Below are 57,671 nucleotides of genomic sequence, written 5' to 3'. Positions count from 1 at the left end.
CAGGATATCCGTCTGTCAGACATCACGATGCCGTCGATGACGCTTCAGCCAATCGTAGAGAATGCTGTCCAGCACGGCATCCACGATGACCATGAGCATGGACGGATCTGGCTTTATGTGGAGATGGCGGATGGAGAGGACGCGCCGGACGGCCGGCCGGCTGTGATGGTGACTGTTTCTGACAACGGCGCCGGGATGACAGCCGATCAGATTATGTGTCTGATGGAAGGCGGCAGAGGAAAGACAGACGGCAGCGGAGTGCCTGAGACGGACGGCGGCGGGACTGTTCCAGACAGCCTTGCCGGTGCAGGAAATGACGGGACGGCTGGTGTTGCGATGGGCAACGTCATGGCAAGACTGGCGCTGTACTATGGAAGAGAAGGCCTGCTGAGAGTCAGCAGCGACGGGCCTGGGCTGGGGACGCAGGTGACGGTGTTTCTGCCGCTGCGTTGAGAACATACCTGCGGACGGCTTCTGGCATGGCCAGATACTCTGCAGGTGAGTGCGGTGTTGCCGGAAGCAGCCTGGAAGGAACGAAAGGAGACAGAATGTACAGACTTCTGATCGCGGACGATGAGGGGATCATGCTGGAATCGTTCACGGAGATCATCCGGAAACAGTTCGGGGAAAGGATCACGGTCTCGACGGCCAAGAGCGGACGGTCAGCGATCGAGCAGGCAGAAAGCTTTCACCCGGATATCGTATTCATGGATATCCGGATGCCCGGGATCAATGGGATTCAGGCGATCAGGGAAATCCGCAGCTTTAACAGTACAGCGCTTTTCTATATCCTGTCGGCATATGATGAATTTGACTATGCAAAGGAGGCCATTTCGCTGGGTGTCAGCAAATATCTGATGAAGCCGGTTTCACGCCAGACCATCATCGACACGGTGACGGAAGCCATCGCGGAGGTGGACAGGCTTCGCAGTCAGCGCTCGGATCAGCTCCGGATTCAGGAAAAGCTTCAGACTGTTCTTCCTGTTGTGGAGAGTGGTTTTGTCTCGGAGATGGTAATGTCCGACCGTGTGACAGACGGCAGCAGCTACCTGCAGCTTCTGGATATCACAGAAAAGTACGCCTACGCATGCCTGATTCGGTTCGGACAGAGCGGAGAGGACGGACGGCTGATTTCGACGGTCAGAAGCGGCGTGGAGGGTCAGGATCACTACGCTGTCATGCGGGATATCATCAAGTCTTACATCCGCTGCATCGTCGGTCCGGTAATGTCCAACCAGATCCTCGTTGTCGTTCCATCGCAGAAGAACCAGATCGAATATGAGCGACGGATCGAGATCATCGAACAGACCCGGAAAATTCTGACCAAGCTGGAGGAGAAGACAAAGCTGAAATTCAAGGCGGGCATCAGCCGGGTGAACCGCTTCCAGGACCTGAAGATCAGCTACCAGGAGGCGCAGGCGGCGCTGGAGAACTCGAAGGCGCGGGTCACGCACATCGAGGATGCCGTGACATCTGGTGTCTATGAGGATGACTATCCGATTGAAGCGGAGAGGGATATGTTTGCAAAGCTTTCTGCGGGAGATGTGGAGGGCATGCAGGCTGCGGCAGACCTTTATTTCAACTGGATTCTCCAGCACGACCCAAGTGATTTGAACAGCATGCGGCTGAAGGCACTGGAGCTCGTCATGCGGGCAGAGTTTGATGCCTTCAATGCCGGTTCCATCAATTATGCCTACAACGACCGGAAGGATTACCTGACGCAGATCAACGCGCTGGTCAGCCCGAAGGAGGTTCGAACCTGGTTTTTTCTCCACATGACCCAGATTGCCTCCGGGATCAGGGACAGGGCGGATGAACAGTCGGAAAGCATTGTACAGAAGGCACAGAAGTACATCCGGGAGAATTACATGAAGGAAATTTCTCTCGATGATGTATCGAAGGAAGTGAATGTCAGCCCGTACTACTTCTCAAAGCTTTTCAAGGAGGAGGTTGGAGAAAACTTCATCGAGTACCTGACGAAGATACGGATCGGGAAGGCAAAGGAAATGCTGGCAAAGGGCAGTGAATCGGTCAAGGAGGTCGGACTGGCAAGCGGTTACGCGGATTCAAACTATTTCAGCAGGATCTTCAAGAAGCAGACAGGGATGACGCCAAGTGAGTACAGAGAACATCTGAGGGCGGACGGATCATGAGCGGAAGAAAAAGAAAACAGGAGAGACTGCACGCGGCCTGCGCACTGGCCTTTGCGCTGATGCTGGGGCTGGCGGTCTCGGGGTGCGGCAGATACGCGGAGACAGATCATGAGGGAAGGAAAGCGGAAGAGGCAGGAGAGGGCGCTGTCAGGATCGGAATCAGCTTCGATTCTTTTGTGATCGAGCGATGGCTGCGGGATCGGGATGTCTTTGTATCGACGGCACAGAGCCTCGGCGCGGAGGTGAATGTTCAGAACGCAAACGGTGAGGTGACGGAGCAGATTGCGCAGATTCGTTATCTGATCAGCAAAAAGATGAATGCCATCGTGATCGTTGCCATCGATGCGTCAAAGCTTTCAGAGGTCATCAGTGAGGCGAAGGACGCAGGCATTCGCGTGGTCTGTTATGACAGGCTGATTCTGAACGCCGGGACTGATCTGTATGTGTCGTTTGACAATGAGAAGGTCGGGACCCTGATGGCGCAGGCACTGGAAGATTCCCTGCCGGAAGGCGGCGATGTCTTTGAAATCCTGGGGTCTGCCTCCGATAACAATACCACGCAGGTCCGTCACGGCTTCGAGCAGGAGCTCAAGGACTCCAGGCTGAACATTGTCTATTCTACTTACTGCGACAACTGGCTCGCCGAGCTGGCCTTCGATGCTGTCAACGACGGACTCGAGAAAAACGGAGGAAGTGTGGACGGCGTTATGTGCGGCAATGATGATCTGGCGGGACAGGCGATCAAGGCGCTCACGGAGCACAAGCTCGCGGGGATCGTTCCGGTTGTCGGGCAGGATGCCGATCTGTCAGGCTGTCAGCGGATCGTCGAGGGAACACAGACGATGAGCGTCTACAAGTCCGTCGAGGAGGAGGCTCAGGTGGCCGCCCGGCTGACCGTTGCGCTGGCGAAAGGGGAGGACATCACCGGAGAGGATGCAGAGATCAAGGTCAGCGGGACCATCAGCGACGGGACCTGGGATGTCCCGTACTACAGGATCGACCCGGTTGCGGTCACAAAGAACAATATGGACAAAGTGATTATCGACGGAGGGTTCCATCTGAGGGAAGATGTCTACATGAATGTTGGGGAGACAGAGAAGAAATAAAAAGAGCTGAACCCGGGCAGATATCAGAAAATTTTTCCTTCCGGCGCAAAATCAAAAAAATGCTTGCATATCCCGGCGTATAGGTGTACAGTACAGGCAACGGATGGCAAAGGGGCATTCCGAATTGATTCGGAATGTCCCTTTTCGCGTATTCAGCCCGCAGGCGCCATCCAGGCGGCTGGCAAGAAGAAGGTTGAAGGGGCGCCTACGCCAGAAAGAGGCGTGCCCGGGCGGGCAGAATTCCTAACAGGAAAGGAAAAGAGCGTATGAGTGAGACGGGAGAACGGTTCAATGTCGCCGATATCTTCGGCGAGGATGTGTTCAGTGACAAGGTGATGCAGCAGCGCCTTCCGAAGAGCGTCTACAGAGAGCTCCATAAAACCATCGAGGAAGGAAAGGATCTCGACATCCATGTGGCGGATGCCATTGCCGGCGCGATGAAGCAGTGGGCAATTGAAAAGGGAGCGACCCATTTCACCCATTGGTTCCAGCCGCTGACCGGTGTGACAGCGGAGAAGCATGACTCCTTCATCACGGCTCCGAGACCGGACGGGACGGTTCTGATGGAGTTTTCCGGAAAGGAACTGATCAAGGGTGAACCGGATGCTTCCTCCTTCCCATCAGGCGGACTTCGGGCAACCTTCGAGGCCAGAGGATATACGGCATGGGATCCAACCAGCCCGGCGTTCGTGCGCAATGACGCTGCCGGTCCGATTCTCTGCATCCCGACTGCGTTCTGCTCCTATACAGGAGAGGCGCTGGATTTCAAGACACCGCTTCTTCGTTCGATGGACGCGATCAATACACAGTCTCTCAGGCTGCTGAGACTCTTCGGAAACAACAAGTCTAAAAAAGTGACGCCATCTGTCGGACCGGAACAGGAGTATTTCCTGGTTGACGAGGATGCATTCAAGCAGAGAAAGGATCTCGTCTACACAGGCAGAACCCTGTTCGGAGCGATGCCGCCGAAGGGGCAGGAGCTGGATGATCACTACTTCGGAACCCTCCGCCAGAGAGTTGCTGCGTTCATGAGAGATGTCAACAAGGAGCTCTGGAAGCTTGGCGTCCCGGCAAAGACCCAGCACAACGAGGTGGCTCCGGCACAGCATGAGCTGGCAGTCATCTATGAGAATGCATCCCTGGCTGTAGACAACAACCACATCGTCATGCAGACACTCAAGAGAATCGCGGCAAAGCATCATATGAGATGCCTGCTTCATGAGAAACCGTTTGCAGGGGTCAACGGCTCAGGCAAGCACAACAACTGGTCCCTGATGACCGATGATGGCATCAACCTGCTCGATCCGGGCAAGACGCCTCATCAGAACGTCCAGTTCCTGCTGGTGCTCGCCTGCATTCTGAAGGCGGTCGATGAGCATGCAGATCTGCTCAGAGAGTCCGCTGCTGACACAGGAAACGACCAGCGTCTTGGTGCGAATGAGGCACCGCCAGCAATCATTTCCGTGTTCCTGGGTGATCAGCTCCAGGATGTGGTTTCTCAGCTGGTGAAGACTGGCAATGCAACCTCCTCCCTGAAGGGCGGAAAACTCCAGACGGGTGTCAGCACACTGCCGGACTTCACGAAGGATGCAACCGACAGAAACCGCACAAGCCCGTTTGCCTTCACCGGCAACAAGTTTGAGTTCCGTATGCTCGGATCCCGCGATTCGGTTGCGGCCCCGAATATTGTGCTGGATACCATTGTGGCAGAGGCATTTTCCGATGCGTGCGATGTCCTGGAGCAGGCGGAAGACTTTGATGTGGCGGTACATGACCTGATCAAGCAGTATCTGAACGACCATCAGCGAATCATCTTCAATGGAAACGGTTATTCGGATGAGTGGGTGGCGGAAGCCGAAAGAAGAGGACTTCCGAATCTCCGCTCCATGGTTGACGCGATCCCGGCTCTTGAGAGCGAAAAGTCAGTCAGCATGTTCGAGAAGTTCAAGGTTTTCACAAAGCCCGAACTTGCTTCCCGTGTTGAGATCAAGTATGAGACGTATGCGAAGAACACGCATATCGAGGCAGCGACGATGATTGACATGGCTTCCAAGTCGATCATCCCGGCTGTGATCCGCTGGAACAGAAGCCTGGCGGACACCGTGATAGCGCTTACACAGGCAGGAGCGGATGCATCTGTCGAGAAGGATCTGCTTGCTGAATCGACAGGCCTTCTTGCGGAAACAAAGGCTGGTCTTCAGAAACTGATCCAGATCACAGACGAGGCAGAGAAGAAGCCGGAGGGAAGAGAACGCGCTGTCTTCTATCACTATGATGTCACACCGGTCATGGCTGAACTCCGCGCTCCGGTTGACAGGCTGGAGATGATTGTCGACAAGGATATGTGGCCGATGCCGTCCTACGGTGACCTGATGTTCAGCGGAACCTGAGAGGGTTCTTTCTGACCCGGGTTATCGGATCTATATTTCTCACTGGAACCGTAACAGCTCCGGAAGTGTCACTTCCGGGGCTGTTTTATTTTGCAAACCTGTCTGATATAATGATGGGCAGATTGAATATCGGCAGGTGGCATCTGATACGCAGTCTGTATGGATGTGAAGACGGTACCCTGGAAAGGGACGCAGACCAGCCTGAACGTATATGGTACGGGAGAAATTCCAGGGACAGGCAGAAGAGGTTTGCCGGACTGCCTGAGTATGGCAGCAGGAGAGGAAGGGCCGGGCTGCCGGGAAGGATTGATGAAAGATGACAGATGAAACGAAAGCATTCAGAAACCGCCTTGAGGAGCTGACGCGCGAGGCGAAGGAAAACGGAAACCGGATTTCCGTCCAGCAGGTGCGGGAGAAACTGAAGGACACAGGCCTCGATGAGACAAAGCTTCAGATGGTCTGCAGTTATCTCGATATGATGTCGGTTGAAGTCTACGACGAAGACATGCCGGAGGCAGCATCCGGGGCCGGTGATGAGCATGTCCGGAGTCTGGAGCACTATCTGGATGAGCTGGCAGACCTGCCTCAGATGGACGAGGTGGAGGAGCTGACGCTGTTTCACATGGCAGCTGAAGGACACGAGGAAGCCAGAGCGAGACTGACCGAGCGGTATCTCCAGACAGTGTGTGACCTGGCTGGGGAGATTGAAGCGCGGGAGACAGGAAAGGATCCTGAGAACGGGCTGCCTGCGGGGGCGGAAAGGCTGAACCTGGAAGGAGAATTCACGGCGGAGGACCTGGTTCAGGAGGGAAATGTCGGCCTGTTGCTGGCACTGGGAAAACTGCAGCATCAGGAGAGCCTCGCGGCCTATCGGGCGGTGCTCCTGAATGAGGTGACAAGCTACCTGGAGAGCGTTGTCGAAGCGCAGAAGGCGGAAGGAAAGTCGGATCAGCGGATTCTGAATCGGATGAATCAGCTGGCAGACGCTTCTCATGACCTGGAGCAGGAGCTGGACAGAAAGCCGTCTCTCGAAGAGCTTTCAGCTTACCTGGATCTTCCGGCTGAGGAAATCCGCGATCTTCTCAGAGTCGGCGGTGAAAAGTTGAAGGCAGACGACCTCTGATCCGAAGACCGGTGGACCTCCGGAAAATGTGAGACAGTCAGGTAGTGCAATATACACAAAAGACATTGATTTTCAATCGGAAAAAGTTTACACTATAGCTATCATGTGGTGAATGTGAATAGAGAATCAGTATAATCTGCTGAACATTTCTATACTTTTTCATGATAGGAGAAATCAATGATCTCTAATCAGATTCTGCAGTCTACACTGGACGGACTCAAACAGATCACACGGGTGGATATGTGCGTGGTGGACACGGAGGGTGTTATGCTTGCCTCCACCTTTGACGGGCAGGCGGACTTTCGGGATGCTGTTGTCAGCTTCGAAAATTCACCGGCTGAGAGTCAGGTCATCTCAAACTATCAATTCTTTAAGGTGCTTGATGAGGGTCATCTGGAGTATGTTCTGATTGCAAGCGGTAATTCTGACGATGTCTATACAACCGGGAAGCTGACAGCATTTCAGCTTCAGTGCCTTCTTGTTGCCTACAAGGAACGATTTGACAAGGATAACTTTATCAAGAATCTGCTCCTGGACAACCTGCTGCTTGTAGATATTTATAACAGGGCCAAGAAGCTTCATATCGATACAGAATCGAGACGGGTTGTCTATATCCTGGAACCGGATGGAGACGGAGAGACAGCAGGGCTGGAGGAAATCCGGGGATTGCTGGGTGCAAGGTCCGGGGATTTCATCACGGAAATTGACGAAAAGAGCATCATCATCGTGAAGGAGATTCTGCTCTCGGATGGCCCGAAGGAACTGAACGAATATGCCCTGGAGATGCTGGATGCTCTGCCGCAGGAGAGACGCACATCGGCGGTTGTCGCCTATGGGACGGTTGTCGGGGAGCTGAAGGATGTGTCCAGATCCTATAAGGAAGCGCGCATGGCATTGAATGTCGGCAGAATTTTCTTTGAGGAGAAGCATGTCATAGCCTACAGCCGCCTGGGCATCGGCCGTCTGATCTATCAGCTTCCGATTCCTCTGTGCAAGATGTTCATCCGCGAAGTTTTTGACGGGAAGTCTCCGGATGAGTTTGATGAGGAGACCCTGACGACAATCAACAAGTTCTTTGAGAACAGCCTGAATGTGTCAGAGACCTCAAGACAGCTGTATATTCACAGAAACACGCTTGTATACCGCCTTGACAAGCTTCAGAAGCAGACAGGGCTTGACCTGCGGATATTTGATGATGCCATTACGCTGAAGATTGCCCTGATGGTTGTGAAGTATATGAAGCACATGGAAAAGAGCCCCGATTATTGACATCAGGGCTCCGGAGAAGTATGGCGGGCACGCTCTTCTTCAGCGCCCGAATGATCCGATAAGGCAGGAGGCAGCGTAAGGCGCACCGTTTCGATGCGTCTTTTTTTCATGCACTCCACGCGGAGGGTGATGCCCTCCGGTGTCGTTACTTCATCCTTGGCACGGGGCAGACGGTCTCCAAGCTGCTGGATCAGATACCCGCCGATGGAATCGTAATCTTCTGACTCAAGATCTGTTCCCAGGCGCTCGTTGAGATCATCCAGCTTGACACTGCCCTGGATCAGATAGGTATTCTGTCCGATCTTGCGGATCCAGTCCTGCTCATCCGCATCATATTCGTCCCGTATTTCTCCGACAAGCTCTTCGATGAGATCCTCGAATGTGATCATGCCCGAGGCGGCGCCGTACTCATCCAGGACAATGGCCAGGGAGTAGTTGCCTGCCTGCATCTCTTCCATAAGAGAGACGACCGACTTGGACTCAAAGGTAAAATATGGCTGATACATGATCATCGCCGGAGAGAAATCCTTCTTTTTCGAGTCCTCGAGAAAACAGAAGTCTTTGATGTTGATGATGCCGACAATGTGGTCACGACCGTCCCTGTAGACCGGAAGGCGGGTAAAGCGCTCCCGCTGGAAGACCTGGGAAATGTGCTCGTAGCTGTCGTCCGCGCTCACGGCGATCATGTCTGCCCGCGGGACCATGATGTCACCGGCGGTCTGATCCGTGAGGTCATAGACATTGTTGATCAGTGTCCGTTCCTCTCCTGTTGTCTCACCCTCCTCGTGACTGACATCAACCATTGTGCGGATTTCGTCCTCCGTGATGGTTGAGTCTCCGCCGGTCCTGCTGACATGCAGGAGCTTCATGGCTCCGGAGGAGAGGAGATTTACAGCCCAGATCAGAGGCGTCAGGACAATCATCAGAAAATGAATGACCGGTGCGTATCTCAGCGACAGTTTTTCGGAGTTGACATTCGCCGCATTCTTCGGTGTGATTTCTCCGAATATCAGAATCAGAAGCGTCAGAATGCCTGTAGCCAGTCCGACGCTCCGGCTTCCGAAAAGACTGATCGCCAGCGTTGTGGAGAGTGAAGAGGCAGACAGGTTTACGACGTTGTTGCCGATCAGGATGCAGGACAGCATCTTTTCCTGGGCGTCAAGTACGCTGAGCACTGTGGCTGCGCGCTTGTTCCCGGAGTCGGATAGCGTCCGGATCCGGACACGGTTTACTGTTGTCAGAGCTGTCTCCGCAGAGGAGAAGAACCCGGACAAAAGAATCAGAATCAATAGCAGGACAATCTGAATGCCAGTATGTGCTGACAACAGACACCACTTCCTTTCAGGATAAAATGACAGGGCAGCCTGTCCGTCTGCTTCAGAGGGGTTGCCCTTGCCACAATTTTATGGTAATTTCATTGGAAATGCAACGAAAGGTGTTTTATTTTTCAAAAAAGTATGCTATGTTGGGCATATGGCAGAGGTGCCATCGACTCTAATCATTCAGAAATCGTCTTCTCTTAATTTCTGTTTTCAACAATCCAGACAATATGAAGGAAGTTTTATGACAAAAGATCAGTTGCAGCTGTTGTCTGTCGCCGTTCTCCGGGATATGGCGAAGAAAAGTGGTGTGAAGAGCGTCTCGGCGCTGAGGAAGAGTGCGCTTATAGATGCTCTTTTAGAGAACCAGAAGAATAACAGTGAAAACAATTCCGGCCATGGATCAGAACCATCCGGGACTCCCTCGAAGGATCATGAGAGACGGGAGAATCACGGAAGACAGAATCCGGACCGTGAGGAAAACCGGGCGCATGCCTCGGAAGCGAGCCGCGAGACAGCGAAGCTGGTTGATAGAGGATCCGGCCGCGGAGAAGAGATGCAGGGCAGTACCGGGGACGCAGCGCGGCAGACCTCAGGCGTGAGTCGTGAGACAGGCCGGACGGACGAGACAGCTTCGGGACACAGAAACAAGGTCAGCACCAGACGCGAGGGCGGTCAGAGCAGCAGCACCGGCCGCGAGGGCGGTCAGACGCAGGGGGTCAGAAGACAGCTGCGGAGAAGGACGACCCGGGAGCAGGCAAGAGGCAGGCAGCCAATGACACGGACGGCGCAGCCGGCTGTCCGGGAAAGCCATGACACACGGACGTACCAGGCACGCGGGAATTCCGGAAATCCTTATCCGGCGGGTGGAAACGCCGGACTTTCCGGCTCCACAGCCGGATATTCGGGAACTGGAGCATCGGTGGCCGGATCGAGGATGCTGGATCATCGGACTGTTTCCGATTCTGCAGCCCAGGGAATCGGTGCTGCGGGTGTCGGGAGCCGGGTGCAGGACCACAGACAGGATCAGACTGGCGCTTCTGCGGGCAGCCAGGGAGCAGGAATGAGAACTCCGGAGAACCCGAAACCGGCTCCGGAACGGGAACGGTTTCTCGGGGAGGATAACAAGCTTCCGATGGAACTGAAGGATCTCGATTCCGGACATGAGGTGGGAGGTGTTCTGGAAGTTATGTCTGACGGGTATGGATTTATCCGTTCGGACAATTACCTTCCCGGAGATTCTGACATCTATGTGTCTCCCTCCCAGATCAGGCGTTTCGGACTGCGCACCGGGGATATCATCACCGGCAATACCAGGATCCGGGCACAGCAGGAAAAGTTTCAGGCGCTCCTGTTTGTCAGAACCGTGAACGGCCTGACGCCGGCAGAGATCGCGAACAGATGTACATTTGAAAGCATGACGCCGATCTTTCCGAATGAGCGGCTCCGCATGGAACGGACACCGCGGGAAATTTCGATGCGGATTGTAGATTTAATTGCGCCGATCGGAAAAGGACAGAGAGGCATGATTGTCTCGCCGCCGAAGGCCGGAAAAACAACCCTCCTGAAGGACATCTCCAGATCCATTCTGCTGAACAACCCGGAGGAGCATATCATCATCATGCTGATCGATGAGCGCCCGGAGGAAGTAACGGACATTCGGGAGGCGATTACCGGGGACAATGTCGAAGTGCTCTACTCGACATTCGACGAGACGCCGGAACATCACAGACGTGTTGCCGAGATGGGAATCGAGCGCGCGAAACGTCTGGTGGAGCTGAAGAGGGATGTGGTCATTCTGCTTGATTCCATCACCAGGCTGGCGAGGGCGTACAACCTGATCGTGCCTGCATCCGGGCGTACGCTGTCCGGAGGAATCGATCCGGCGGCGCTTCATCCGCCGAAGAAGTTTTTTGGCGCAGCCAGAAATATGAGAGAGGGTGGAAGCCTGACAATCCTGGCGACGGCGCTGATCGACACTGGCTCAAAGATGGATGACGTCGTCTACGAGGAATTCAAGGGGACAGGAAACATGGAACTGATTCTGGACCGCAAGCTCTCGGAGAGAAGAATCTTCCCGGCGATCGACATTCAGCGGTCGGGAACCAGGAGAGAGGATCTCTTGTTGAGCCGGGAGGAGGCGGACGCTGTCACGATCATGCGCAGGGCCCTCAACGGTATGAAGAGCGACGAGGCGACGGAGCGGATTCTGGATCTGTTCATGCATACCAGGTCGAACGAAGAACTAATCCGCACGATTCTGCGGCAGCGTATGGTCTGAAGCAGACGGAGCGGTCCGGCCTGGACAAAGGTGTTTACAAACATTTCCGGGCTGTGCTATACTGGCTCTGCTGTGCCTGATTGCAGACAGAGGCAGGCCATTGATGAGAATGGCTTTCAGGTACGCAAACTGCATGGACTTGCAGGGATTGTCCGCTGAGAGCGGGAATCTACGGCGGTGCGGGAAGGAAGCACCGGCGCAGCAGTTCACATTCCGTCAGAGAGGTGAGAATTATGAAGGAAGGAATCCATCCGAAGTACTATCAGGCTACCGTTACATGCAACTGCGGGAACACATTCGTGACCGGCTCGACAAAGCCGGAGATTCACGTTGAGGTCTGCTCCAAGTGCCATTCGTTCTACACAGGACAGCAGAAGCAGGCTCAGGCTCGCGGACGTATTGATAAGTTCAATAAGAAGTACGGTTTCGGCAGCGAGAAGCAGTAATAAGGTTGCAGTTTTCGGAGGGTTGAGGTTGCTCAGAGAAGAGGCCTCAGCCCTTCTTTGTTTAAAGGAAAACAAACTTATGAAGTACTCAAACATCGGCGGACAGGCCGTCATGGAAGGCGTCATGATGAGAAACGGCGCGCTCTATGCAGTCGCAGTCCGGACAGCTGACAATCAGATTACGGTCCAGACCGGGACACACCATTCCGCCGCCGGAAAAGTCCGGAAGATTCCGATCGTCAGAGGAGTTGTCGCGTTCGTCGACTCGCTTGTTCTGGGGATGAAGGCACTCATGTTCTCGGCAGACCGGTTTGCAGAAGAATCGGAGAAGGAACTGGAAGAGCGTCTGGCCCAGGAACAGAAGAAAGCGGAGAAGAAGGCAGAAAAGCTGCAAAGAGCCGGCAGGGGGAAGGAAGCGGCGGCCATTCTTGAAAAGGCGGGAGAGGATGCGCAGAAGCAGCGGGAGACGCTCAGGGCAAGATCCCAGTCCGGGAATGGCAAGTCGGAGGATTCTGACAACACCGTGCTTTTAGCCTTCACAGTCATCATTTCGCTTGTGGTTTCCGTTGCCCTGTTCATGATGCTGCCATATTTTCTCTCAAGACTTCTGAAGGGAATCGGGGCGCCGGAGGCGGTGATTTCCATCATGGAAGGGGTGCTTCGTCTGGCCATTTTCTTCGGATATATGCTGCTGATTTCCCGGATGAAGGACATTCAGCGGACGTTCATGTATCATGGTGCGGAGCATAAGTGCATCAACTGTATCGAACACGGGCTGGAGCTGAATGTGGAGAATGTCAGGAAGAGCTCGAAGGAGCATAAGCGCTGCGGGACAAGCTTCCTGCTGTTCGTCATGATTGTCTCCATCGTATTTTTCCTGTTTATCCGGACACCGGACCCGGTCATGAGAATTGTCATCCGGCTGCTTCTGATTCCGGTTGTCGCCGGAGTATCCTATGAATTTATCCGTCTGGCCGGCCTGTATGACAACAAACTCGTCGATGTCCTCTCAAAACCGGGGCTTGCACTCCAGGGGCTTACAACGAGAGAGCCGGATGATGCCCAGATCGAGGTCGGAATTGCGTCTGTGGAGGCAGTCTTCAACTGGAAAAAGTATCTGAATGAGAATTTCGGCGCTCACTATGTACTGACGGATGCGGATGAGCCGAAGGGAGGAAAGGAGCTTTACACGCTGAGATGAAGGAGGTCATGTCATGCCGCCGTGCAACCTTCCGGCAGGCGAAGAGAGATGCGGCGGCGGAACTCTCCCGGAGGGGAGTACCGGACGCAGACATTGACGCCGGGCTCCTTCTCGAATATGCTTCGTCGATGGGCAGAACACAGCTCCTTCTCCTGGAAGAAGAGGAGGTGCCGGAGGCAGTTCTGCCCCGATACAGGGAAGCCGTGCGGCTGAGGAGCTGCAGGGTGCCGCTTCAGCAGATTACCGGGGAGGCAGACTTCTGCGGAATCCGGTTTGAGGTATCCGATCAGGTACTGACGCCGAGGCAGGATACGGAGATCCTGGAGGAGGAAGCGGTAAAACGGATCCAGGTACTTCAGAAGAAGGCTTGTGCGAAGGAGACTGACGGAGCACGGAGAGGTCAAAGACCGGTCAGGGTGCTCGATCTTTGTACGGGATCGGGCTGTCTGATCGTTGCGGCGGCGAGGCTTTGTCCCGGTATCGAGGCAGTCGGAACGGACATTTCGGGGCCGGCCCTTGACATTGCCAGAAGAAACGCTGAAAATTCAGGTACCGATGTGACATTCCTGGAAGGTGATCTCTTTGAGAAGGTAGAAGGAACCTTTGATGTGATCCTGTCCAATCCGCCCTACATCCGGACGGGAGACATCGGAGACCTGATGGAGGAGGTCCGGGATCACGAGCCGTTACTGGCACTGGACGGAGGAACGGATGGCCTTTCCTTTTACAGGAGAATTGTCCGAGCGGCGCCGCAGTACCTCAATCCCGGCGGCAGTCTTCTGTTTGAGATCGGATTTGATGAGGGGCAGGATGTGACGGAGATGCTGAGACAGGCAGGTTTCAGGGAGGTCAGGATCATCAGAGATCTGAACGGCCTGGATCGGGTGGTCTCCTCTGTTTTCCCGGGGACTGACCCCTGTCAGGAGTAACAGACTGTTATGTTTGAAAAATTAGAAGATGTAAGGCAGAGGCTGGAGGAGATCGACCGGTCACTGAGCCATCCGGATGCAGGTTCCGATCCGGCGGCTCTCGGCAGGCTGATGAAGGAACGTTCGCGCCTGGAGCCGGTTGTCACAGCATACTCCCGGATGCTGAAGGCCAGGGAGACGATTCAGGATCTGGAGGGGCTTCTTCGGGAGGAAACAGATCCGGAGATGGTATCCTATCTGAAGGAGGAGCTGAGGGCTGCCAGACAGGAAGCGGAAAAGCTGTCCGGAGAACTCCAGCTCCTGCTGCTGCCGCGGGACGAGAACGATGGGAAGAATGTGGTTCTGGAAATCCGGGCAGGCGTCGGCGGCGATGAGGCAGCCCTCTTTGCAGCCGACCTGTGCAGGATGTATCTTCGCTATTCGGAGCGCAAGGGCTGGAAGGCGGAGGTGACATCGATCAATGAAAACGGACTCGGAGGCTATAAGGAGTGTGTCCTTCTGATCAGCGGGGAGGATGCGTGGTCACATCTGAAGTATGAAAGCGGCACACACAGGGTGCAGCGGGTACCGGAGACGGAGTCTGCCGGGAGAATTCACACTTCGGCTGCGACCGTCGCGGTCATGCCGGAGGCGGATGAGATCGATGTAGATCTGGATCTTGGCGAGTGCAGATTTGATGTGTTCCGTGCACATGGCAATGGCGGTCAGTGCGTCAACACGACGGACTCCGCTGTCAGGCTCGTTCATATCCCGACTGGGATTGTCATATCCTGCCAGGATGAAAAGTCTCAGCTGAAGAACAAGGACAAGGCGATCCGGATCCTGCGCTCAAAGCTGCTGCTGCTCCGCCAGATGGAGCAGCAGGAGAGCGAGGCAAAAACCAGGAGGGACCAGATTGGCTCCGGTGACCGGAGCGAGAAGATTCGCACGTACAATTTTCCGCAGGGAAGGGTAACTGACCACCGCGTGCACCTGACCGTATACCGGATTGATCAGATTATGGACGGCGACCTGGACCAGCTGGTCAAACCACTGATCGCAGCAGAACAGGCTGAAAAACTGGCAGAGGCAGCAGAGGTATAAAGAGGAGGAAGTTTGATATGGGGAAGTACTTCGGAACGGATGGATTTCGCGGGGAGGCGAATGTGACGCTGAATGTCCAGCATGCATTTCAGGTCGGACGTTTCCTGGGCTGGTACTATGGACAGCAGCATGAGGATGGCAAGGCAAAGATTGTCATCGGAAAGGATACCAGAAGATCCAGTTATATGTTCGAGGACGCGCTGAGCGCGGGGCTTGTAGCCTCCGGGGCAGATGCTTACCTGCTCCATGTGACAACGACTCCTTCCGTTGCCTTCTGCGTCCGTCTGGATGACTTTGACTGCGGGATCATGATTTCAGCCAGCCACAATCCATATTATGACAATGGGATCAAGATTATATCCGGAACCGGGCAGAAGATCGATGCTTCTATCGAGGAAAAGATTGAGGCTTACATCGATGGCAGGAGCGGGGAAATTCCGCTTGCTGTACGCGATCGGATCGGCCGCACGCAGGATTATGTGGCCGGCAGAAACCGCTACATCGGCTATCTGATCTCTCTTGCGACCCGCTCTTTCAAAAACTACCGAATCGGAATCGACTGCTCCAACGGCAGTTCCAGCTCGATTGCAAAGAGCGTGTTTGACGCACTCGGAGCAAAGACCTATGTCATCAACAACCATCCGGATGGCACGAACATCAATGCAGACTGCGGAAGCACCCATATCCATGCGCTTCAGGAATTTGTGAAGGAAAACAACCTGGATGTCGGGTTCGCCTACGATGGGGATGCAGACCGCTGCATCGCGGTCGATGAAGCAGGCCGGGAGGTCAACGGCGATCTGATCATGTATGTATGCGGCAAATATATGAAAGAACACGGACAGCTGAAGGACAACACCGTTGTCACAACCGTAATGTCGAACATCGGTCTGTACAAGGCGCTGGAGCGTGAGGGCATGCGCTACGAGCAGACCCAGGTCGGTGACAAGTATGTCTATGAGAATATGTCGGCAAATGGGTACAGCCTCGGGGGCGAGCAGTCCGGGCACATTATCTTCAGCAAGCATGCGACGACAGGGGACGGAATTCTGACTTCTCTGATGGTGATGGAGACGATGATTGCCTCCAAGCGGACGCTCGGGGACCTGCAGGCAGAATGCCGCATCTATCCGCAGATGCTGAAGAATGTACGCGTAGCCGACAAGAAGGCTGTGATGGAAAACGAAAAAGTGAAGGCCGCGATCGAAAAGGCTGAAGAGGAGCTTGGATCGGACGGCCGCATCCTCGTGCGTCCCTCCGGAACGGAGCCGGTCGTCCGCGTGATGGTGGAGGCTGAGTCGGATGACCTCTGCGCAAAGTATGTCTATGACGTGGCAGCCGTGATGCGCAGCGAAGGCCTTGTAGCAGGCTGATAAGCCGGAAAGGATTGTATGGATTTACCAACGTCGCGATTCAAAGAGATCACACTTGCGGACCAGGAGCTCTTACTCCCGTTCTACAGAAGGTTGAATTCCCGTTCATGCGATGACTGTTTTTCAAACCTCTATCTGTGGAAGCATCTTGAGCCGATGGAGTACCAGATTTCAGATGGTGTACTGATTCTGAAGTCGAAGACACCGAAGCCCTTTTTCCGTTTCCCGATGGGAGAGCCGGAAAAGCTCCCCGCGGCACTGGACGCAATGACCGGCCTTGCCAGCGAGGAAGGAGCACCGTTTCGAATCCGGTATGTGACGAAGGAACAGTTTGATCTGATTGAGACGGCCTGTCCGGGAAAGTTTCATTTTGAGCCGACCCGGAATTACTGGGACTATGTTTATGAGACGGAGAAGCTGAAGAATCTGTCCGGAAGAAAATATCACGGAAAGAAAAATCATATTAACAAATTCCTGCGGGATTACCCGGACTGGTCTTTCGAGCCGATCACGGATGACAATGTGGAAGAATGCTTCCAGATGGGACTGAAGTGGCGGGTGCTGAATGATTGTGATGAGCTTTACGAAAAACGGATCGAGATGTGCGTGGCGCTGAACTCGCTCCGGCTCCTGAAGGAACTTCATCTGACCGGCGGTCTCCTTCGGGTGAACGGTCAGGTCGTGGCTTACACGATCGGGGAAAAGGTGAATGACGATACCTTTGTGGTCCATATCGAGAAAGCGCTGACCGATGTCGAGGGCGCCTACACCGTGATCAATCAGCAGTTTGTCGAGCACGCGATGGACGGGATTCCGTATGTAAACCGGGAAGATGATACCGGAGATGAGGGACTCCGGGAGGCAAAGGAAAGCTATCATCCGGTGATGATGGTTGAAAAAGGAGAGGTGACGCTCCAGTGATTGCAAAGGCAATGCAGGAACTCGTGCAGAATTCAAGCGCAATCCGGGCGATGTTTGAGGAAGGCAGACGGATGGCGGCGGAATACGGGGCGGAGAATGTCTATGACTTTTCCCTCGGGAATCCGAATGTTCCGGCTCCGGCAGGCGTCGGGGCGCAGATCAGGAACCTGACGGAGACAGTTCCGCCGCTGAAGCTTCACGGCTATATGCCCAATGCCGGATTCGAGGAAGTCCGGGAAAAGATCGCAGACAACCTGAATGAAAGGTTTTCCACAGCTTTCACCAGCCGGAGCATTCTGATGACGGTTGGAGCAGCCGGCGGGCTGAATGTAACGCTGAAGACGCTGCTTGACCCGGGGGATGAAGTGCTGGTGTTTGCCCCGTTTTTCGGTGAATACAGAAGCTATGTGGCGAACCATCAGGGAGTGCTCAGAGCTGTGCCCCCTGAACCGGAGCATTTTCTCCTGAATCTGGAGGCTGCGGAGAAGCTGATCAGCAGGCGGACAAAGGCTGTCATTCTGAACAACCCGAACAATCCGACCGGAGTGGTTTACCCGGAGGAGCAGATCCGGCAGCTTGCAGAGCTGCTCTGCCGGATGGAGAAAAAGTATGGTACATCGATCTACCTGATTTCCGATGAGCCGTACAGGGAACTGGTATACGACGGGAAGAAGGTTCCGTTTCTGACAAAGTATTATCACAATACGATCGTGGGCTATTCGTTCAGCAAATCGCTGTCTCTTCCAGGGGAACGGATCGGGTATCTGGTAATGCCGGATGAGCTGGATGATGCGCAGCAGATTCAGGCAGCGGCAGCGGTTGCAAACCGTGTTCTCGGTTTTGTCAATGCTCCAAGCCTGATGCAGCTGGCAGTCGCAGGCTGCCTGGAGGCGAAGGTGGATCTGGATTTCTATGACCGGAACAGAAAGCGTCTCTGCGAGGGGCTGAACAGATATGGATATTCTTATGTGAAGCCGGAGGGAGCCTTTTATCTGTGGATGAAGAGCCCGCTGGACGATGAACGGGACTTTGTCGCGGAGGCAAAGAAAGAGCACCTTCTGTTTGTGCCCGGGCGGTCATTTGAAGGACCCGGATATGTACGGATTGCCTACTGTGTCTCGCCGGAGACGATCGAGCGGTCTATGCCGGCATTTGAAAGACTGGCGGAACGGACAATCCGGCGCGCGTAAATGAGCGGTGAATTTGATCCGGCATGCCTGCTGAATGGCAGGAAAACATGCGTGGCATAGATCAGACTGGGAAGGACGAAGAGGAGAGAAAGATGGCTTCATGGGAAGATGGCGTCAGAAGAGTCGTGCCTTACACACCCGGCGAGCAGCCGAAGGATCTTCATATTGTAAAGCTGAATACGAATGAGAATCCATACCCTCCATCACCGAGGGTGATGGCCGCGCTTTCGGGTGTGACAGAGGAAAGCCTCCGGAGGTATCCGGATCCGGCGGCAGCTGCTCTGACGAAGACGCTGGCGGATGCATATCATGTCTCACAGGATCAGGTGTTTGTCGGGGTAGGGTCTGATGATGTGCTGGCGATGAGCTTTCTGACTTTCTTCAATTCCGGAAAGTCCATTCTTTTTCCGGATATCACGTACTCCTTCTATGAGGTCTGGGCCGATCTGTTCCGGATCCCGTATCAGAAGCAGAAACTGAATGCGGAGTTTGAGATCGTCAAGAATGATTATCTGAAGGAAAACGGCGGAATCATCTTTCCAAACCCCAATGCGCCTACAGGCGTTCTGATGGAGAAGGGGGCGGTGAGGGACATTCTACTGGCCAACCCGGACAGTGTTGTGATTGTGGATGAGGCCTACATTGATTTCGCTCCGGACGGAAGCAGCGCGCTGTCGCTGCTTCCGGAGTTCGATAACCTGCTTGTTGTGCAGACCTTTTCGAAGAGCAGAAGCCTTGCGGGCATGCGAATTGGATTTGCGATCGGATCGGCAAAACTGATCCGATATCTGAGTGACTGCAAGTATTCCTTCAATTCCTATACGATGAACCAGGCCGCGCTTGCTGCAGGAAAAGCTGCCGCGGAGGATTCCGGATGGTACAGGGAGACAGCCGGGAAGGTGATTGCGACGCGGGAGAGAAGCAAAAAAGTGCTGTCGTCACTTGGCTTTTCCTTTGCCGATTCACAAACGAACTTTTTGTTTGTCCGGCATGAGAAGGCGCAGGCAAGGGATCTGTTCCAGGCGCTCAGAAGGGCGGGCATCATCGTCCGGTATTTTGACAGCCCGCGGATCGACAATTATCTGCGGATCACGATCGGGACGGACGAGCAGATGGACGTTCTGTTTGACTTCCTGAAATCGTATCTGTAAACCCATCATAAAAAGGAGTTTTCTCTATGACGAACGCGGTTGCCGTCTGGTTCGCGAATAACCTCGGACATATTATGCCTGCCGAGCTGGTCTGTTTCATTGTCTCCCTTTTCCCGATTCTCGAGTGCAGGGGAGGTCTGATTGTGGCGAAGCTCCTCGGGGTGAATCTGCTGACAGCTCTTCCGATCTGCATCATCGGAAACATCCTTCCGGTTCCGTTTATTCTGCTTCTGCTGAATAAAATTTTTCAGTTTTTCAAGAGAACGAAGCATCACAAACTGGTCGATAAGATTGAAGCACACGCGATGAAGAAGAGTGAAAGCCTCAGCCGAGGGGAATTTCTGGGACTTCTGCTCTTTGTCGGGATTCCGCTTCCTGGAACAGGTGCCTGGACCGGCAGTATGATCGCGGCACTGCTTGGTATGGACAGAAAGAGATCCTCTGTGGCAATTGGGCTTGGCGTCCTGCTTGCTGCATTTATCATCTCGGTGATTTTCTATGGACTGCTCGGAGGAATCATTCACTGAACATGGCGATGTATGAAAGCTTTGCGCAGGTTTACGACAAATTCATGGACAATGTCCCGTATGACAGCTGGGCCCGGCAGCTTTGCCGGATTCTTTCCGGCTATGGAATTGACGATGGCCTTGTCCTCGACCTGGGCTGCGGGACGGGCCAGATGACCCGGCGCCTGAGGGACAGAGGATATGACATGATCGGTGTTGACGACTCTGAGGACATGCTCCAGGTGGCAATGGAACATGAACAGGCAGGAGGAAACATCCTGTATCTGCAGCAGGACATGAGGGTCTTTGAACTGTATGGGACGGTCAGGGCAGTCTGTTCGTGCTGTGACTGCCTGAACTACCTGGAGTCGGAGGAGGACCTGCTGAAGGTTTTCAGGCTGGTGGAGAATTATCTGGACCCGGGCGGTATCTTTGTGTTTGATATGAACACAGCATCCTATTATGAACATGAGCTTGCGCAGAATGTCTTTGCGGATGTGAGAGAGGAATGCGCGCTGGTCTGGGAGAACGATTACCATCCCGAACGCCGTGAAAATGAATATGACCTGACGATATTTGCACGTCTTGAGAACGGCCTTTACCAGAGGGCATCCGAGACTCATATTGAGAGGGCCTACCCGATGGATACTGTGAAGAGACTGGCGGAGGAGGCCGGGCTGATTTTTCAGGCTGCCTTCGACGGTTATTCGGAGCGGCCGCTTGCGCCGGACAGCAGCCGGATGCTGCTTGTATTTCGGGAATCCGGCCGTAAGCTTAGCAGGCAGGGCAGATGAAAAGCGGACCAGGCCTGCCACCTGGAAAGCAGTGACAACGCTGACTGCGCATCTGAAGGGACGCCGCCGGAAGCGGTTGCCGCGGACTTCGGAATCGTGTATGCTGAAGGGCATAGTCAACCACCAGGAAGGGTTTTGACAGAAGGGAGACAGCCTCACATGAAATTTACCAAGATGCATGGCTGCGGCAATGACTACGTTTATGTGAATGGGTTTGAGGAGAACGTGCAGGATCCGGAGAAGGCGGCGGTTATCATTTCTGACCGTCATTTCGGAGTCGGGTCGGATGGACTGATCATCATCAGACCTTCCCTCACGGCGGATTGTTTCATGGATATGTACAACGCTGACGGATCCAGAGGGAAGATGTGCGGAAACGGGATCCGGTGCGTGGCAAAGTATGTTTATGACCATGGAATGGTTCGAAAGGAACGGATGACCGTCGAGACACTTTCCGGGGTCAAGACGCTCGATCTTCACGTGAAGGATGGGAAGGTCGAGACTGTGCGCGTCGATATGGGAAGCCCGGTGCTGGAGCCGGAGAAGATTCCGGTCCGTCTGGGAGAAGCCGGTGAAAGCCTGGTTACTGAGAAAAAGCCTTACGGAAGGGTCATTCTGGATGCACCTCTGAATGTGAATGGACAGAGCTGGCCTGTAACCTGCGTCTCGATGGGGAATCCGCATTGTATCACGAGGGTCCGGGATCCGTATGAGCTGGATCTTCCGGCGATCGGGCCTCATTTTGAGCATCACCCGGTATTTCCGGAGGGAGTGAACACGGAATTCATCCAGGTTGAGGACAGGGAGAATGTCCGGATGCGTGTCTGGGAACGGGGGAGCGGCGAAACCTGGGCGTGCGGAACAGGTGCGTGCGCCGTCGGGGTGGCCTGTATTCTGAATGGATGGACAGACAGGAAGGTGAAGATTCATCTTCGGGGCGGAGATCTTCTGGTCGAGTGGGACGAGGAGAAAAACACCGTCTTCATGACCGGACCGGCTGTCACGGTTTTTGAGGGAGAGATTCGCCTGCAGGTGATTAAATAAAACCGGCCTGAGAAGGGCGGTGTTTCAGGGCGAAGACAGTAGATCAGGCAGAGAAGAGCTGTCAGAGAGGAGAACTATGTACAGAGTCAATGAGGATTATCTGAAGCTTCCCGGAAGCTATTTGTTTTCCACAATCGGAAAAAAGTCCAGGGCATTCAAGGAGGCTCATCCTGAGGCGGATGTGATCAGTCTCGGGATCGGCGATGTGACGCAGCCACTTGTACCTGCGATCATCAAGGCACTGCACGCTGCGGTGGACGATATGTCCCGCGCGGAAACTTTCCACGGGTATTCCCCTGATCTTGGATACAGCTGGCTGCGCGAGACAATCGCAAAAAACGACTATGAAGACAGAGGCTGCAGCATCAGCCCGGACGAGATTTTTATCTCCGATGGCGCAAAGAGCGATTCGGGGAATATTCAGGAAATCTTTTCACGGGACAGCCGGATTGCGGTCTGCGACCCGGTTTATCCGGTCTACGTGGACTCAAACGTCATGGCAGGCCGCTGCGGAACCTATGATCCGAAGACGGAGCGCTGGAGTGATGTGATCTATATGCCATGCGTGGCGGAAAACAATTTCACGCCGGAGCTTCCGAAGCAGGAACCGGATATCATTTATCTCTGCTATCCGAACAATCCGACAGGAGCTTCCATCACAAAGGAGCGTTTGAGTGAGTGGGTTGATTATGCAAACAGGATCGGCGCCGTGATCATATACGATGCTGCATATGAGGCTTACATCTCTGCCCCGGATGTCCCGCACTCGATCTATGAATGTGAAGGCGCCCGCAGCTGCGCGATCGAGATCCGCTCATTTTCGAAGAATGCAGGTTTCACAGGCACGCGTCTGGGCTTTACTGTAGTGCCGAAGGATCTGGAACGCGGCGGGGTGAAGCTTCATTCCCTGTGGGCGAGAAGACATGGGACCAAGTTCAACGGGGCACCTTACATCGTCCAGAAGGCGGCGATGGCGGTTTACTCCGAGGAGGGAAAGAAGGAGCTGAAGGAGCAGGTCGGATACTACAAGAGAAACTGCAGGGTGATCATGGACGCACTGAAGGAATCCGGCTATGAAGTGTATGGCGGCGTTGACGCACCATATATCTGGATGAAGACGCCGGGACAGATGACATCCTGGGAGTTCTTTGACAAGCTGCTGGAGCAGGCCCATGTTGTTGGAACACCAGGGGCAGGTTTCGGACCGAGCGGAGAGCATTATTTCCGCCTGACCGCGTTCGGAACATATGAGAATACAAAAGAGGCGGTCCGCCGGATTCAGAGGATGTCATGATGCGCAAGGCACATTCCCCGGTTTTTCGAAAAGCAGCCGCTGCCACTGCAGCTGTGGGGCTTGTTGCAGCTGTACTGGGGCTTTCGGGCTGCAGCCGCAGGCAGATGAATGACCAGATTGCCGAGGCGATCGGGACAGACGGCAAGTACGAGAACAATGAGCCGGTTGAAACCCCAAAGATGAAGGAGCAGCGGGCAGCACAGGAGCAGTCGGAGTCAGAGGAACAGAATGTCTCACAGATCCTCCAGACAGCTGCGGACCAGGCTGCAGGATATAATTATGAGGAAGCCATCGCAACGCTGAATACGCTTTCCGGAAACCTTGCGCTGGACAGCCGTGTGGCAGAGGCCAGGAAGCAGTATGAGGCGGGCGACGCTGCGCTCACGGCCTGGGATGGAGACATTCCTCATCTGTGCTTCCCGACCCTGATTGAGGACCCGTCAAGGGCATTTGACGGAGACAGCCTGTCAGACACGTACAAGAGCACGATGGTAACGACAGATGAGTTCAAGGCGATGCTTCAGAGCCTGTATGAGAACAACTACATCCTGGTTGACATCCACAGCATCGCGAAACTGCAGTCCGAGGGGGACATGGAGCTCCAGACGCTCAGGCTCCCTTCCGGGAAGAAACCAATTGTTCTTTCCCAGGACAACGTGGACTACTCCTCTGTGAAAAACGGGGACGGGATTGCGACCGCACTGACAGTAGAGGACGGAGCGGTCAAGGCACAGTATACAGATGAAGACGGGCACGATCTGTCCGGAGATTATGATCTGGTTCCGATTCTGGACTCCTTTATTGCAGAACATCCGGACTTTTCGTTCCGCGGGGCGCGTGGAATCGTCTCGGTTTCCGGTAAAAACGGTGTGTTCGGCTATCAGCTTCCGGACACAGCAAGTACAGGGGCATCCTCAGAATCTGAAAATGGAGATCAGGCGGGTTCTTCTTCCGGAAACAGCGCGGCTTCCTACACGGATGGCCAGAAGAAGATCGCGGAGATCGCGAAGACGCTTACAGATGAGGGATGGAGCATCGCGTCCGCTGGCTGGTCCCATTCTTACATGAATGACGCGTCCATGACAACGGACCAGTTCAGACAGGAGATCGACAGCTGGGAGAGCAAAGTCGCGCCGCTGACCGGGAAGGCAGACATCCTGTTTTTTCCGTATGGGGCGGAAGTCTCCTACCCTGGGGACAGCCTCAGTTACCTGCTTAAGAACGGACTGGTTTATCTCTGCGGCCTGTGGGGAGACACAGACTACAAGGAAATCGGGGATGGCTATATGAGAATGACCAGACGCTTTGTCGATGGTTACTCGCTGAAGAATGCGCCTGACAATTTTTCGTCATTCTTCAACGTGTCGGACCTCATCGACAAGAATCGGTGAAAATGGGTCATTCGGGGAATCAGCCGAAGAACGGCTGGCATCATAGAAAACCGGCATCATAGAAAACCCTGAACGGTGGTTGACTCTGATTTTATATGTGTGCTATACTTTTTCGGCGTATGAATGCAGTCAAAAGGGTTATTCTGCCCTTGAGACGACTGAAGACAGGCAGACAGACTGTTTTCTGCGATCATCTATCATATTACAGAGAGCGAGGTGGAAGTTGTGCGTACGAGAATCACTTTGGCGTGCACAGAATGCAAGCATCGTAACTACAATCTGACCAAAGAAAAGAAGAACCATCCGGAGCGGATGGAGGTCAGAAAGTACTGCCCATTCTGCAAAAAGCACACAGTGCACAAGGAAACGAAGTAACAAAGATTCAGCTGCTTTGAAGGAGAACCATAATGGCAGAAGACAAGGAATCCAGACTCCGTTCATTCTTCCGCGGCGTAAAGGTCGAGTGGGGCAAGATCATTTGGCCTTCGAAGAATACGCTTGCGAAGCAGACCGGGGCAGTGGTGGTTGTTTCAGTCATTCTGAGCGCGATCATCGCTATTCTTGATTATCTGATGAAGAGTGGCCTGGACAAGCTCCTGACAATCAGTCTATGAGCAGTTGTGCGGTAAACATGAAGGACAGGGTGAGAGAATGGCTGACACAGAATCTATGAACACGGAAAACAGCGGATCTGATGTACAGGAAGCCAAGTGGTATGTCGCTCACACATATTCCGGGTATGAGAACAAGGTGAAGGTTAACCTAGAGAAAACCATCGCCAATATGCATCTTGAAGATACCATCCTTGAAGTCCGGATTCCGGTTCAGGAGGTCGTTGAGACAACTGGAACGGATGAGGGCGAGGCTGACAAGATCGAGTACACGGAAGAGGGCGAGCGCAAGCCTCAGAAGAAAAAGAAGGCTCCGAAGCAGAAGCTTGTCAAGAGAAAGCTGTTTCCGGGCTACGTGTTCGTTCATATGATCCTGAATGATGATAACTGGTACATCGTCAGAAATACCAGGGGCGTCACGGGATTCGTCGGAGCAGATTCGACAAAGCCGATTCCGCTTACAGAGAGCGAGATGGTGAGCCTTGGTGTCGCGCCGCAGGCGCCGTCGATTGACTTCAACGTAGGAGATACGGTGAGGGTGACGAACGGTGTCTGGGTCAACGCAGTCGGCGTTGTCGATTCGATCGATGAGAGCCGCCAGACAGTCAAGATCAGCATCCCGGAATTCATGAACGGCACACCAGTCGGAATGAATGTTACGGACATCACGAAGGTAAAGTAAAGAGTGGGAGGGTATCCCCCGCTGGCACCACAAGGAGGTCATTATCATGGCAAAGAAAGTTACTGGCTATATCAAACTGCAGATCCCGGCAGGCAAGGCAACTCCTGCTCCGCCGGTCGGACCGGCGCTTGGTTCCCATGGCGTGAACATTGTACAGTTCACGAAGGAATTCAATGCGCGTACCGCAAATCAGGGCGACATGATTATCCCAGTCGTCATCACTGTCTACGCTGACAGGAGCTTCAGCTTCATCACGAAGACTCCGCCGGCACCGGTACTTCTGAAGAAGGCCTGCAATCTGAAGAGCGCATCCGGGACCCCGAACAAGGAGAAGGTTGCTTCCATCTCCAAGGAGAAGGTCCGCGAGATCGCTGAGCTGAAGATGCCAGATCTGAATGCTGCGAACATCGAGGCGGCGATGAGCATGATCGCCGGAACGGCTCGAAGCATGGGCATCACGGTCGAGGATTGAGAGTACTTGAAGGTCTGAGTCAAGTGGGAGGGAAATTCCCGAAAATACCACCAGGAGGTAGATTGAACATGAAGAGAGGTAAGAAATATCAGGACGCAGCAAAGCTGGTTGACCGCTCAAAGCTGTATGATGTCGACGAGGCTGTCGCTCTGGTAAAGAAGGTTGCATCCGCAGGGTTTGACGAGACAGTTGAATGCCATATCAGAACCGGCTGCGACGGACGCCATGCTGATCAGCAGATCAGAGGGGCAGTCGTCCTTCCGGCAGGAACCGGCAAGAAGGTTCGCGTCCTTGTGTTCGCAAAGAATGAAAAGGTTGACGAGGCAAAGGCAGCGGGAGCTGATTTTGTCGGAGGGCAGGAGCTGATTCCGAAGATTCAGAACGAAGGATGGCTCGATTTCGACGTTGTTGTTGCAACGCCTGACATGATGGGTGTTGTCGGACGTCTGGGCCGTGTCCTCGGACCCAAAGGCCTCATGCCTAACCCGAAGGCAGGAACGGTTACCATGGATGTCGCAAAGGCGATTCAGGATATTAAAGCCGGTAAGATCGAGTACAGACTGGACAAGGCAAATATCATCCATGTACCGGTCGGAAAGGCTTCCTTCACAGAAGAGCAGCTGAAGGAAAATTTCCAGACGCTGATGGAAGCAGTTGTCAAGGCAAGACCGTCCACTCTGAAGGGACAGTACCTGAAGAGTGTCACGCTTACTTCCACAATGGGACCAGGCATCAAGCTGAACCCGCTTAAGTTCGCGTGAAACAAATAGATTGATCGCAGGTAAGGGCAGCCCTCACGGGCTGCCCTTTTTTAGTATGACAGGCTTGCTTGCATATCACGGTTCCTGGCAGCCCAAGGCAAGAAACAGCACAATGAAGTGCATATGGAACGTACAGGGGCTTAAGATGCTGCATGGGGAACCCGACAGGATGTATCTGATATCAATTCTCGATACGCTTGATTTCTGAAAACCTTTTCTTATGTACAGAGCTTTTTTCCTTTGACAGAATTAATCGATTACGCATTTTTTGCATATGACAGTATTTTATCATTCACTGGGGATCAGCTCCACACTCGAGCCAACCGGATGACAAATAAAATGCACAAAATAAAGCATAAAAATGCCGTATATATGAACAAGATAACCGATTAACACAATCAGATATGAGATAATAGAGACAGAATCGCTATATTAATTGGCATAATACTGCCAATTTTAGGCATTATATCAATCCGGATATTGACGGGATTATCCGGATCCTGTACCATAAAAACAACAAAATCTGGCAAATAAAAAAGGAGGAATTGCTATGAACATGAAAAAGTTGACTGCAGGTCTTGTGCTCGGATCAGCAGTAGCCGGCATGGTGGCGGGATCGGCATACGCGGAGTCTTCTGACAAGATTTCGATCAGCGTGATTGCTGCTCAGTACGGCCAGCAGACAGCGAACTGGTGGAAGGGGTTTGAGAAGGATTTTGAAAAGGACAACCCAGACATTGATCTTAACGTGGATGTTGTATCATGGAATGATATCTATACGGCAGTCAACACCAGGATTGCAAACAAACAGGCACCGGATATCCTGAACATTGACGTCTTTGCCGACTATCAGGCAGACGGACTTCTTCTTCCAGCCAAGGACTATGTCTCGGAGGAAACCTACTCCAAGATGTACGAATCATTCCTTGAACAGTCGGTCGTAGATGGAACAGTCTGGGCGATTCCGGATCTGGCTTCTGCGAGAGCGATGTACTATAACGCGGACATTCTGAAGGAAGTCGGGGTGGAAGCTCCGAAGACCTGGGAGGATCTGAAGAATGTGTGCAAAGCGATCAAGGATCACTACAAGGGAGAAGTATATCCGTGGGGCATCGACCTGACGACAGATGAAGGCCAGGCAGCCTTTGCCTATTATACATGGAACAACGGCGGCGGTTTTGTTGATGACGACAATAACTGGGCGCTGAACAGTGACAAGAATGTCGAAGCCGTTGAGTTTGAGATCGGACTGATCAAGGACGGCTATACAAACACGGACCCTGCGAATGAAACCAGATATGATCTCCAGGATATGTTCGGAGCGGGCAAGATCGCGATGATGATCGGTCCAAACTCCATTCCGGCATACCTGAAGGAAGGCGGTTACTCCATCAATTACGAAGTCGCTCCGATCCCGACCAATACAGATACTTCCGTATCAGCAGGTGTTATGGATCGTTTTATGTGCTTTGACAATGGATACTCGGACGAAAAGCTGAAAGCGATCAGCACGTTCTTCGATTACTTCTATGACGATCAGCGCTATTCTGACTGGGTTCAGATGGAGGGCTTCCTTCCGGCAACCAAGACAGGCGGCGAGATCATTGCAAAGGCAGATGAAAGTATGGCGGCATGGGTTGATATCGTCGGCTCTTCCAAGTTCTATCCGACAGCAAAGGCTGAATGGGCCGATGTCAAGCAGGGCGTCATCGATGTCGAACAGAATGCGCTTCTGGGTGAGGACGTCAAGGAACTTCTGGACAGTCTTCAGAGTGAAATCGCAGGCTGACGTTCTTTGCCTGACGCCCCCTGAACCGCTCAGGCGGCAGCAACCCTTCGGCTCTTCATCAGATGTACAGTGAGAAGACAGGCCGGATGCTTATCCGGCCTGTCTCCGCAGCAAGGTCCTTTCAACCGTGTACAAAAACAGAGGATGTCAATGAAAAAGAAATATCGATTAATCGAACCATATATCTGGATCCTGCCCAGCTGCGTTCTCATGGCATTATTCATCGCGCTGCCGATCGGCATGGTTTTCAGGATGGCGTTCAGCCAGGTTACAAGGGCGGGAATTGTCAAGGGATTTACGGGATTTGACAACTTCATCGCTGCGACAGGAAAACCGGCTTTTAAGATTGTCCTGTGGAATACCTTTGTGTGGACAGTTGTTGTCGTTGCCGTATCGACCGTGGTCGGTTTTATCCTGGCATTGCTTCTGAACAATGAGTTCAGAGGAAGAAAGATTGCGAGGGCAATCGTGGTCTTCCCGTGGGCGACCACGCTTGTGATCCAGGCCAGTGTCTGGAATTTCATCATCAATACGGATTATGGCACGCTGAATACACTGCTGAAAAAACTGGGGATCATTTCGAGCAATGTCAACTGGACTCCGACGCCGGGCGCCTATTTTGCCTGGGAATGCTTTGTCGGAATCTTTGTCACCATCCCGTTTGTCACGTTCTGTGTCCTGTCGGGACTTCAGGGAATCGATGAGTCTTATTATGAGGCGGCAACGGCAGATGGAGCCAACTACTGGCAGAAGCTTTTCCACATCACAATTCCGCTGGTCCGTCCGCAGCTGACGGTCTCTACCGTGCTGAACATCATCTATGTATTCAATTCGTTTCCGATTATCTGGACCATGAGCAAGGGAGACCCGGCGAACAGGACGGATACGCTCGTCACCTATCTGTACAAGCTTGCGTTTTACAACGGCAAGCAGGGGCAGGCCGCAGCCATTTCGGTCATCGGCTTTCTGATTCTCCTGGTCTGTGCGAGTGTGTATATGGTCTTTACGTTAAGAGGACAGAAGGAGAGGTAAATGAAAAATACAGGAAAGAAAGCATTGACGGGGAAAAAGCTTGTCCTCCGCATTCTGCTTTATATTGCGGTAATCGCATTCTGTGTCGTGATTCTTTACCCTTATTTTATAATGTTCACGTCGGCACTCAAGAGCAGGGCAGAGATCTATTCAATCAATGGAACACTGCTGCCGATCAAGTGGAGATGGAGCAATCTGACTGACATCTGGCGCAAGGCCCCGATGCTGAACTATTTTCTGAATTCGATCATCATCGCCCTCGGGTCGACTGCCATCGCGATGGTGTGCGGGATTCCGGCCGCGTATGCCCTGACCCGCATGAAGTTCAAAGGACAGAATGTGTTCCTGGGCATTGTCATTGTGTCCCAGATGTTTGCACCGGTTGTCCTGGTGATCGGAATATACAAGATCATGATGACCTTCCATCTGGTTAATTCCCTGCTCGGCCTGATCCTTGTCAATGCAGCATTTAATCAGGCATTCACAGTCTGGCTTCTGCGGGGAACCTTCGATGCCATTTCCCCGGAGATGGAGAAAGCAGCAAGGATCGACGGCTGCGGAAGGGTACAAAGCATGTTCAAGGTGCTGCTTCCGATTGCTGCACCTGGCATCGTCACAACGCTGATCTTCGTTTTCATTAATGCATGGAACGAATATACCATCGCGCTGACCCTGATCTCCGATGATGTTGTCAAACCGCTCACGGTCGGGATCAATATCTTCAACGGTTATAACATGGTGGAATGGCAGTACCTGTTTGCTGCATCCCTGTTCTCCATCATCCCTGTCATTATCCTGTTCATCGGGATTGAAAAGAATCTGGCTTCCGGACTTGCGGCCGGAGGAGTGAAGGGGTAAAACGGGATAGGAATAATCATAGAGTGATGGAGCGGAGGATAACAGTGAGAGAACCAGCATTAGTGATTCTGGCGGCTGGAATGGGATCGCGGTTTGGCGGTCTGAAGCAGATTACACCAGTGGATGAGGAAGGACATAAGATCATCGATTTTTCTCTGTATGATGCAAGGAGGGCGGGATTTACAAAGATTGTCTTTGTCATCAAGCATCAGATCGAGGAGGACTTTAAAAACGGGGTCGGGCGGAATGCTGAAAAGTACTTCGATGTGAAGTATGTCTTTCAGGAACTGGACCGGCTTCCGGAGGGGTTCAGCGTGCCGGAGGGCAGGACGAAACCCTGGGGAACGGCGCATGCGCTTGCATGTGCGGCTGAAGCAATCGATGGACCATTTGCCGTGATCAACGCGGACGATTTTTACGGAAGCAGTTCGTTCCAGAAGATCTACGATTTCCTCAAGGAAGAGCGGGGAGAGTCGGAGCATGCCATGGTCGGATATCGGATTGCGAATACCGTGACGGACAATGGCTCTGTTTCACGCGGTATCTGTACGGCAGAGAACGGATATCTGAGCCATATTGTTGAGCGCACGAAGATCTTCAGGAAGGGGGAAGATGCAGAGTACACAGAAGACAATGGAAAAACATTCCATTTTCTTCCAGGTCAGACGCTCGTATCGATGAACCTCTGGGGGTTCCAGCACAGTATTCTGAAGTCGTTTCAGAATGATTTTACATCTTTCTTAAAGGAAAACCTGGATAAAAATCCGCTGAAGTGTGAGTATGTTCTGCCTGCAATTCCGGACAGGCTGATTCGTGAGAAAAAGGCGACTGTCCGTGTGATTCCGACAGAGGAAAAGTGGTTTGGCGTTACCTATGCGGCGGATCTGGGCTCGGTGAAGCAGGCCGTCGTTCAGAAGAAACAGGCAGGGATCTATCCGGAACATCTCTGGATGAAACCGGCAGCGGCCTACCACTTTCCACTCGATGGAGCTCCTGTTTCTATCTGTCTGTATGGGGAAGGGCATATTAACACCACTTATCTTGTGACGACCACATCCGGAAAACGGTACATTCTGCAGAAGATCAAGGATACGGTTTTCGATGTACCGCCGCTGATGGAGAATATTGAGCGGGTCATCCGGCTGGCTCAGAAAAATGCCAAAAAGCAGGCGGATGAGACCGGAAAGATGCAGATCGGGAGCCTGAATCTGATCGATGACCTGGATGGCCATTCATACTACCGGGATGAGACAGGGTACTACAGAGTCTATGACTATGTCGAAGGAACGATCTGCCTGCAGGCGCCGGAGAGCCGTGATGATTTTTACCAGAGCGCGGCAGCGTTCGGGGCTTTTCAGAAGCTGATGCAGAATTTCCCTGCTGAGGAGCTGCATGAGACCATTCCGGATTTTCACAATACAGTAAACCGGTACAGAATTTTTCGGGAGACAGTCAGCCGGGATCCGCTTGGCCGGGCAGCAGGGGCATCGGATGAGATCCGCTTTGCCCTGGACAGGGAAAAAGCTGCAGGAGAGCTTTGCCGGCTGCGCGAAAACGGGACTCTTCCGCTCAGAGTCACGCACAATGATACGAAGCTGAATAATGTCCTCCTTGATGAGAAAACAAGGAAGGCACGATGCGTCATTGACCTCGATACGGTGATGCCGGGACTTGCAGCGTACGATTTTGGGGACGCCATCCGCTTTGGAGCGGCTACGGCGGCAGAAGATGAAAGAAATCTGAGCCTGATGACCATTGATCTGGAACGCTTCCGGATCTTTACCAGGGGATATCTGGAATACGGGCCGGATTTCTCGGAAAAAGAGATCGAGACATTTCCACTTGGGGCAATCATCATGACACTTGAGTGCGGGGTCCGCTTCCTGACAGATTATCTGGACGGGGATCGATACTTTGCGATCCGAAGGGAGGGACAGAATCTGGATCGGGCAAGAACGCAGTTCAAGCTTGTCAGCGAGATGGAGAAGCATCTGGATGAGATGAAGCGTATCGTCAGGGAAGAAGAAGACAGGAGAAACAGCCAGAAGAGATGAAAGACGTTTACTCGAATCAGATCCGAATTGGTAATAAGGAGGAAATCATACCGGATTACACGGAAGAATTTCCTTACAGGGCTTCCCGCATGCACTTTGAGAACTATGGGGGAGATTTTGTGCCCTGGCACTGGCATAAGGCACTCGAGATGTTTTATATCGAGTCTGGAGCGATGGAGTGCGATACTCCATCCGGGTCGTTTGTGTTCGAGCAGGGAACGGCGGGACTTGTGAATTCCAACATCATGCATTCGACCCGCTCGGCGTCTGGCAGCCATGATACAATCCAGTATGTACATCTTTTCGGGCCGGATTTGATTGGAGGAAAGCCGGGCAGCCGGATATACAGTCTGTATCTGGAGCCGGTTGTATCGAATGCCTGCGTCGAGCTTGTCAAACTGATACCGGACGGGGGTGCTCAGAGCCGGACGATCGGCAGAATACGGGAATCCTTTCAGATGGATCTGGCAGAGCCTTATTCCGAACTGGAGATCCGGAACAGACTTTCTGAAATCTGGCTGGATCTTTGCCGGTTGAAGGTGTTTTCAGCGCCAGGCGCGGAACCGAACTCATCGATGGAAAGCAACCTGAAGCTGATGATGCTGTTCATCAATGAAAATCTTGGAAAGAAGATGACCGTTGAGACGATTGCCGAAGCTGGTTTTACAAGCGAGAGAGGGTGTTTCAGAGCCTTCAGGGAATATCTTCATACAACACCCGGGGCGTATATCAACCAGTGCAGGATTGTTCAGGCCTGCAGAATGCTGACAGAGGAAAACTACAGCATTGCCCAGATCGCAGCAAAGTGCGGTTTCAAGGAAAGCAGTCATTTCGGAAGGGTTTTCCGGGATTCAACTGGCCTGACACCGAAGCAATATCGTCGAAAAAAGCAGAACATACAGTGACTGCGGACTGAAACTGGAAAAGGTACCGAGTGAAACAGTTCTCAGCTGGGCTTTGAGACGGCAACAGAGATAAGAGGCGTGCAGAAGCTGCAGGCCTCTTGCTTTGTGAAGGCGGCCGTTCTGCAGAGTGCAGCCGGTTTATGATCATCTTACAGGTTAAAAATAGAAATGCAGGGGAGCGGCTGTCTATGAGAATTATGGTGAGTGCCTGCCTGATTGGAGAAAACTGCAAGTACAATGGGGAAAATAACAAGAGTGAGGAACTTTTGAATCTGATTTCCGGGTATGAGGTGATCGCAGTCTGCCCGGAGGTGCTTGGAGGGCTTCCAACGCCTCGGCAGCCGTCTGAGCTTCGGGATGGGAGGGTGATTTCACGGGGCGGTCAGGATGTCGATGCGGCATTCCGCCTGGGAGCAGAGAAATGCCTGGCCATTGCGCAGAGAGAAAAGCCGGAACTGATCATTCTTCAGTCGAGAAGTCCAAGCTGTGGGGTGAAGCAGCGGTATGACGGGTCTTTTTCCGGAAGGCTGGAGACAGGTGCCGGCGTGACAGCAGAGCTTCTTTTGAGGCACGGGTATTCTGTTCTTGACATTGGTGACAAGGAGCAGATACGGGCAAAGATGCGTGAAGTGCAGGAGAGAAAGCGTGCTTCGGATACTATGCGTTCCATATGACCGAACGGGGGGACGGAAGGGCAGAAGTGCAATGATGAGAAATGGGCGTTCTTTCCGGCGGCGGCCGGCGGCTGATCGGAAATATGAAAGAATGCGGTTGACAGACAGGGTTTCCTGTGATAGGATGCAACAGATGACTGCCGGAGACAGCAGGTTCCCGAGAGGGTACAATGCTTTCAGCGCCTGCCGAGGAAGTGTGAATTCGTATGAATTTTCAGCCTCCCTGCACGAGCGGGGAGGCTTTTCTTAATTCTGAAGCGGTCATTACCAATTAAGAAGGAGGTAATGGTTCATGGCAAAAGTGGAATTGAAACAGCCCATCGTCGATGAGATCTCCGCGAATGTCAAGGACGCACAGTCAGTTGTTCTTGTCAACTACCTTGGAATCAATGTAGCAGGCGATACATCTCTCCGCAAGGAACTTCGTGAGAGCGGTGTTGTCTACAAGGTTTACAAGAACACCCTCATGAAGCGTGCGTTCCAGGGAACTGATCTGGAGCCGCTGTGCGAGCACCTGTTTGGTGCAAACGCAATCGCGGTGTCCAAGGACGACCCGGTGGCGGCAGCGAGAATCATCAAGAAGCATCTCAAGAACAATCCGACCATTTCCATGGTTGCGGCTGTTGCTGAGGGCAAGTACTACGACGCTGCAGGGGTAACGGCACTTGCTGACATCCCGTCCAGAGACGAGCTGCTCGGAAGACTGCTTGGATCCATCCAGTCCCCGATCACGAATTTTGCCCGTGTCCTCAAGCAGATTGCAGAGAAGCAGCCTGAGGGTGAAGGCGCGGCAGAAGCAGCACCGGCTGAAGCCTGAAAGACAGTTTTCTGATTCAGAGTTACGATTATTTACAGGAGGAAGAAAAAATGGCAAAACTTACGACTGCCGAGTTTATTGAAGCAATCAAGGAACTGAGTGTTACCGAGCTGAACGACCTCGTAAAGGCTTGCGAGGAGGAGTTTGGTGTATCCGCAGCAGCAGGCGTTGTTGTTGCTGGCCCTGCAGCAGGAGCTGCTCCGGCTGAAGAGAAGACTGAGTTTGATGTCGAGCTGACCGATGTCGGACCGAACAAGATCAAGGTTATCAAGGTTATCCGTGAGATCACCGGCCTTGGCCTGAAGGAAGCAAAGGACCTTGTCGAGGGCGCTCCGAAGGTTGTGAAGGAGCAGGCTTCCAAGGCTGACGCTGAGGAGATGAAGAAGAAGATCGAGGAGCAGGGCGCAAAGGTTACCCTGAAGTAATCAGGCTTCTTATAAAGATGATCCGAGAAAGAACCCGGCCGGAAACGGACCGGGTTCTTTTTATTGTTCTGTCAGCAAACGGATCAAAGGAATGGCAGTCATAAAACGATCTTTATGAAAAATGAATTGACATTCTTGTCAGGGGCGTAGTATCATATAGGTTGCATTATTGTCCGGGATTATGTTCTGGGGCTTAGTGCGCCCATAAGTAGACTTGGTGTGCGCAGAAAGACAGAGGTGGAACGTTAATGGAAAAAAACAGAATTCGCCTGGTGAAGACTGGTAAGAGTGTCCGTATGAGTTATCAGCGGCATGAAGAAGTGCTTCAGATGCCGAATCTGATCGAAGTACAGAAAAACTCGTACCAGTGGTTCCTGACAGACGGTCTCAGGGAGGCTTTTGATGACATATCTCCTATTGAGGACTATGGCGGGAAGCTCAGCCTTGAATTCGGAGACTTTAAACTCTGCACGGACGATGTAAAGTATTCGATTGAAGAATGTGCTGCGCGTGATGCCACGTATGCTGCTCCGCTGAAGGTCAAGGTCAAGCTCCACAACAAAGAGAATGAGGAGATCAGCGAGCATGAAATCTTCATGGGCGATCTTCCGATCATGACAGATACGGGGACTTTTGTGATCAATGGCGCGGAGCGTGTTATCGTCAGCCAGCTGGTCCGTTCCCCGGGTATCTACTATGGAATTGCCAGAGACAAAGCAGGAACCAAGCTGTTTTCCTGCACGGTCATTCCGAACAGAGGCGCATGGCTGGAGTATGAGACGGATGCCAACGACGTCTTCTGGGTGCGTGTAGACCGTACCAGAAAGGTACCGGTGACAACGCTGATCCGCGCACTTGGTGTCGGGACTAATGCGGAAATCATCGATCTGTTTGGTGAGGAGCCTAAGCTGATCAGTACCTTTGAAAAGGACGAGTCCACTGATACGGTGACAGGTCTCAAAAAACTGTATGAAAAGATCCGCCCGGGAGAGCCGGTCTCGGTGGAGAGCGCGGAGTCTCTCATTTCCGGGATGTTCTTTGACCCGAAGCGCTATGATATTGCCAAAGTCGGACGCTACAAGTACAATAAGAAGCTTCTGCTCCGCAACCGGATTGCCGGCCATGTCCTCGCGGAGGATGTGGTGGATGAGACAACGGGCGAGGTCCTTGCTGAAGCCGGCACAAAGGTGACAGAAGAGCTGGCGGATCAGATACAGAATGCTGCAATCCCGAGTGTCATGATTGAGACCCAGGAGCGGAATGTCAAGGTCCTTTCCTCTATGATGGTCGACCTTAGGGCGTGGGTGGACTGCAAACCGGAGGAGCTTGGAATCACGGAGCTTGTCTACTATCCGTATCTGAGAAAGATCCTGGATGAGTACACCGATCCGGAGGAGATCAAAAATCAGATTCGTCACCATGTGACCGATTTGATTCCGAAGCATATTACAAAGGAGGATATCTTTGCCTCCATCAACTATAATATGCATCTTGAGTACGGGATCGGCTGCGATGACGATATTGACCACCTTGGGAACCGCCGGATCCGCGCGGTTGGCGAACTGCTTCAGAACCAGTTCCGCATCGGGCTTTCCAGACTCGAGCGGGTGGTGCGCGAGAGAATGACCACTCAGGAAATTGAGGGCATTACACCTCAGTCCCTGATCAATATCAAACCGGTGACGGCCGCAATCAAGGAGTTTTTCGGCTCCTCTCAGCTGTCGCAGTTCATGGATCAGAACAACCCTCTGTCAGAGCTGACACACAAGAGGCGTCTCTCTGCACTGGGACCCGGAGGACTTTCAAGGGATCGCGCCGGGTTCGAAGTCCGCGATGTCCATTATTCTCACTATGGACGGATGTGCCCGATTGAGACACCTGAAGGACCGAACATTGGCCTGATCAACTCCCTGGCCTGCTATGCACGAATTAACAAGTATGGATTTGTCGAGGCACCGTACAGGAAGGTCGACCATTCCGAGCCGGGACACCCGAGGGTTACAGATGAAGTTGTCTATATGACAGCTGACGAGGAAGACAGATACCATATTGCGCAGGCAAATACACCGCTCGATGCGGATGGATATTTCATCAACAAGAACGTATCCGGCCGCTTCCGCGAGGAGACGCAGGCGTATGACCGCAATATGTTTGACTATATGGACGTCTCCCCGAAGATGGTCTTTTCAGTTGCAACGGCGCTGATTCCTTTCCTGCAGAATGATGATGCAAACCGTGCACTGATGGGATCGAACATGCAGCGTCAGGCGGTTCCGCTTCTGACGACGATGGCTCCGGCTGTCGGGACGGGTATGGAAGTCAAAGCAGCGGTGGACTCGGGTGTCTGCATTGTCGCCAGGCATGATGGCGTGGTGGAACGCTCTGAGGCAAACCGGATTATCATCCGAAGAGCGGACGGGCAGACAGATGAATATCATCTGAGAAAGTTTGTTCGTTCAAACCAGAGCAACTGCTACAATCAGAGACCGATTGTCTTCAAGAACGATGTTGTGAAGAAGGGGGATGTCATTGCGGATGGAGCATCCACATGCAATGGTGAACTTGCACTTGGCAAAAATCCGCTGATCGGCTTCATGACATGGGAAGGCTACAACTACGAGGATGCCGTCCTTCTGAGTGAGAATCTGGTCAAGTACGACACCTATACCTCGATCCATATTGAGGAATATGAGGCGGAGGCGAGAGACACCAAGCTTGGGCCTGAGGAAATTACCCGCGACGTACCGGGTGTGGGTGATGAAGCCCTGAAAGATCTCGACGATCGCGGAATCATCCGTATTGGCGCTGAAGTGAGAGCCGGCGATATCCTGGTCGGCAAGGTGACGCCGAAGGGCGAAACAGAGCTGACAGCAGAAGAACGTCTTCTGCGCGCAATCTTCGGCGAGAAGGCCAGAGAGGTGCGAGACACATCTCTGAAGGTTCCGCACGGTGAGTATGGAATCGTTGTGGCCGCGAAGGTGTTCACGAAGGAGAACGGCGATGAGCTGGCACCGGGGGTCAACCAGTCGGTTCGTATCTATATTGCGCAGAAGAGAAAGATTTCAGTCGGCGACAAGATGGCTGGCCGTCATGGAAACAAGGGTGTCGTCTCCCGGATTCTCCCGGTGGAGGACATGCCGTTCCTGCCGAACGGCCGTCCGCTTGATATCGTTCTGAACCCGCTGGGTGTCCCGTCCCGTATGAATATCGGACAGGTTCTGGAGATTCACCTGTCTCTTGCGGCGATGGCACTTGGCTTTAATGTCTCGACTCCGGTCTTTGACGGCGCGTCTGAGTCTGAGATTCAGGATACGCTGGAGCTGGCAAATGACTACGTCAATCTGAGCTGGGAAGATTTCAGCAGGAAACACAAGGGAGAACTCATGGAGGATGTCTATGAGTATCTCCATGACCATCTTGATCACAGGAAGCTGTGGAAGGGCGTGCCGATTACAAGGGACGGCAAGGTCCAGCTGAGAGACGGACGGACTGGAGAGCCGTTTGACGGACCGACTACAATCGGGCACATGAATTACCTGAAGCTGCACCACCTGGTTGACGATAAGATTCACGCACGTTCAACAGGTCCTTACTCTCTGGTTACGCAGCAGCCGCTCGGCGGAAAAGCTCAGTTTGGAGGCCAGCGTTTCGGAGAGATGGAGGTCTGGGCACTCGAGGCATATGGCGCTTCCTATACGCTTCAGGAAATCCTGACGGTCAAGTCCGATGACGTCATCGGACGTGTCAAGACGTACGAGGCAATCATCAAGGGCGAGAATATTCCGGAACCTGGCATTCCGGAATCCTTCAAGGTCCTTCTGAAGGAGCTGCAGTCCCTGGCACTGGATGTACGTGTGCTCAAGGACGATGGAACAGAGGTGAAGATCATTGAGAATGTCGATTACGGGGATACCGATATGAGACATATCTTTGATGATTACAATGACCGCAAGTACGATCACAACAAGGAGTCCTTTGCTTCCCACGGAATGCAGGTCCAGGACGAGAACGGTGAGGCAATTGATGAGAACGCTTCCTCTGATTCGGATGATTCTCTGGATCTCCAGGAAGACGGTTATGATAGTTCCGACAGTCCGGATTTCGAACTGACCGACGACAATGAGTGAAAGGAGTGCTTTCATGCCGGAAAATACTTCGAATGAAGTGTATCAGTCCATGACATTTGACGCCATCAAGATCAGCCTGGCTTCCCCTGAGAGAATCAAGGAATGGGCGACGAGGCACGGAATGCTTGGCGAGGTCAAGAAGCCTGAGACGATCAACTACAGAACGCTCAAGCCTGAGACGGATGGACTGTTCTGTGAGCGGATCTTCGGGCCGGTGAAGGACTGGGAGTGCCACTGCGGGAAGTATAAGAAAATCCGCTATAAGAACATGATCTGTGACCGCTGCGGTGTCGAGGTCACAAAGTCGAGCGTCAGGCGTGAGCGCATGGGCTGCATCTGCCTGGCTGCCCCGGTGTCCCATATCTGGTATTTCAAGGGGATCCCGTCAAGGATGGGCCTGATCCTGGATATGTCGCCGAAAGAACTTGAGAAAGTTCTCTATTTTGCAAACTATGTTGTCCTTGACCCGAATGTAAACGATCCGAATCCGGAAAAGTTCAACCAGGTTGATATCAAGTCAGATCCGGTGACGGGACTGGCCTACAAGGAGACACTGACAGAAAACGCATACGAGAAGAAGGTTCAGGAACTCGGGGATGTAGCACTGAAAAACCAGATCGGCCAGGAAGCATACGACAACCTGTCAGAGTCAGAGCGCCGGTTCCGCGCGCATGATATGGGCAGGCATATGTTCAAGGCACAGATGGGAGCGGAAGCTGTCATGCAGCTTCTGCAGGACATTGACCTTGAGGATCTGTGCGAACGGCTGAAGAAAAAGATGGAGAATGCGACTGCCCAGCAGAAGGTCAAGATTGTCAAGCGGCTGGAAGTGGCGGAAGCATTCCGTGAGTCCGGCAACAAGCCGGAATGGATGATTCTGACTGTGATCCCTGTGATTCCGCCGGATCTGCGCCCGATGGTGCAGCTGGACGGCGGCCGTTTCGCAACATCCGATCTGAATGATCTGTACCGCAGAATCATCAACAGAAACAACCGTCTCAAGAGGCTGCTTGAGCTCGGAGCCCCGGATATCATTGTGCGAAATGAGAAGAGAATGCTCCAGGAGGCTGTTGACGCCCTGATTGACAACGGAAGAAGAGGGCGTCCGGTGACTGGTCCGGGCAACCGTGCGCTGAAGTCTCTTTCGGATATGCTGAAAGGAAAGAGCGGACGCTTCCGTCAGAATCTTCTCGGAAAGCGTGTCGACTATTCCGGCCGTTCGGTTATTGTTGTCGGCCCGGAGATGAAGATCTATCAGTGCGGCGTTCCGAAGGAGATGGCAATCGAGCTGTTCAAGCCGTTTGTCATGAAGGAACTTGTGGCCAGGAATATCAGCCATAATATCAAGAACGCCAAGAAGATGGTGGAACGGCTGGAACCTGGCGTCTGGGATGTCCTGGAGGATGTGATTAAAGATCATCCGGTTATGCTGAACCGTGCCCCCACGCTTCACAGACTGGGAATCCAGGCATTCGAGCCGACACTTGTGGAAGGAAAGGCCATCAAGCTTCATCCGCTCGTCTGCGCAGGCTTCAACGCTGACTTTGATGGTGACCAGATGGCAATCCATATTCCGCTGACTGTCGAGGCTCAGGCGGAGTGCCGTTTCCTGATGCTGTCGCCGAACAATTTCCTGAAGCCTTCAGATGGCGGAATGGTTCCGGTTCCTTCTCAGGATATGGTACTGGGTATTTACTATCTGACGCAGGAGCGTCCGGGATCGATCGGTGAGGGGATGGTCTTTAAAAACCTGAACGAAGCCATTCTGGCTTATGAGAACAAGTATGTTTCCCTTCAGAGCCGGATCAGCATTCGTGTCACGAAGAAGATGCCGGATGGAACGGAACTCAGCGGACTTGTAGAATCGACCCTTGGCCGGTTCCTGTTCAATGAGGTGATCCCTCAGGATCTTGGATTTGTTGACAGAACGATTCCGGGGAACGAACTGAAGCTTGAAGTCGATCAGCTGGTTAAGAAGAAGGATCAGAAAAAGATCCTGGAGCGCGTCATCAATGTCCATGGCGCGACGCGGACAGCTGAGGTGCTGGATAATGTCAAGGCCATGGGATACGGTTATTCGACAAGAGCCGGCATGACCGTTTCCATTTCTGATATGACGGTGCCGAAGGAAAAACCGGATCTGCTGGCAAAGGCTCAGACAGCTGTCGATAAAATCAATATGAAGTATCGCAGAGGTCTTTCAACGGAGACGGAGCGGTATCGTGCAGTTGTGGATACATGGAAGAAGACGGATGATGAGCTGACGAAGGATCTGCTTTCCGGTCTGGACAAGTACAATAACATCTTCATGATGGCTGACTCCGGAGCACGTGGTTCTGATAAGCAGATCAAGCAGCTGGCCGGCATGCGCGGACTGATGGCAGATACGACCGGTCATACAATCGAGCTGCCGATCAAGTCCAACTTCCGTGAAGGACTGGATGTCCTGGAGTATTTCATGTCGGCACATGGTGCCCGGAAAGGACTGTCTGACACTGCACTGCGTACGGCAGACTCCGGATACCTGACAAGACGAATGGTTGTCGTTTCACAGGATCTGGTCATCCGTGAGGTGGACTGCTGCGAGGGCAAGGGAGAGATTCCGGGCCGATACATCTCAAAGTTCGCATACGGGAAGGAAATGATCGAAAGCCTTCAGGAACGGATCACCGGACGCTATGCAGCTGAGACGATCTGCGACAAGGATGGCAATGTTCTGGTCAAGGCCAACCATATGATTACACCGGCCAGAGCAGAGAAGATTATGAGCGTAGGCGTCGATGCGGACGGTCATGCCATCACGCGGGTTAAGATCCGTTCGATTCTGACGTGTCGCAGCCGGATCGGAATCTGCGCGAAGTGCTATGGTTCCAATATGGCGACAGGCGAGGCTGTACAGGTTGGAGAGCCGGTCGGTATCATCGCGGCACAGTCCATTGGTGAGCCGGGTACGCAGCTGACGATGAGAACATTCCACACCGGCGGTGTCGCGGGCGGCGATATTACACAGGGTCTTCCCCGTGTCGAGGAGCTGTTTGAGGCACGCAGGCCGAAGGGTATGGCAATCATCTCGGATATCTCGGGAACCATCCATTTCACCGAGACGAAGAATAAGGTGGAGATTACCGTCACAAACGAGGAGACTGGGGATTCAAAAACGTATCTGAAACCGTTTGGGACGGAGACCAAGCATAAGGATGATGGGACGTATCTGCAGGAAGGAGATCATGTCGAGGCCGGCGATCAGCTGATTGAAGGTTCGGTGAATCCGCATGATCTGATGAAGATCAAGGGAGTCAATGCCGTTCAGGACTATCTGCTCCGCGAGGTTCAGAGAGTGTACAGACTTCAGGGTGTTGAGATTTCAGATAAACACATTGAGGTCCTCGTCCGTCAGATGATGAAGAAGGTCCGTGTGGCGGATCCGGGTGATTCCCAGATGCTGCCGGGGACACTGATTGATGGTCTTGAGCTGGATGCTGTAAACGAAAAACTTCGGGAGAGAGGCCTCAAGGAGGCTACCTCAACACAGGTGCTTCTTGGTATCACAAAAGCTTCTTTAGCGACGGAGTCCTTCCTGTCGGCAGCATCCTTCCAGGAAACCACGAAGGTGCTGACAGATGCTGCGATCAAGGGCAAGGTTGACCATCTTGTCGGCCCGATGGAGAATGTCATCATCGGAAAACTGATTCCTGCCGGAACTGGTATGAAGCGCTATCGAAGCGTCAAGCTGGACACAAGTGCAGTCGATATTCCGGAAGGAGAACTTCTGAAGGATGAAGATGATCTGATGGAATCCGGCGATGATGGCCGCAGCGATGACGTTATTTCGCTGGATGAAGCGCAGGAGAATGTACCGTCTGAGACACCGGAGAGCTGACCCGTCGACTGGAGCCACCCGGAAGATGCGGCGCTGTGACAGCAGTTCCTGGTGACAGACAACAGAACATGAGACAAAAGCTGGCTGCTGCATTTTTTATGATGCAGCAGCTCTTTTTTTCTTAATTTTCCCGGGGGAAAGTGGACGCTTCCGAGAACTGGTGATAAGATAGCGCAATCGGAGGAGCATCTTCATGAAAATCAGTACATTTTTCAAGCCGCTGTCCTTTATCCCGGCTCTTCTCATCATGTATATGATCTACTCATTCTCGGCTCAGCCCGGAGAAGTCTCGTCTTCTGCAAGCTACAAAGTCAGCGAGTCCATCGTTTCTACATATAATAAGGTTACGCAGCAGAACTGGGAAAGCTGGCAGATTGAGGAGAAAGCGGATCAGATCAACAAGTACGTGAGGAAGGGTGCACATGTGACAGAATATTTTCTGCTTGCTGTGTCCGTTTCGTTTCCACTGTATGTGTATGGCGTCAGGGGGATTCTTCTGATGCTTCTTGCGGGTGTGATCTGTGTGGGATATGCGTTCGGAGATGAGAAGCATCAGGCGATGGTTGCAGGAAGAGTTTCAACGCCGCGCGACGTGGGAATCGATTCGATTGGCATATTCATTGGAATCATTCTTGTAAGAATCCTGGGCTGGTCAGCGCGTGTTTCAGTTACGGGACCGAGAATGGAACGACAGCAGCGGAAGATGCAGCAGGAGCTGGACAGACGGGAGGAGGAGCTTGCCTACCGGGAGGAAATGTTGAGAAGGCGCGAGCGGAAGGACGATGTAAGACAGACATCATACCAGCCATTTGAAAGAGACAGATCAGGAAGGCAGACAAGCGCGTATCGTCCGGACAAAACGAACCGCAGAGACGACTTTGTGCCTGATTCGTACATGGAAGACAGAAACAACCGGGACAATTGGGATGGACGCGTCTGGCCGCACGATGATGATGAGCGTGCAGGGGATGAGGGCCTGGAGAATGAGCGTCCGGGGGATGATTACGATGCATCGGATGAGCTGTCTGATGATATTCCGCTGTTTCATCGGAAAAAGAGATAAAAAGCAACAAGGACTTCTTGACAGATATGGGTGCGATTTCTATAATAATGGGGCGTGTGCTTTGCACGCTCTATTTTTGATGGATAGCAGCCACAGCGGCAATTCTGATATCAGATTCGCTGCCGCAAAAAATCAGGAGGTGAAAGAGGAATGCCTACATTCAACCAGTTAGTCAGAAAAGGCAGACAGACCGCTGCGAAGAAGTCGACTGCACCGGCACTTCAGAAGGGCTTTAACTCTCTGAAGAAGAGACCGATCGACGATAATTCTCCGCAGAAGCGCGGCGTCTGCACAGCAGTCAAGACTGCAACCCCGAAGAAGCCGAACTCTGCTCTTCGTAAGATTGCCCGTGTACGTCTTTCCAACGGACTTGAAGTTACAACCTATATCCCGGGTGAGGGTCATAATCTTCAGGAGCATAGCGTTGTCATGATCCGCGGCGGACGTGTCAAGGACCTTCCGGGTACCAGGTATCATATCATCAGAGGAACGCTGGATACGGCAGGTGTTGCAAACAGACGCCAGGCTCGTTCCAAGTACGGCGCAAAGAGGCCGAAGGCTTCTGCAAAGTAATTCAGGCGAGAACAAGTTGACAATCATCCGGTTTCACATGAAGAACGTTTTTCTCAGTAGGATCATCCGAATCACCAGTGTGGCTGCTGTGAGGAAGATGCCCAATCTGACGCGAAACACGTAAGAACGTGAGTACCTGTGATCTAATTGAAGCCCCGAGGAGGGGTCCCGATAATTAAGGAGGGAAGGAACGTGGCACGTAAAGGACATGTTCAGAAGAGAGATGTGCTGGCTGACCCGAAGTACAACGATAAGGTTGTGACAAAGCTGGTCAACAGCATCATGCTCGATGGCAAGAAGGGCGTCGCTCAGAAGATCGTATACGGCGCTTTTGACAAGATGGAACAGAAGACCGGCAAGCCGGCGATCGAGGTATTCGAGGAAGCCATGAACAACGTTATGCCGGTGCTCGAGGTCAAGGCAAGAAGAATCGGCGGTGCGACCTATCAGGTACCGATCGAGGTCAAGCCGGACAGAAGACAGGCTCTTGCGCTTCGCTGGATTACTGCTTATTCAAGAAACAGAGCGGAGAAGACCATGCAGGATCGCCTTGCGAACGAGCTTATGGATGCAGCGAACAATACCGGCTCGTCCGTAAAGAAGAAGGAAGAAGTGCACAAGATGGCAGAGGCCAACAAGGCATTTGCACATTATCGTTTCTGATCGCGCACCTTTAGGAGGAAATGAATGGCTGGAAGAGAGTATCCGCTTGAGCGAACCAGAAATATCGGTATTATGGCTCACATCGATGCGGGCAAGACTACTTTGACCGAGCGTATCCTTTATTACACCGGAGTAAATTACAAGATCGGTGAGACATATGAAGGAACGGCGACCATGGACTGGATGCCACAGGAGCAGGAGCGCGGTATTACGATTACGTCCGCGGCAACAACCTGCCACTGGACGCCGCAGTTCCAGACAAAGAAGATCGAAGGCGCTCCGGAGTACCGTATTAATATCATCGATACCCCAGGCCACGTCGACTTCACTGTTGAGGTAGAGCGTTCCCTGCGCGTCCTTGATGGCGCCGTAGGTGTGTTTGATGCAAAGGGCGGCGTGGAGCCACAGTCAGAGAATGTCTGGCGCCAGGCCGACAAATACAGTGTTCCGCGTATTGCATTTGTCAACAAGATGGATATCCTGGGAGCAAACTTCCCGAATACCGTTCACGAGATCGTGACAAAGCTGGGCAAGAACCCGGTTGTCGTCGAGCTCCCGATCGGCAAGGAGGATTACTTCAAGGGCATTATCGATCTGTTTGAGATGAAGGCTTATATCTATAATGACACGAAGGGTGAGGACATTTCAGTTGTCGATATCCCGGACGACATGAAGGATGAGGCTGAAGCTGCTCATACAGAGCTTGTTGAAAAGATCTGCGACTTTGATGAAGAGCTGATGATGCAGTATCTCGATGGCGAGGAACCGTCCATCGACGATTTGAAGAAAGCACTCCGCAAGGCGACGATCGAGAACAAGGCGGTTCCGGTTCTCTGCGGTTCTGCCCATCAGAACAAGGGAATCCAGAAGCTGCTGGACGCAGTGATCGACTACATGCCGGCACCGACAGATGTCCCGGATGTGACAGGTACGGATCTTGACGGCAACCCGGAGACAAGACCGTCCTCCGATGACGCACCGTTTGCAGCGCTGGTCTTCAAGATCGTTTCTGACCCGTTTGTCGGACGGCTTGCATATTTCCGCGTGTATTCTGGTACATGCAATGCCGGTTCTTATGTTCTGAATGCAACGAAAGATAAGAAGGAGCGTGTCGGACGTATTCTTCAGATGCATGCGAACAAGCGCCATGAGCTGACGAAGGTGTACTCCGGTGATATCGCGGCTGCAATCGGATTCAAGTTCTCATCCACTGGTGATACCATCTGTGATGACCAGCATCCGATCATCCTTGAGTCGATGGTGTTCCCGGAACCGGTTATCGAGCTTGCAATCGAGCCGAAGACAAAAGCCGGACAGACCAAGCTTGGAGAAGCGCTTGAAAAGCTTGCGGAGGAGGATCCGACGTTCCGTCAGCATACAGATGAGCAGACGGGGCAGACCATCATCGCCGGCATGGGTGAGCTCCATCTGAACATCATCGTCGACAGACTGCTTCGCGAGTACAACGTTGAGGCGAATGTCGGTGCCCCGATGGTTGCCTATAAGGAAACCATTACAAAGGAATGCGACATTGACAGCAAGTATGTCCGTCAGTCCGGTGGTAAAGGACAGTATGGACATGCGAAGGTCCGCTTCAAGCCGATGGATCCGAACGGAGAGGAAACCTACAAGTTCATCAACAGCACCGTCGGTGGTTCGATCCCGAAGGAATATATCCCGTCTGTCGATGAAGGTATTCAGGATGCGATGAAGGCTGGTGCGCTTGGCGGATATCCGGTGATCGGTGTTCAGGCAGAGGTTTATGACGGATCCTATCATGAGGTTGACTCCTCTGAGATGGCATTCCACATTGCAGGATCGATGGCATTCAAGCAGGCCGAGCAGAAGGGCGAGGTGCTCCTCGAACCGATCATGAAGGTCGAGGTTTCCACTCCGGAGGAATATATGGGAGATGTCATCGGCGACATCAACTCCAGACGTGGAAGAATCGAAGGCATGGATGATATCGGCGGCGGAAAGATGGTCCGCGGATATGTTCCGCTGGCAGAGATGTTTGGATATGCAACCGATCTTCGTTCGAAGACCCAGGGACGTGGAAACTATTCCATGTTCTTCGATCACTATGATCCGGTCCCGAAGAACATTCAGGAGAAGGTTCTTAAGGATCAGGGAAAGTGATCATCGCCTGAACCTACAAAGTACTTGCAAAAAGCACAAGTCTGAAATATAATTAATTCCAGACTTGTGTTTATAAGACGATGCCGATCTTCGGCACAGTCGAGCCGGATATCGGCACAGTTTAAGGAGGATTTAGAGATGGCAAAGCAGAAGTTTGACAGAAGCAAGCCGCATGTAAACATTGGTACCATCGGACATGTCGACCATGGTAAAACAACCCTGACCGCAGCAATCACAGCTGTCCTTGCAAAGAGGGTTCCGGGTAACGCATTCGAAGCATTCGATCAGATCGATAAGGCTCCGGAGGAAAGAGAGCGTGGTATCACGATCTCTACCGCTCATGTCGAGTATCAGACTGAGAAGAGACATTATGCTCATGTTGACTGCCCAGGCCATGCTGACTATGTCAAGAACATGATCACGGGTGCAGCTCAGATGGATGGCGCAATCCTTGTTGTTGCTGCAACAGATGGTGTCATGGCTCAGACGAAGGAGCATATCCTTCTTGCCCGCCAGGTTGGTGTTCCGAAGATCATTGTCTTCCTGAACAAGTGCGATATGATTGATGACCCGGAGCTGCTTGAGCTGGTCGAGATGGAAGTTACCGAGGAGCTTGAGAAGGAAGGCTTCGAGGATTGCCCGATCGTTAAGGGTTCTGCATTCCAGGCTCTTCAGGATCAGGATGCAAAGGCAGTTCTTGCAAACGGAGATCCGCTTGATTCTGACAACCCGGACAAGACCTGGGGCGACTGCATCATGGATCTGATGAATACGGTTGATGATTATATCCCGACTCCTACCCGTGACAACGACAAGCCGTTCCTGATGCCGGTTGAGGATGTCTTCACCATTTCCGGACGTGGTACAGTCGCTACTGGCCGTGTCGAGCGTGGTGAGATCAGACTGAATGATCCGGTTGAGATTGTCGGTATTAAGGACGAACCTGAAAAGTCCGTCGTTACTGGCCTTGAGATGTTCCACAAGACTCTTGACTTTGCAGAGGCTGGTGATAATGTTGGTATCCTGCTTCGTGGTATCGACAGAACTGCAATCGAGAGAGGACAGGTTATCTGCAAGCCGGGTTCTGTTCACACCCACAAGAAGTTCACCGCTCAGGTCTACGTTCTGACCAAGGATGAGGGCGGCCGTCATACACCGTTCTTCAACAACTATCGTCCGCAGTTCTATTTCAGAACAACCGACGTCACGGGTGTCATCTCCCTTCCGGAGGGAACTGAGATGTGCATGCCGGGCGATAACGTCGAGATGAGCATCGAGCTCATTCACACCATCGCTATGGAGCAGGGTGATACTTTCGCTATCCGTGAAGGTGGCCGCACTGTTGGATCCGGACGTGTTGTTTCCATCGTGGAGTAATTTCTGAGATTACAAAGATGGAAGTCCCTGGAATGTAATTCTTCAGAAAAGAGTTGCATAATCTGTGGGGCATGTTATACTGGAATATGTGCGAGTAATCGCAAGGGGAGCTCGGTTTTCCGGGCTTCCTATATGGGGCATTAGCGCAGTTGGGAGCGCGCTACATTCGCATTGTAGAGGTCGTGAGTTCGAATCTCATATGCTCCATGTGCCGGAAACCTTGTAAAATCAAGGTTTCTGGCCTTTTTTTATTTCACGGAAAATTTCGTAAAACGGCCCAAAATGGCGTTTTGTCTAACATTTGTCTAACAAAAAATAGTGTCTGAAAATTCAGACAGGCAAAAACCGGTACAATCCTATCATTTCTGCCAAATTCGAAAGATAAAATCGGTAAATCCATGAGCCAATTCAGATGAAATTTACACGAAAAATGATAGAATAGTACCAGTTAAGTACTTCCGATTATATCTCTGAATTGTATTATTATGTGGCCTCCTGAGGACCCCTGAGCGAGTCGAGAAGATTCTGTTTTTGCTGCAGGGACAGTTTGGATACTTCTTCCATGATTGCATGGTCCAGAGAAGTGCTCAGATATTCCTTGTCAGTCAATCCTGCGATCTCATCCAGAGAGACGTTCATCAGCCGTGCGTAGTAGATCATCAGCCTCATAGACATGTTCACGCGGCCGTTCTCTACGTTGCTGATAAAGCCTCGGGTGACATGCAAAGCTCTGGCTACATCAGTCTGAGACAAGCCTAATTGAGCCCGTATGGCTCTGGAACGCTTGGCCAGATCATCATTAATGCTGTTGGTATCCTTAAGGCCTTCAGAGACTCTTCCATCATTGCTGTGTGGCATCTTTCTGATCTCCTTCCGCTTTCGTTTTCTCCTACCAGCTATTATTATAATCCCTGAAATTTGAAAATGTATATTTACAGTATCCCCCTGTCGGGTCTATGATGATGTCAGAGAGATACTAATAATATACAAAAGCCAATTCCATCCTCTGCGCAAGGATGTTGATTACATGGAAGGGAGAGATCGGGTATGGCAGCGGCTATCGTTGGAGCATTCGTTCTTGGAATCGCATTGATGGGTATTCTGTTCCTCAGCATCATCGGAGTGGCATCTTTCGTCGCACCATTCTCTGGAGGAGCACTATTCAGCGTCATGATCTGCGAGGTAGTGCCCGGAGCCAAGCATATAGTTCCAGGACACAGTTTCCTGAACTACCTGGTGGTTCTGCTGATCGTGGAAACGATCATCGTGTTACTGATGCGCATCCCACAGATCAGTATGCCCATGAACGTTCTTCTGACATCATTCTTCATCTGCTGTATCGGACTCCTGTTCCTGTACCAGGTTCATACAAAGTCCGTTGGGCTTTGCGTCTTCCTGACGATCGTCTATCTTGTAGGTGCTGCAGTAATTCTATGCCTGAACATCCAGAACTGGGATTTCGATGGAGGAGACTACAATCTGTTCTTCAGGATATTGGCAAGTCTGATCTACGCATTCTCAGGAATCGTTATGGCGATTCCGCTCGCAGGCGGCGTGTGGCAGAACCTATATGAAATAGCGGATATATATAGCTGGATAGGTGTGCTATTGGTCGTAGGAGCGGCAGCTTCCGGAGGAGTAGTTGGATGGATGAAGACTGACTGAACCATCTAAGCTAGATGATATATTTCGGTTATGAAAGAAATACCGATCGATAGGTCCGCAATCATCGTGATGCGGATCTATTTTTATCTGAAGAAGTCGCTTCTGGGGCGACCGAATTGAATGCAGCATGGAATATAGTGAAAGAACATACCGGCAATGGATAATTTCTCTATTGCTGTCCATCCAGCTGGACACCCATTCGTGGATACTTACGGTATCAGGTGATGGAAAAAGGAAAGGGAGTGGCTTCATGAGCAAAATGTATTTCACGATTACAGGCACCAGATACTACTACGGAAAAGAATACCTGAAACCCGGGATGACAGTACAGCTCGTCAAGGAGCCGGACAACAAATACGATAAGGAAGCAATCGTTGTCCGTCTGAAAGGCCTTGGGGACATCGGTCATGTAGCCAATAGTACACATACTGTAATAGGCGACAGTATGAGCGCCGGCCGACTCTATGACAAGATCGGAAATAAGGCGGAAGGAAAAGTCCTGTATGTGATGGAGCAGGGAGTGCTTTGCAAAATAAAGAAGGGAGATCTGAAGAATGAAGTCGTTTGATGAGATGTTTGATCTTGATCATGATGGGGAACTGAATCTGCTGGAGAAAGGTGCAGAGATGGCTTTTCTCTCAGACTGTTTTTTCAATAATGATGACGATGAAAACAGTGACGAAGATTCAGATTTTGACAGCGATTCAGATAGTGACGAGTAAGACTATTATCATGCCAGTGATTTCGGTGTTTGCAACAGGAAAAGGAGATGAGGGTATGTAACATTGCAAACGATGGCGCATTCATATCTGCATACGATTGTTGATTTGTGGTATCATAGCTACAATACTTGAACAAACAACTTCAAAATTTTTGTGGAGAATGACTATGACTGAATATGCTCCGGGAATGCGAACAATCATTCGTGATGAAGAATGGATGATCAGAAAGGTCGAAACCAACACTCTGGGGAACAAAACCCTGTACTGTGTAGGAATCTCCCCTCTGGTAAAAGACCGTGAGTCGATCTTTCTCACAGACCTGGAAGAGATCAAGGTAGTGGATCCCGCAGATGTAAAACTGGTCACAGATCATTCTTCCCATTACAAGCGTTCACTTCTTTATCTTGAAAGCCAGTGGCGTCAGAAGATACCGACTGATACGAATATTCATGTCGGATGGAAAGCTGCCATGGATCCGATGCCCTACCAGCTGGATCCTGCGAAGATGGCGCTTCAGAAGACCAGACAGAGAATCCTGATTGCAGATACAGTCGGTCTTGGAAAAACACTTGAAGCCGGCATATTGATGTCAGAGCTGATTGCCAGAGGGAAGGGAAGAAGGATCCTGGTCGTCACGGTAAAGAGCATGATGACCCAGTTTCAGAAAGAGATGTGGAATCGCTTTACGATTCCGCTGGTCCGTCTGGATTCCGCAAGAATACAGAAGATCAGGGCAAACCTTCCCTCAAATTACAACCCATTCTTTTACTACGATAAAACGATTGTTTCCATTGATACTCTGAAGCGGGATGTGGAGTATCGTACCCATCTGGAACATGCTTACTGGGACATTATCGTCATCGATGAAGCGCAAAATGTCGCGGATCGCGGGGATCATCAGGCTTTGAGAGCAAGACTTGCGAAGCTGCTTGCTGGTCGTTCCGATACGATGATTATGCTGTCTGCAACTCCCCATGACGGGAAAGCCAGAAGTTTTGCGTCCCTGATGAACATGCTGGATCCGACTGCAATCGCGGATCCTGACGATTATCGGCCGGAGGATGTCAAGGGACTATTTATCCGGCGATTCAAGAAGGATATTCAGGATCAGAGTGAAGGCGCTTTTCTGGAACGAACTGTCAATCTGGAACATTGCCGTGCATCTGCAAGAGAAGAATATGCCTTTGAAATTTTCTCGGATATGCAGCTTCAGATGGATGTTGGAAGGGAGCGCGGCAACGGCCATTTGTTCAAGACAAGCCTGGAGAAAGCTCTTTTCTCCAGCCCGGCTGCATGCATCAAGAGCATCGATGTGCGGCTGAAAAAGCTGAATAAGAAGTATGGATTTGGTGATATCAAGGACATCGGTGTACTTGAATCTTTGCGGGACGCTCTTGGAAGAATTCAACCAAAAGATTTTTCACGGTATCAGGAACTTCTGAAACTCCTAAACAGTCCGGAATACGCCTGGGACAGACATGCGACGGATGACCGTCTGGTCATATTCACAGAACGCATTGAGACCATGAAGTACCTTGCGCAGCATCTTCGGGAAGATCTTGGAATGAAAGAGGATGCTGTCCAGGAAATCTCAGGCGGAATGAGCGACGAACAGCAGCAGAAAATCGTTGAGGACTTTGGGCGAACAGAATCTCCAATTCGTATCCTGGTTGCCTCAGATGTCGCATCAGAAGGACTGAACCTGCATTATCTGAGCCATCGGCTGATTCATTTTGATATTCCATGGTCCCTGATGGTTTTCCAGCAGAGGAACGGCCGTATCGACCGCTACGGGCAGAAAAAGAAACCGGATATTCGTTACATGGTGATCGAGAGCAATAACAAGCGGATCAAAGGAGATGTCCGGATTCTTGAAATTCTTGTCCAGAAGGAAGAACAGGCACTGAAGAACATCGGTGATCCGTCGCTTCTGATGGGGAAGTTTACCATAGAGGACGAAGAACTGGTTGTTGCGAGTGCTATTGAAAATGGATCCGATGAAAAGTTCTCCAAAGAACTCGATGAGAAGGAAGAAGATTTTGATCCTTTCAAGGCATTCATGGAAAGTGCGGACGAAGAGGAGCAGGCTGCGGATCAGACATCCACTACAGTAGATGATATGACTCTGTTTTCTGATAAGGATTATATGTCCCAGGCATTATCTTTCCTGAATCAGTCTGTCAGTCACCCGGTGGAGGAACTTCAGACCGTATCCGGACTTGATGTGAAACTGACGGAAGAGATGAAGCGAAGGCTCCGGGCGCTGGTACCGGAGGAAGCGCTTCCGGAAGGCGAGACCCTGCGCCTGTCGGATGACAAGTCCTTCTGCATGGAGGAAATGAAGCGCAGCATGCAGAATGATATGGCAAATACCGCATGGCCGAAGACACAGTATCTGTGGCCGCTCCATCCGCTCTTCTCATGGATTAATGACAAGTCCGGACTTTTATTTGGCCGCGGACAGGCGCCACTGGTTGCATTGCCTGGAAAACTGGCGAAAGACGAGCTGATTTATGTAATCTCCGGCAGCATTCCGAACCGGAAGTCGACTCCGCTTGTTGATGAGTGGTTTGGAATTATGTACGAGCACGGAGGATTCCTGAAGATCATGGATATGGATGAGGTCCTTTCGAGAACCGGGATCCGCGCTCCCAGTCTCACAAACCCGGACCTTGAAGTGGCTGAGACCAAGGAGCGCGCTGAAGCGCTGCTGCAGGATGTTGTGGTCCATGCGAAGGCTTATCTGAAGGAAAAATATCAGGATTATCAGGATAAAATGAATCCGCTTCTGAATGAGGAACTCGATAAGCTGGCGGACCTGCAGAAGAGGCATCATCAGTATTATCAGATCACGCTGGCTGACTATGCCAGAAAGCTGGAGGAGAAAGAGCGGGGTGTCGATGAGCTCTTTGAGGAGTTCACGAACTGGGTCACGGACACGCTGACGATACAGGACAATCCGTATATCCGGGTGATTACCGTCTTTTCGGGGGCAGAACAATGAGTATGGATCTTACCGGTATCAGCAATCAGAACGAATATTATACGAATCATTATTTCTCCACCGTTTTCGGGGAGAATGCTTCGGAATCCATCAAAAGATGGAATGCTGCCTCGAAGGAGTCAAAGGATATCCATACCCCATGGTCCGACCTTCGCAGAATCGCGACGCAGTACTATCCGGTCCATGACCGTTTTGTCCGTTCCTTCGTGAATATGCAGACACTCCTGAACATCCGGGACCTTGCAGCGGCTTATCTTCAGGCGCTTGGCTATCCACAGCCATCACCGGCAAAGGTGATGGTGGAGGAGGACCTGGAAGTTCCGGTCTTTTTGGAGATGAAAAAACAGAGCGGCGCGCCGCTTCTCTGGGTCATTCTGATGGCGCCAAAGGAAAAAGACGCCGGCATTATGGAGAGCTATGCCTTTTCTGCCAGTGACATCTCAGAGGACGCATTCGGAACACTCCACAAGGGGTTACTTGGCGAGATACCGGGAGAGGAGCTGGCGACAAAAGTACTGTTTGCTCAGGCGGAACCGCCTCGCTTTCTTCTCCTGATCGGAATTGATCAGATCGCACTGATCGATCGAAACAAATGGAATGAAAAGAGATATCTTCAGTTTGAACTGGACGAGATCTTCTCTCGGCTGGAGGATTCCACGCTGCAGGCGATGGCCGTCCTGCTCCATAAGGATTCACTCTGCCCGGATGACGGAAAGATCCTTCTGGACGAACTGGATGAGCAGAGCCAGCGCAACGCATCCGGCGTATCGCAGGACCTGAAATATGCGCTGCGTGAGAGCATCGAGCTTCTGGGAAATGAAGTTCTCTACGACATGAGAACACGCCAGGGCAGGGATCTGGAGGCGGACCCGGTCGACGCCGGCCAGCTGACGCTGGAATGCCTCCGCTATATGTACCGGATGCTGTTCCTTCTCTTTATCGAAGCACGACCGGAACTGGGCTATGCACCAATCAGGTCGCAGAGCTATTATTCCGGCTATTCTCTAGAAAGTCTGCGCGATATCGCGGACAGTGTCCGGGAGGACGTGGACGAAGTCGGGGACGGATATTACCTGGACGAGACGCTGTCGAAGCTCTTTGACCTGATCTACAACGGATATCCGAAGACCGAGGAGGAGCTGAAGAAAGCTGCCGGGGAAGACAGCATTCACGACATATTCCTGATCGCTCCACTGAAAGCGCATATCTTTGACCCGCAGTATACGGAGATGATCGGCTCTGCAAAGCTGCGGAACAGCTGCATGCTGCGCATCATTGAGCTGATGAGCCTGACAAAGGCGGATGGAAAGAAGAACAGCCGCAGAGGCCGGATCTCCTACGCGAACCTCGGAATCAACCAGATGGGAGCCGTCTATGAGGCGCTGCTTTCCTACCGCGGTTTTATCGCAAAGGAAGACCTCTATGAAGTAAAGCGGGCCGGAGACAAATTCAACGAACTGGATGTCGGTTATTTCGTTCCGGAATCAGAGCTCTCGAAATACACGGAAGAGGAACGCGTCCGCTATGAGGACGGGGAAAATAAGGGCAAGCTGCGCATGTATCAAAAGGGCAGCTTCATTTACCGACTCGCCGGCCGTGAACGGGAGAAATCGGCTTCCTACTATACGCCTGAGGTACTGACAAAGTGCCTGGTCAAGTATGCTCTGAAGGAGCTTCTGAAGGACAAAACTGCGGATGAGATCCTGAATCTGACGGTCTGCGAAAATAAGACTGCGTATTTAATACAATTTAAGGAAGCCTGTGCGTAGGGGTTTCGTTTCACACTCAGGGGTTTCATTTTCACGTTCGGCTACTTTGGCAGTCTAATTTTATATAAGGGAGAAATCACATGCACAGCATTTCGAATAAACAATACGAGGAATACCAGCAGTATCTTTACGATAAAGATCACAGTCGGATCATTACGCCAGACTTCATACGGTTTTTGTGTCAGGCAAACAACTTCGATCCTGAAGCTATCGGTAAGCAGATCCTGGAATACTATGGCAAATACAGGGCAGAAGGGTATTATGATCTGAGAAAGTAAATCTTGCTAATGTTTGTCAAGCAGATTTTTGAAGATTTCGAGAACCTTGAGAACAAAAAAGAGAGTAACCTTAATAAGACCTGCTGTTGCAGGCCGGCAGTTAACGGCTATAATGAAAGCGGACGGATTTACTTGTACAACTCCATTGCACGAGCGTAGTAGATCCGCAGAAACTTATTGACGGCAGCCATTTTGGCTACGTTGTATGGTTTCCCTTCCTGTTCCTTTTTGAGCAGAAAAAGGTAAACAGGATCGTCCTGAGGTTTTGTCAGTTTGAGAGCCTGCATTACCTCAAAACAAGCTTTTCTTAGAGCCGGGTTGCCACGTTTGGAGATGTGACGATTCCGGCTCTCGAATTGTCCGGACT

At 52.1% G+C, this 57,671-nt stretch carries 48 protein-coding genes, 1 tRNA gene, 1 pseudogene and 1 other annotated feature (1 of these 51 running past the window's edge); of the genes and pseudogenes, 47 read left to right on the top strand and 3 right to left on the bottom strand.

Annotated features, from left to right (window positions below):
* The 6 genes from ACTQ1N_RS01420 to ACTQ1N_RS01395 all read left to right on the top strand — a co-directional run.
* Positions 1–453, top strand: partial view of a sensor histidine kinase gene (locus ACTQ1N_RS01420; protein WP_441953923.1) — the end only. It extends 1,110 nt beyond the left edge of the window; the window shows 453 of its 1,563 coding nt (coding positions 1,111–1,563); its start codon lies off the left edge, out of view; it ends in the stop codon at positions 451–453.
* 95 nt (positions 454–548) lie between these two features.
* A complete protein-coding gene (locus ACTQ1N_RS01415) occupies positions 549–2,153 on the top strand; it encodes a helix-turn-helix domain-containing protein (RefSeq protein ID WP_441953921.1) in 1,605 nt (534 codons plus the stop codon).
* A complete protein-coding gene (locus ACTQ1N_RS01410; protein WP_441953919.1) occupies positions 2,150–3,259 on the top strand; it encodes a sugar ABC transporter substrate-binding protein in 1,110 nt (369 codons plus the stop codon). The genes ACTQ1N_RS01415 and ACTQ1N_RS01410 overlap by 4 nt, the downstream gene beginning before the upstream one ends.
* Before the next feature lie 266 nt (positions 3,260–3,525).
* On the top strand, positions 3,526–5,649 hold the full coding sequence (locus tag ACTQ1N_RS01405) for a glutamine synthetase III family protein (RefSeq protein WP_441953917.1): 2,124 nt from the start codon (positions 3,526–3,528) through the stop codon (positions 5,647–5,649).
* A 316-nt stretch (positions 5,650–5,965) separates the two neighbouring features.
* Positions 5,966–6,772 carry a sigma-70 domain-containing protein gene (locus tag ACTQ1N_RS01400; protein ID WP_441953915.1) on the top strand — a complete coding sequence of 269 codons (807 nt, stop codon included), beginning with the start codon at positions 5,966–5,968 and terminating at the stop codon, positions 6,770–6,772.
* A 177-nt stretch (positions 6,773–6,949) separates the two neighbouring features.
* Positions 6,950–8,041, top strand: coding sequence for a PucR family transcriptional regulator (locus tag ACTQ1N_RS01395; RefSeq protein WP_441953913.1), 1,092 nt, complete (start codon positions 6,950–6,952; stop codon positions 8,039–8,041).
* 2 nt (positions 8,042–8,043) lie between these two features.
* On the opposite strand, the gene ACTQ1N_RS01390 is transcribed toward ACTQ1N_RS01395, so the two are convergent.
* Entirely contained in the window at positions 8,044–9,366 is a 1,323-nt protein-coding gene (locus ACTQ1N_RS01390) for an HlyC/CorC family transporter (RefSeq protein WP_441953911.1), read from the bottom strand.
* A 148-nt stretch (positions 9,367–9,514) separates the two neighbouring features.
* On the opposite strand from ACTQ1N_RS01390, the gene rho reads away from it, so the two are divergent.
* From rho to ACTQ1N_RS01215, 35 genes are all read left to right on the top strand, one after another.
* A complete protein-coding gene (rho, locus tag ACTQ1N_RS01385; RefSeq protein WP_441953909.1) occupies positions 9,515–11,641 on the top strand; it encodes a transcription termination factor Rho in 2,127 nt (708 codons plus the stop codon).
* Positions 11,642–11,874: 233 nt separating this feature from the next.
* On the top strand, positions 11,875–12,087 hold the full coding sequence (rpmE, locus tag ACTQ1N_RS01380) for a 50S ribosomal protein L31 (protein WP_154524686.1): 213 nt from the start codon (positions 11,875–11,877) through the stop codon (positions 12,085–12,087).
* 79 nt (positions 12,088–12,166) lie between these two features.
* Positions 12,167–13,288, top strand: a complete 1,122-nt coding sequence (locus tag ACTQ1N_RS01375; RefSeq protein ID WP_441953907.1) for a DUF1385 domain-containing protein — start codon at positions 12,167–12,169, stop codon at positions 13,286–13,288.
* Positions 13,285–14,217 carry a peptide chain release factor N(5)-glutamine methyltransferase gene (gene prmC / locus ACTQ1N_RS01370; protein WP_441953905.1) on the top strand — a complete coding sequence of 311 codons (933 nt, stop codon included), beginning with the start codon at positions 13,285–13,287 and terminating at the stop codon, positions 14,215–14,217. Before ACTQ1N_RS01375 ends, prmC begins: the two co-directional genes overlap by 4 nt.
* Before the next feature lie 9 nt (positions 14,218–14,226).
* Positions 14,227–15,300, top strand: coding sequence for a peptide chain release factor 1 (gene prfA / locus ACTQ1N_RS01365; protein WP_441953903.1), 1,074 nt, complete (start codon positions 14,227–14,229; stop codon positions 15,298–15,300).
* Between the two features lie 17 nt (positions 15,301–15,317).
* The gene (gene glmM, locus ACTQ1N_RS01360; protein WP_441953901.1) at positions 15,318–16,673 is read left to right on the top strand and encodes a phosphoglucosamine mutase; all 1,356 of its coding nucleotides are present in this window, start codon (positions 15,318–15,320) and stop codon (positions 16,671–16,673) included.
* Positions 16,674–16,691: 18 nt separating this feature from the next.
* On the top strand, positions 16,692–17,594 hold the full coding sequence (locus ACTQ1N_RS01355) for a DUF2156 domain-containing protein (protein ID WP_441953899.1): 903 nt from the start codon (positions 16,692–16,694) through the stop codon (positions 17,592–17,594).
* Positions 17,591–18,784 (top strand): pyridoxal phosphate-dependent aminotransferase, encoded by a 1,194-nt coding sequence (locus ACTQ1N_RS01350; protein ID WP_441953897.1) that lies wholly within the window; start codon positions 17,591–17,593, stop codon positions 18,782–18,784. The genes ACTQ1N_RS01355 and ACTQ1N_RS01350 overlap by 4 nt, the downstream gene beginning before the upstream one ends.
* A 92-nt stretch (positions 18,785–18,876) precedes the next feature.
* Positions 18,877–19,935 (top strand): histidinol-phosphate transaminase, encoded by a 1,059-nt coding sequence (hisC, locus tag ACTQ1N_RS01345; protein ID WP_441953895.1) that lies wholly within the window; start codon positions 18,877–18,879, stop codon positions 19,933–19,935.
* Between the two features lie 26 nt (positions 19,936–19,961).
* Positions 19,962–20,462: a COG2426 family protein gene (locus ACTQ1N_RS01340; RefSeq protein ID WP_441953893.1), complete on the top strand. Its 501-nt coding sequence runs from the start codon at positions 19,962–19,964 to the stop codon at positions 20,460–20,462.
* 2 nt (positions 20,463–20,464) lie between these two features.
* Positions 20,465–21,235, top strand: coding sequence for a class I SAM-dependent DNA methyltransferase (locus ACTQ1N_RS01335; protein WP_441953891.1), 771 nt, complete (start codon positions 20,465–20,467; stop codon positions 21,233–21,235).
* A 159-nt stretch (positions 21,236–21,394) separates the two neighbouring features.
* Positions 21,395–22,279 (top strand): diaminopimelate epimerase, encoded by an 885-nt coding sequence (gene dapF / locus ACTQ1N_RS01330; protein ID WP_441953889.1) that lies wholly within the window; start codon positions 21,395–21,397, stop codon positions 22,277–22,279.
* 76 nt (positions 22,280–22,355) lie between these two features.
* Complete coding sequence (locus ACTQ1N_RS01325; protein ID WP_441953887.1) at positions 22,356–23,573, top strand: LL-diaminopimelate aminotransferase; 1,218 nt, start codon at positions 22,356–22,358, stop codon at positions 23,571–23,573.
* Entirely contained in the window at positions 23,570–24,964 is a 1,395-nt protein-coding gene (locus tag ACTQ1N_RS01320) for a polysaccharide deacetylase family protein (protein WP_441953885.1), read from the top strand. The genes ACTQ1N_RS01325 and ACTQ1N_RS01320 overlap by 4 nt, the downstream gene beginning before the upstream one ends.
* A gap of 225 nt (positions 24,965–25,189) precedes the next feature.
* Positions 25,190–25,339 carry a 50S ribosomal protein L33 gene (gene rpmG / locus ACTQ1N_RS01315; RefSeq protein ID WP_277067743.1) on the top strand — a complete coding sequence of 50 codons (150 nt, stop codon included), beginning with the start codon at positions 25,190–25,192 and terminating at the stop codon, positions 25,337–25,339.
* 32 nt (positions 25,340–25,371) lie between these two features.
* A complete protein-coding gene (secE, locus tag ACTQ1N_RS01310) occupies positions 25,372–25,578 on the top strand; it encodes a preprotein translocase subunit SecE (RefSeq protein ID WP_154524710.1) in 207 nt (68 codons plus the stop codon).
* A 37-nt stretch (positions 25,579–25,615) separates the two neighbouring features.
* Positions 25,616–26,257, top strand: a complete 642-nt coding sequence (gene nusG, locus ACTQ1N_RS01305) for a transcription termination/antitermination protein NusG (protein WP_441953882.1) — start codon at positions 25,616–25,618, stop codon at positions 26,255–26,257.
* A 46-nt stretch (positions 26,258–26,303) separates the two neighbouring features.
* A complete protein-coding gene (gene rplK / locus ACTQ1N_RS01300) occupies positions 26,304–26,729 on the top strand; it encodes a 50S ribosomal protein L11 (RefSeq protein ID WP_154524711.1) in 426 nt (141 codons plus the stop codon).
* Positions 26,730–26,797: 68 nt separating this feature from the next.
* Positions 26,798–27,490 (top strand): 50S ribosomal protein L1, encoded by a 693-nt coding sequence (gene rplA, locus ACTQ1N_RS01295; RefSeq protein WP_441953879.1) that lies wholly within the window; start codon positions 26,798–26,800, stop codon positions 27,488–27,490.
* Positions 27,491–28,040: 550 nt separating this feature from the next.
* The gene (locus ACTQ1N_RS01290) at positions 28,041–29,279 is read left to right on the top strand and encodes an ABC transporter substrate-binding protein (RefSeq protein WP_441953877.1); all 1,239 of its coding nucleotides are present in this window, start codon (positions 28,041–28,043) and stop codon (positions 29,277–29,279) included.
* A gap of 210 nt (positions 29,280–29,489) precedes the next feature.
* Complete coding sequence (locus ACTQ1N_RS01285) at positions 29,490–30,311, top strand: carbohydrate ABC transporter permease (RefSeq protein ID WP_441953875.1); 822 nt, start codon at positions 29,490–29,492, stop codon at positions 30,309–30,311.
* Positions 30,312–31,169, top strand: a complete 858-nt coding sequence (locus ACTQ1N_RS01280; protein WP_441953873.1) for a carbohydrate ABC transporter permease — start codon at positions 30,312–30,314, stop codon at positions 31,167–31,169.
* Positions 31,170–31,213: 44 nt separating this feature from the next.
* Positions 31,214–33,223 carry a phosphotransferase gene (locus tag ACTQ1N_RS01275; protein ID WP_441953871.1) on the top strand — a complete coding sequence of 670 codons (2,010 nt, stop codon included), beginning with the start codon at positions 31,214–31,216 and terminating at the stop codon, positions 33,221–33,223.
* Positions 33,220–34,128, top strand: coding sequence for an AraC family transcriptional regulator (locus ACTQ1N_RS01270; protein ID WP_441953869.1), 909 nt, complete (start codon positions 33,220–33,222; stop codon positions 34,126–34,128). The genes ACTQ1N_RS01275 and ACTQ1N_RS01270 overlap by 4 nt, the downstream gene beginning before the upstream one ends.
* A gap of 188 nt (positions 34,129–34,316) precedes the next feature.
* Positions 34,317–34,802: a DUF523 domain-containing protein gene (locus tag ACTQ1N_RS01265; RefSeq protein ID WP_441953867.1), complete on the top strand. Its 486-nt coding sequence runs from the start codon at positions 34,317–34,319 to the stop codon at positions 34,800–34,802.
* A gap of 122 nt (positions 34,803–34,924) precedes the next feature.
* Positions 34,925–35,058: a sequence feature (ribosomal protein L10 leader region), on the top strand.
* 36 nt (positions 35,059–35,094) lie between these two features.
* A complete protein-coding gene (gene rplJ, locus ACTQ1N_RS01260) occupies positions 35,095–35,619 on the top strand; it encodes a 50S ribosomal protein L10 (RefSeq protein WP_441953865.1) in 525 nt (174 codons plus the stop codon).
* A gap of 50 nt (positions 35,620–35,669) precedes the next feature.
* Complete coding sequence (gene rplL / locus ACTQ1N_RS01255; RefSeq protein WP_154524724.1) at positions 35,670–36,044, top strand: 50S ribosomal protein L7/L12; 375 nt, start codon at positions 35,670–35,672, stop codon at positions 36,042–36,044.
* A gap of 248 nt (positions 36,045–36,292) precedes the next feature.
* Positions 36,293–40,171, top strand: a complete 3,879-nt coding sequence (gene rpoB, locus ACTQ1N_RS01250; RefSeq protein WP_441953863.1) for a DNA-directed RNA polymerase subunit beta — start codon at positions 36,293–36,295, stop codon at positions 40,169–40,171.
* 13 nt (positions 40,172–40,184) lie between these two features.
* A complete protein-coding gene (gene rpoC / locus ACTQ1N_RS01245) occupies positions 40,185–44,051 on the top strand; it encodes a DNA-directed RNA polymerase subunit beta' (RefSeq protein ID WP_441953861.1) in 3,867 nt (1,288 codons plus the stop codon).
* A 193-nt stretch (positions 44,052–44,244) separates the two neighbouring features.
* On the top strand, positions 44,245–45,114 hold the full coding sequence (locus ACTQ1N_RS01240; RefSeq protein ID WP_441953859.1) for a VanZ family protein: 870 nt from the start codon (positions 44,245–44,247) through the stop codon (positions 45,112–45,114).
* Positions 45,115–45,264: 150 nt separating this feature from the next.
* Entirely contained in the window at positions 45,265–45,687 is a 423-nt protein-coding gene (gene rpsL, locus ACTQ1N_RS01235) for a 30S ribosomal protein S12 (protein ID WP_154524732.1), read from the top strand.
* Positions 45,688–45,879: 192 nt separating this feature from the next.
* Complete coding sequence (gene rpsG, locus ACTQ1N_RS01230; protein ID WP_277067732.1) at positions 45,880–46,350, top strand: 30S ribosomal protein S7; 471 nt, start codon at positions 45,880–45,882, stop codon at positions 46,348–46,350.
* A gap of 24 nt (positions 46,351–46,374) precedes the next feature.
* Positions 46,375–48,489 (top strand): elongation factor G, encoded by a 2,115-nt coding sequence (gene fusA / locus ACTQ1N_RS01225; protein ID WP_441953856.1) that lies wholly within the window; start codon positions 46,375–46,377, stop codon positions 48,487–48,489.
* 138 nt (positions 48,490–48,627) lie between these two features.
* Complete coding sequence (gene tuf, locus ACTQ1N_RS01220; RefSeq protein WP_441953854.1) at positions 48,628–49,866, top strand: elongation factor Tu; 1,239 nt, start codon at positions 48,628–48,630, stop codon at positions 49,864–49,866.
* Positions 49,867–50,000: 134 nt separating this feature from the next.
* Positions 50,001–50,073: transfer RNA gene (locus tag ACTQ1N_RS01215), tRNA-Ala, on the top strand.
* A gap of 276 nt (positions 50,074–50,349) precedes the next feature.
* Here ACTQ1N_RS01215 and ACTQ1N_RS01210 read toward each other — a convergent pair.
* The gene (locus tag ACTQ1N_RS01210) at positions 50,350–50,724 is read right to left on the bottom strand and encodes a helix-turn-helix transcriptional regulator (RefSeq protein WP_441953852.1); all 375 of its coding nucleotides are present in this window, start codon (positions 50,722–50,724) and stop codon (positions 50,350–50,352) included.
* Positions 50,725–50,913: 189 nt separating this feature from the next.
* On the opposite strand from ACTQ1N_RS01210, the gene ACTQ1N_RS01205 reads away from it, so the two are divergent.
* The 6 genes from ACTQ1N_RS01205 to ACTQ1N_RS01180 all read left to right on the top strand — a co-directional run bounded on the left by ACTQ1N_RS01205 (position 50,914) and on the right by ACTQ1N_RS01180 (position 57,304).
* Complete coding sequence (locus ACTQ1N_RS01205; protein ID WP_441953850.1) at positions 50,914–51,531, top strand: hypothetical protein; 618 nt, start codon at positions 50,914–50,916, stop codon at positions 51,529–51,531.
* A 250-nt stretch (positions 51,532–51,781) separates the two neighbouring features.
* Complete coding sequence (locus ACTQ1N_RS01200; RefSeq protein ID WP_441953848.1) at positions 51,782–52,099, top strand: HIRAN domain-containing protein; 318 nt, start codon at positions 51,782–51,784, stop codon at positions 52,097–52,099.
* On the top strand, positions 52,086–52,253 hold the full coding sequence (locus tag ACTQ1N_RS01195; protein WP_441953846.1) for a hypothetical protein: 168 nt from the start codon (positions 52,086–52,088) through the stop codon (positions 52,251–52,253). Before ACTQ1N_RS01200 ends, ACTQ1N_RS01195 begins: the two co-directional genes overlap by 14 nt.
* A 166-nt stretch (positions 52,254–52,419) precedes the next feature.
* The gene (locus tag ACTQ1N_RS01190; protein WP_441953844.1) at positions 52,420–55,257 is read left to right on the top strand and encodes a DEAD/DEAH box helicase; all 2,838 of its coding nucleotides are present in this window, start codon (positions 52,420–52,422) and stop codon (positions 55,255–55,257) included.
* The gene (locus tag ACTQ1N_RS01185) at positions 55,254–57,026 is read left to right on the top strand and encodes a hypothetical protein (RefSeq protein ID WP_441953842.1); all 1,773 of its coding nucleotides are present in this window, start codon (positions 55,254–55,256) and stop codon (positions 57,024–57,026) included. The genes ACTQ1N_RS01190 and ACTQ1N_RS01185 overlap by 4 nt, the downstream gene beginning before the upstream one ends.
* 80 nt (positions 57,027–57,106) lie before the next feature.
* Positions 57,107–57,304, top strand: a complete 198-nt coding sequence (locus ACTQ1N_RS01180) for a cytochrome C (RefSeq protein ID WP_441953840.1) — start codon at positions 57,107–57,109, stop codon at positions 57,302–57,304.
* Between the two features lie 128 nt (positions 57,305–57,432).
* On the opposite strand, the pseudogene ACTQ1N_RS01175 reads toward ACTQ1N_RS01180, so the two are convergent.
* A pseudogene (locus ACTQ1N_RS01175) lies at positions 57,433–57,671 on the bottom strand (IS110 family transposase); the annotation flags it as partial.

This window comes from Porcincola sp. LCP21S3_C12 (assembly GCF_052118625.1).
Lineage (GTDB): Bacteria > Bacillota > Clostridia > Lachnospirales > Lachnospiraceae > Porcincola.
This window is presented reverse-complemented; position numbering and strand designations above follow the sequence as displayed.

Coding starts and splice junctions, on each gene's coding strand:
- ACTQ1N_RS01205 (WP_441953850.1), top strand. CDS start 50,914: ATGGCAGCGGCTATCGTTGGAGCATTCGTTCTTGGAATCGCATTGATG.
- rho (WP_441953909.1), top strand. CDS start 9,515: ATGGCAGAGGTGCCATCGACTCTAATCATTCAGAAATCGTCTTCTCTT.
- ACTQ1N_RS01270 (WP_441953869.1), top strand. CDS start 33,220: ATGAAAGACGTTTACTCGAATCAGATCCGAATTGGTAATAAGGAGGAA.
- ACTQ1N_RS01415 (WP_441953921.1), top strand. CDS start 549: ATGTACAGACTTCTGATCGCGGACGATGAGGGGATCATGCTGGAATCG.
- ACTQ1N_RS01405 (WP_441953917.1), top strand. CDS start 3,526: ATGAGTGAGACGGGAGAACGGTTCAATGTCGCCGATATCTTCGGCGAG.
- prfA (WP_441953903.1), top strand. CDS start 14,227: ATGTTTGAAAAATTAGAAGATGTAAGGCAGAGGCTGGAGGAGATCGAC.
- ACTQ1N_RS01395 (WP_441953913.1), top strand. CDS start 6,950: ATGATCTCTAATCAGATTCTGCAGTCTACACTGGACGGACTCAAACAG.
- ACTQ1N_RS01280 (WP_441953873.1), top strand. CDS start 30,312: ATGAAAAATACAGGAAAGAAAGCATTGACGGGGAAAAAGCTTGTCCTC.
- dapF (WP_441953889.1), top strand. CDS start 21,395: ATGAAATTTACCAAGATGCATGGCTGCGGCAATGACTACGTTTATGTG.
- ACTQ1N_RS01335 (WP_441953891.1), top strand. CDS start 20,465: ATGGCGATGTATGAAAGCTTTGCGCAGGTTTACGACAAATTCATGGAC.
- rpoB (WP_441953863.1), top strand. CDS start 36,293: ATGGAAAAAAACAGAATTCGCCTGGTGAAGACTGGTAAGAGTGTCCGT.
- ACTQ1N_RS01180 (WP_441953840.1), top strand. CDS start 57,107: ATGCACAGCATTTCGAATAAACAATACGAGGAATACCAGCAGTATCTT.
- ACTQ1N_RS01325 (WP_441953887.1), top strand. CDS start 22,356: ATGTACAGAGTCAATGAGGATTATCTGAAGCTTCCCGGAAGCTATTTG.
- ACTQ1N_RS01185 (WP_441953842.1), top strand. CDS start 55,254: ATGAGTATGGATCTTACCGGTATCAGCAATCAGAACGAATATTATACG.
- fusA (WP_441953856.1), top strand. CDS start 46,375: ATGGCTGGAAGAGAGTATCCGCTTGAGCGAACCAGAAATATCGGTATT.
- ACTQ1N_RS01340 (WP_441953893.1), top strand. CDS start 19,962: ATGACGAACGCGGTTGCCGTCTGGTTCGCGAATAACCTCGGACATATT.
- ACTQ1N_RS01410 (WP_441953919.1), top strand. CDS start 2,150: ATGAGCGGAAGAAAAAGAAAACAGGAGAGACTGCACGCGGCCTGCGCA.
- prmC (WP_441953905.1), top strand. CDS start 13,285: ATGAAGGAGGTCATGTCATGCCGCCGTGCAACCTTCCGGCAGGCGAAG.
- rpsL (WP_154524732.1), top strand. CDS start 45,265: ATGCCTACATTCAACCAGTTAGTCAGAAAAGGCAGACAGACCGCTGCG.
- rpoC (WP_441953861.1), top strand. CDS start 40,185: ATGCCGGAAAATACTTCGAATGAAGTGTATCAGTCCATGACATTTGAC.
- ACTQ1N_RS01355 (WP_441953899.1), top strand. CDS start 16,692: ATGGATTTACCAACGTCGCGATTCAAAGAGATCACACTTGCGGACCAG.
- tuf (WP_441953854.1), top strand. CDS start 48,628: ATGGCAAAGCAGAAGTTTGACAGAAGCAAGCCGCATGTAAACATTGGT.
- rplJ (WP_441953865.1), top strand. CDS start 35,095: ATGGCAAAAGTGGAATTGAAACAGCCCATCGTCGATGAGATCTCCGCG.
- hisC (WP_441953895.1), top strand. CDS start 18,877: ATGGCTTCATGGGAAGATGGCGTCAGAAGAGTCGTGCCTTACACACCC.
- ACTQ1N_RS01195 (WP_441953846.1), top strand. CDS start 52,086: ATGAAGTCGTTTGATGAGATGTTTGATCTTGATCATGATGGGGAACTG.
- ACTQ1N_RS01190 (WP_441953844.1), top strand. CDS start 52,420: ATGACTGAATATGCTCCGGGAATGCGAACAATCATTCGTGATGAAGAA.
- nusG (WP_441953882.1), top strand. CDS start 25,616: ATGGCTGACACAGAATCTATGAACACGGAAAACAGCGGATCTGATGTA.
- secE (WP_154524710.1), top strand. CDS start 25,372: ATGGCAGAAGACAAGGAATCCAGACTCCGTTCATTCTTCCGCGGCGTA.
- rplL (WP_154524724.1), top strand. CDS start 35,670: ATGGCAAAACTTACGACTGCCGAGTTTATTGAAGCAATCAAGGAACTG.
- glmM (WP_441953901.1), top strand. CDS start 15,318: ATGGGGAAGTACTTCGGAACGGATGGATTTCGCGGGGAGGCGAATGTG.
- ACTQ1N_RS01375 (WP_441953907.1), top strand. CDS start 12,167: ATGAAGTACTCAAACATCGGCGGACAGGCCGTCATGGAAGGCGTCATG.
- rplK (WP_154524711.1), top strand. CDS start 26,304: ATGGCAAAGAAAGTTACTGGCTATATCAAACTGCAGATCCCGGCAGGC.
- rplA (WP_441953879.1), top strand. CDS start 26,798: ATGAAGAGAGGTAAGAAATATCAGGACGCAGCAAAGCTGGTTGACCGC.
- ACTQ1N_RS01240 (WP_441953859.1), top strand. CDS start 44,245: ATGAAAATCAGTACATTTTTCAAGCCGCTGTCCTTTATCCCGGCTCTT.
- rpmE (WP_154524686.1), top strand. CDS start 11,875: ATGAAGGAAGGAATCCATCCGAAGTACTATCAGGCTACCGTTACATGC.
- ACTQ1N_RS01285 (WP_441953875.1), top strand. CDS start 29,490: ATGGCATTATTCATCGCGCTGCCGATCGGCATGGTTTTCAGGATGGCG.
- ACTQ1N_RS01320 (WP_441953885.1), top strand. CDS start 23,570: ATGATGCGCAAGGCACATTCCCCGGTTTTTCGAAAAGCAGCCGCTGCC.
- ACTQ1N_RS01200 (WP_441953848.1), top strand. CDS start 51,782: ATGAGCAAAATGTATTTCACGATTACAGGCACCAGATACTACTACGGA.
- ACTQ1N_RS01265 (WP_441953867.1), top strand. CDS start 34,317: ATGAGAATTATGGTGAGTGCCTGCCTGATTGGAGAAAACTGCAAGTAC.
- ACTQ1N_RS01400 (WP_441953915.1), top strand. CDS start 5,966: ATGACAGATGAAACGAAAGCATTCAGAAACCGCCTTGAGGAGCTGACG.
- ACTQ1N_RS01290 (WP_441953877.1), top strand. CDS start 28,041: ATGAACATGAAAAAGTTGACTGCAGGTCTTGTGCTCGGATCAGCAGTA.
- ACTQ1N_RS01210 (WP_441953852.1), bottom strand. CDS start 50,724: ATGCCACACAGCAATGATGGAAGAGTCTCTGAAGGCCTTAAGGATACC.